Annotated in this window: 56 protein-coding genes and 1 pseudogene (2 of these 57 only partly in view); 26 read left to right on the forward strand and 31 right to left on the reverse strand. The window is 65.6% G+C overall.

Annotation, left to right across the window (positions count from 1 at the left end):
- Positions 1-174, forward strand: the final stretch of a protein-coding gene (locus tag AC1MLZ_RS11365) for an MFS transporter (RefSeq protein ID WP_480958554.1). It extends 1137 nt beyond the left edge of the window; the window shows 174 of its 1311 coding nt (coding positions 1138-1311); its start codon lies beyond the left edge, outside the window; the stop codon is at positions 172-174.
- Between the two features lie 597 nt (positions 175-771).
- On the opposite strand, the gene AC1MLZ_RS11370 is transcribed toward AC1MLZ_RS11365, so the two are convergent.
- On the reverse strand, positions 772-3045 hold the full coding sequence (locus tag AC1MLZ_RS11370) for a CDC48 family AAA ATPase (protein ID WP_480958555.1): 2274 nt from the start codon (positions 3043-3045) through the stop codon (positions 772-774).
- A gap of 283 nt (positions 3046-3328) precedes the next feature.
- Here AC1MLZ_RS11370 and AC1MLZ_RS11375 point away from each other — a divergent pair, with 283 nt between their 5' ends.
- Positions 3329-4213, forward strand: coding sequence for a LysR substrate-binding domain-containing protein (locus AC1MLZ_RS11375; RefSeq protein WP_060526147.1), 885 nt, complete (start codon positions 3329-3331; stop codon positions 4211-4213).
- A 235-nt stretch (positions 4214-4448) separates the two neighbouring features.
- Here AC1MLZ_RS11375 and AC1MLZ_RS11380 read toward each other — a convergent pair whose 3' ends face one another.
- On the reverse strand, positions 4449-4907 hold the full coding sequence (locus tag AC1MLZ_RS11380; RefSeq protein WP_480958556.1) for a peptidylprolyl isomerase: 459 nt from the start codon (positions 4905-4907) through the stop codon (positions 4449-4451).
- A gap of 108 nt (positions 4908-5015) precedes the next feature.
- Between AC1MLZ_RS11380 and mgtE the strand changes: the two genes are divergently transcribed.
- Together mgtE and AC1MLZ_RS11390 are read left to right on the forward strand one after the other, a co-directional pair.
- Positions 5016-6425 carry a magnesium transporter gene (gene mgtE, locus AC1MLZ_RS11385; protein WP_480958557.1) on the forward strand — a complete coding sequence of 470 codons (1410 nt, stop codon included), beginning with the start codon at positions 5016-5018 and terminating at the stop codon, positions 6423-6425.
- 31 nt (positions 6426-6456) lie between these two features.
- Positions 6457-6861 (forward strand): DUF1489 family protein, encoded by a 405-nt coding sequence (locus tag AC1MLZ_RS11390; RefSeq protein ID WP_056053914.1) that lies wholly within the window; start codon positions 6457-6459, stop codon positions 6859-6861.
- Positions 6862-6930: 69 nt separating this feature from the next.
- On the opposite strand, the gene AC1MLZ_RS11395 is transcribed toward AC1MLZ_RS11390, so the two are convergent.
- The 9 genes from AC1MLZ_RS11395 to AC1MLZ_RS11435 form a co-directional block, all read right to left on the reverse strand.
- Positions 6931-7650, reverse strand: a complete 720-nt coding sequence (locus AC1MLZ_RS11395; protein ID WP_480958558.1) for a GIN domain-containing protein — start codon at positions 7648-7650, stop codon at positions 6931-6933.
- Positions 7651-7704: 54 nt separating this feature from the next.
- A complete protein-coding gene (locus AC1MLZ_RS11400; RefSeq protein ID WP_480958559.1) occupies positions 7705-8436 on the reverse strand; it encodes a head GIN domain-containing protein in 732 nt (243 codons plus the stop codon).
- 91 nt (positions 8437-8527) lie between these two features.
- Positions 8528-8854: a Rap1a/Tai family immunity protein gene (locus tag AC1MLZ_RS11405; RefSeq protein WP_480958560.1), complete on the reverse strand. Its 327-nt coding sequence runs from the start codon at positions 8852-8854 to the stop codon at positions 8528-8530.
- Positions 8855-8881: 27 nt separating this feature from the next.
- Entirely contained in the window at positions 8882-9622 is a 741-nt protein-coding gene (locus AC1MLZ_RS11410; protein WP_480961531.1) for a hypothetical protein, read from the reverse strand.
- A gap of 102 nt (positions 9623-9724) precedes the next feature.
- Positions 9725-10036: a hypothetical protein gene (locus AC1MLZ_RS11415; RefSeq protein ID WP_480958561.1), complete on the reverse strand. Its 312-nt coding sequence runs from the start codon at positions 10034-10036 to the stop codon at positions 9725-9727.
- Positions 10037-10420: 384 nt separating this feature from the next.
- Positions 10421-10954: a CarD family transcriptional regulator gene (locus tag AC1MLZ_RS11420; RefSeq protein WP_056053923.1), complete on the reverse strand. Its 534-nt coding sequence runs from the start codon at positions 10952-10954 to the stop codon at positions 10421-10423.
- A gap of 206 nt (positions 10955-11160) precedes the next feature.
- Entirely contained in the window at positions 11161-11502 is a 342-nt protein-coding gene (gene fdxA, locus AC1MLZ_RS11425) for a ferredoxin FdxA (protein ID WP_031393648.1), read from the reverse strand.
- 251 nt (positions 11503-11753) lie between these two features.
- Positions 11754-12047: an RNA-binding S4 domain-containing protein gene (locus AC1MLZ_RS11430; protein WP_480958562.1), complete on the reverse strand. Its 294-nt coding sequence runs from the start codon at positions 12045-12047 to the stop codon at positions 11754-11756.
- Positions 12048-12054: 7 nt separating this feature from the next.
- The gene (locus AC1MLZ_RS11435; RefSeq protein ID WP_480958563.1) at positions 12055-14547 is read right to left on the reverse strand and encodes a helicase-related protein; all 2493 of its coding nucleotides are present in this window, start codon (positions 14545-14547) and stop codon (positions 12055-12057) included.
- Positions 14548-14746: 199 nt separating this feature from the next.
- On the opposite strand from AC1MLZ_RS11435, the gene AC1MLZ_RS11440 reads away from it, so the two are divergent.
- The gene (locus AC1MLZ_RS11440) at positions 14747-16258 is read left to right on the forward strand and encodes a M23 family metallopeptidase (protein WP_480958564.1); all 1512 of its coding nucleotides are present in this window, start codon (positions 14747-14749) and stop codon (positions 16256-16258) included.
- Between the two features lie 203 nt (positions 16259-16461).
- On the opposite strand, the gene AC1MLZ_RS11445 is transcribed toward AC1MLZ_RS11440, so the two are convergent.
- The 4 genes from AC1MLZ_RS11445 to AC1MLZ_RS11460 all read right to left on the reverse strand — a co-directional run bounded on the left by AC1MLZ_RS11445 (position 16462) and on the right by AC1MLZ_RS11460 (position 20279).
- A complete protein-coding gene (locus AC1MLZ_RS11445) occupies positions 16462-17463 on the reverse strand; it encodes a sensor histidine kinase (RefSeq protein ID WP_480958565.1) in 1002 nt (333 codons plus the stop codon).
- 103 nt (positions 17464-17566) lie between these two features.
- Entirely contained in the window at positions 17567-18556 is a 990-nt protein-coding gene (locus tag AC1MLZ_RS11450; protein WP_480958566.1) for a patatin-like phospholipase family protein, read from the reverse strand.
- 26 nt (positions 18557-18582) lie between these two features.
- The gene (locus tag AC1MLZ_RS11455) at positions 18583-19608 is read right to left on the reverse strand and encodes an SDR family oxidoreductase (protein WP_480958567.1); all 1026 of its coding nucleotides are present in this window, start codon (positions 19606-19608) and stop codon (positions 18583-18585) included.
- A gap of 5 nt (positions 19609-19613) precedes the next feature.
- The gene (locus AC1MLZ_RS11460) at positions 19614-20279 is read right to left on the reverse strand and encodes an HAD family hydrolase (protein WP_480958568.1); all 666 of its coding nucleotides are present in this window, start codon (positions 20277-20279) and stop codon (positions 19614-19616) included.
- Positions 20280-20828: 549 nt separating this feature from the next.
- Between AC1MLZ_RS11460 and AC1MLZ_RS11465 the strand changes: the two genes are divergently transcribed.
- The 4 genes from AC1MLZ_RS11465 to AC1MLZ_RS11480 all read left to right on the forward strand — a co-directional run bounded on the left by AC1MLZ_RS11465 (position 20829) and on the right by AC1MLZ_RS11480 (position 23461).
- Positions 20829-22001, forward strand: coding sequence for a zinc-dependent alcohol dehydrogenase (locus tag AC1MLZ_RS11465; protein WP_480958569.1), 1173 nt, complete (start codon positions 20829-20831; stop codon positions 21999-22001).
- Between the two features lie 78 nt (positions 22002-22079).
- Positions 22080-22544, forward strand: coding sequence for a hypothetical protein (locus tag AC1MLZ_RS11470; protein ID WP_480958570.1), 465 nt, complete (start codon positions 22080-22082; stop codon positions 22542-22544).
- An 83-nt stretch (positions 22545-22627) separates the two neighbouring features.
- On the forward strand, positions 22628-23131 hold the full coding sequence (locus AC1MLZ_RS11475; protein ID WP_480958571.1) for a ferritin-like domain-containing protein: 504 nt from the start codon (positions 22628-22630) through the stop codon (positions 23129-23131).
- A 69-nt stretch (positions 23132-23200) separates the two neighbouring features.
- Positions 23201-23461 carry a hypothetical protein gene (locus AC1MLZ_RS11480; protein ID WP_480958572.1) on the forward strand — a complete coding sequence of 87 codons (261 nt, stop codon included), beginning with the start codon at positions 23201-23203 and terminating at the stop codon, positions 23459-23461.
- 60 nt (positions 23462-23521) lie between these two features.
- On the opposite strand, the gene AC1MLZ_RS11485 is transcribed toward AC1MLZ_RS11480, so the two are convergent.
- The 3 genes from AC1MLZ_RS11485 to AC1MLZ_RS11495 form a co-directional block, all read right to left on the reverse strand.
- Positions 23522-24157 carry a hypothetical protein gene (locus AC1MLZ_RS11485; protein ID WP_480958573.1) on the reverse strand — a complete coding sequence of 212 codons (636 nt, stop codon included), beginning with the start codon at positions 24155-24157 and terminating at the stop codon, positions 23522-23524.
- Between the two features lie 23 nt (positions 24158-24180).
- Entirely contained in the window at positions 24181-24492 is a 312-nt protein-coding gene (locus tag AC1MLZ_RS11490; protein ID WP_480958574.1) for a hypothetical protein, read from the reverse strand.
- A 68-nt stretch (positions 24493-24560) separates the two neighbouring features.
- Positions 24561-24830 carry a GlsB/YeaQ/YmgE family stress response membrane protein gene (locus AC1MLZ_RS11495; protein ID WP_480958575.1) on the reverse strand — a complete coding sequence of 90 codons (270 nt, stop codon included), beginning with the start codon at positions 24828-24830 and terminating at the stop codon, positions 24561-24563.
- Between the two features lie 171 nt (positions 24831-25001).
- Between AC1MLZ_RS11495 and AC1MLZ_RS11500 the strand changes: the two genes are divergently transcribed.
- On the forward strand, positions 25002-26477 hold the full coding sequence (locus tag AC1MLZ_RS11500) for a PAS domain S-box protein (protein ID WP_480958576.1): 1476 nt from the start codon (positions 25002-25004) through the stop codon (positions 26475-26477).
- A gap of 76 nt (positions 26478-26553) precedes the next feature.
- Here AC1MLZ_RS11500 and AC1MLZ_RS11505 read toward each other — a convergent pair whose 3' ends face one another.
- The 6 genes from AC1MLZ_RS11505 to AC1MLZ_RS11530 form a co-directional block, all read right to left on the reverse strand.
- Positions 26554-28179 carry an ATP-binding protein gene (locus AC1MLZ_RS11505; RefSeq protein WP_480961532.1) on the reverse strand — a complete coding sequence of 542 codons (1626 nt, stop codon included), beginning with the start codon at positions 28177-28179 and terminating at the stop codon, positions 26554-26556.
- A gap of 123 nt (positions 28180-28302) precedes the next feature.
- Positions 28303-29061 (reverse strand): TIGR02186 family protein, encoded by a 759-nt coding sequence (locus tag AC1MLZ_RS11510; RefSeq protein ID WP_480958577.1) that lies wholly within the window; start codon positions 29059-29061, stop codon positions 28303-28305.
- A gap of 10 nt (positions 29062-29071) precedes the next feature.
- Entirely contained in the window at positions 29072-29986 is a 915-nt protein-coding gene (locus AC1MLZ_RS11515) for a sulfite exporter TauE/SafE family protein (RefSeq protein WP_480958578.1), read from the reverse strand.
- 83 nt (positions 29987-30069) lie between these two features.
- Positions 30070-31065 (reverse strand): hypothetical protein, encoded by a 996-nt coding sequence (locus tag AC1MLZ_RS11520; RefSeq protein WP_480958579.1) that lies wholly within the window; start codon positions 31063-31065, stop codon positions 30070-30072.
- Positions 31062-32510: a glycosyl transferase family protein gene (locus AC1MLZ_RS11525; protein ID WP_480958580.1), complete on the reverse strand. Its 1449-nt coding sequence runs from the start codon at positions 32508-32510 to the stop codon at positions 31062-31064. The genes AC1MLZ_RS11520 and AC1MLZ_RS11525 overlap by 4 nt, the downstream gene beginning before the upstream one ends.
- A gap of 253 nt (positions 32511-32763) precedes the next feature.
- Positions 32764-33270, reverse strand: a complete 507-nt coding sequence (locus AC1MLZ_RS11530; RefSeq protein WP_480958581.1) for an outer membrane protein assembly factor BamE — start codon at positions 33268-33270, stop codon at positions 32764-32766.
- Positions 33271-33404: 134 nt separating this feature from the next.
- On the opposite strand from AC1MLZ_RS11530, the gene AC1MLZ_RS11535 reads away from it, so the two are divergent.
- A complete protein-coding gene (locus tag AC1MLZ_RS11535) occupies positions 33405-33911 on the forward strand; it encodes a ubiquinol-cytochrome C chaperone family protein (protein WP_480958582.1) in 507 nt (168 codons plus the stop codon).
- On the forward strand, positions 33908-34432 hold the full coding sequence (locus AC1MLZ_RS11540; protein ID WP_480958583.1) for a YceD family protein: 525 nt from the start codon (positions 33908-33910) through the stop codon (positions 34430-34432). Before AC1MLZ_RS11535 ends, AC1MLZ_RS11540 begins: the two co-directional genes overlap by 4 nt.
- Positions 34433-34606: 174 nt before the next feature.
- Here the strand turns inward: AC1MLZ_RS11540 and AC1MLZ_RS11545 are convergent, their stop codons facing one another.
- Together AC1MLZ_RS11545 and AC1MLZ_RS11550 are read right to left on the reverse strand one after the other, a co-directional pair.
- Entirely contained in the window at positions 34607-35143 is a 537-nt protein-coding gene (locus tag AC1MLZ_RS11545; protein WP_480958584.1) for a SixA phosphatase family protein, read from the reverse strand.
- 8 nt (positions 35144-35151) lie between these two features.
- Positions 35152-37854 carry an ATP-dependent DNA helicase gene (locus AC1MLZ_RS11550; protein WP_480958585.1) on the reverse strand — a complete coding sequence of 901 codons (2703 nt, stop codon included), beginning with the start codon at positions 37852-37854 and terminating at the stop codon, positions 35152-35154.
- A 351-nt stretch (positions 37855-38205) separates the two neighbouring features.
- Between AC1MLZ_RS11550 and AC1MLZ_RS11555 the strand changes: the two genes are divergently transcribed.
- From AC1MLZ_RS11555 to AC1MLZ_RS11580, 6 genes are all read left to right on the forward strand, one after another.
- Positions 38206-38511 carry a hypothetical protein gene (locus AC1MLZ_RS11555; protein ID WP_056053958.1) on the forward strand — a complete coding sequence of 102 codons (306 nt, stop codon included), beginning with the start codon at positions 38206-38208 and terminating at the stop codon, positions 38509-38511.
- A 57-nt stretch (positions 38512-38568) separates the two neighbouring features.
- Complete coding sequence (locus AC1MLZ_RS11560; RefSeq protein ID WP_480958586.1) at positions 38569-40134, forward strand: lysine--tRNA ligase; 1566 nt, start codon at positions 38569-38571, stop codon at positions 40132-40134.
- Between the two features lie 216 nt (positions 40135-40350).
- Positions 40351-40908 (forward strand): 2'-5' RNA ligase family protein, encoded by a 558-nt coding sequence (locus AC1MLZ_RS11565; RefSeq protein WP_480958587.1) that lies wholly within the window; start codon positions 40351-40353, stop codon positions 40906-40908.
- A gap of 87 nt (positions 40909-40995) precedes the next feature.
- Complete coding sequence (locus tag AC1MLZ_RS11570; protein WP_480958588.1) at positions 40996-42021, forward strand: histone deacetylase family protein; 1026 nt, start codon at positions 40996-40998, stop codon at positions 42019-42021.
- 13 nt (positions 42022-42034) lie between these two features.
- Entirely contained in the window at positions 42035-42340 is a 306-nt protein-coding gene (locus tag AC1MLZ_RS11575) for a hypothetical protein (RefSeq protein WP_480958589.1), read from the forward strand.
- Complete coding sequence (locus AC1MLZ_RS11580) at positions 42337-43593, forward strand: MFS transporter (RefSeq protein WP_480958590.1); 1257 nt, start codon at positions 42337-42339, stop codon at positions 43591-43593. Before AC1MLZ_RS11575 ends, AC1MLZ_RS11580 begins: the two co-directional genes overlap by 4 nt.
- Before the next feature lie 159 nt (positions 43594-43752).
- On the opposite strand, the gene AC1MLZ_RS11585 is transcribed toward AC1MLZ_RS11580, so the two are convergent.
- On the reverse strand, positions 43753-44982 hold the full coding sequence (locus tag AC1MLZ_RS11585) for a dipeptidase (protein ID WP_480958591.1): 1230 nt from the start codon (positions 44980-44982) through the stop codon (positions 43753-43755).
- Between the two features lie 103 nt (positions 44983-45085).
- On the opposite strand from AC1MLZ_RS11585, the gene AC1MLZ_RS11590 reads away from it, so the two are divergent.
- Positions 45086-46177 (forward strand): acyltransferase family protein, encoded by a 1092-nt coding sequence (locus AC1MLZ_RS11590; RefSeq protein WP_480958592.1) that lies wholly within the window; start codon positions 45086-45088, stop codon positions 46175-46177.
- Positions 46178-46244: 67 nt separating this feature from the next.
- On the opposite strand, the gene AC1MLZ_RS11595 is transcribed toward AC1MLZ_RS11590, so the two are convergent.
- Both AC1MLZ_RS11595 and gltX read right to left on the reverse strand, forming a co-directional pair.
- Complete coding sequence (locus AC1MLZ_RS11595) at positions 46245-47003, reverse strand: energy transducer TonB (protein WP_480958593.1); 759 nt, start codon at positions 47001-47003, stop codon at positions 46245-46247.
- A 288-nt stretch (positions 47004-47291) separates the two neighbouring features.
- A complete protein-coding gene (gene gltX / locus AC1MLZ_RS11600) occupies positions 47292-48617 on the reverse strand; it encodes a glutamate--tRNA ligase (protein ID WP_480958594.1) in 1326 nt (441 codons plus the stop codon).
- Positions 48618-48714: 97 nt separating this feature from the next.
- Here gltX and AC1MLZ_RS11605 point away from each other — a divergent pair, with 97 nt between their 5' ends.
- Positions 48715-49653 (forward strand): ribose-phosphate pyrophosphokinase, encoded by a 939-nt coding sequence (locus tag AC1MLZ_RS11605; RefSeq protein WP_480958595.1) that lies wholly within the window; start codon positions 48715-48717, stop codon positions 49651-49653.
- A gap of 106 nt (positions 49654-49759) precedes the next feature.
- Here the strand turns inward: AC1MLZ_RS11605 and AC1MLZ_RS11610 are convergent, their stop codons facing one another.
- Positions 49760-50089, reverse strand: a complete 330-nt coding sequence (locus AC1MLZ_RS11610) for a PilZ domain-containing protein (RefSeq protein ID WP_055874768.1) — start codon at positions 50087-50089, stop codon at positions 49760-49762.
- A 44-nt stretch (positions 50090-50133) separates the two neighbouring features.
- Positions 50134-50673: pseudogene (locus tag AC1MLZ_RS11615) on the reverse strand (sterol desaturase family protein).
- Between the two features lie 189 nt (positions 50674-50862).
- Here AC1MLZ_RS11615 and sucC point away from each other — a divergent pair.
- The 6 genes from sucC to ribD all read left to right on the forward strand — a co-directional run.
- A complete protein-coding gene (sucC, locus tag AC1MLZ_RS11620) occupies positions 50863-52065 on the forward strand; it encodes an ADP-forming succinate--CoA ligase subunit beta (protein WP_480958596.1) in 1203 nt (400 codons plus the stop codon).
- Positions 52066-52287: 222 nt separating this feature from the next.
- Positions 52288-53034, forward strand: coding sequence for an electron transfer flavoprotein subunit beta/FixA family protein (locus tag AC1MLZ_RS11625; protein WP_480958597.1), 747 nt, complete (start codon positions 52288-52290; stop codon positions 53032-53034).
- Positions 53035-53175: 141 nt separating this feature from the next.
- On the forward strand, positions 53176-54117 hold the full coding sequence (locus AC1MLZ_RS11630; protein ID WP_480958598.1) for an electron transfer flavoprotein subunit alpha/FixB family protein: 942 nt from the start codon (positions 53176-53178) through the stop codon (positions 54115-54117).
- Positions 54118-54553: 436 nt separating this feature from the next.
- Positions 54554-55219 (forward strand): energy transducer TonB, encoded by a 666-nt coding sequence (locus tag AC1MLZ_RS11635; RefSeq protein ID WP_480958599.1) that lies wholly within the window; start codon positions 54554-54556, stop codon positions 55217-55219.
- Positions 55180-55635 carry a hypothetical protein gene (locus AC1MLZ_RS11640; RefSeq protein WP_480958600.1) on the forward strand — a complete coding sequence of 152 codons (456 nt, stop codon included), beginning with the start codon at positions 55180-55182 and terminating at the stop codon, positions 55633-55635. Before AC1MLZ_RS11635 ends, AC1MLZ_RS11640 begins: the two co-directional genes overlap by 40 nt.
- Positions 55636-55655: 20 nt before the next feature.
- Positions 55656-56000, forward strand: partial view of a bifunctional diaminohydroxyphosphoribosylaminopyrimidine deaminase/5-amino-6-(5-phosphoribosylamino)uracil reductase RibD gene (gene ribD, locus AC1MLZ_RS11645; protein ID WP_480958601.1) — the 5' portion only. The gene runs 615 nt beyond the window's last position; 345 of the gene's 960 nt are visible here — the first part of the coding sequence; the start codon lies at positions 55656-55658; its stop codon lies off the right edge, out of view.

The following is a 56000-nucleotide window of genomic DNA, read 5'->3' on the forward strand; positions in this document are numbered from 1 at the left end:
TCGGTTGCGGGCAAGGTGACGTCGATCAACGGCGCAAGCTTCGTGCTAGGGCCGTCGATCGGTGTCGGACTTTACGAAGCGCAGCACTCGCTCCCGTATCTGGTCGCGGGCGCTGCATGCGTCGTGATGGTCGCGTACGCCTGGGTAGCGCTAAAAGACGCCAAAGAAGGTTAGGCTAGCCCGCTATTTTGCGGAGACTATGATGCAGTACAAAAGCACCGGAACGCCAATCAACAGGATCATCAGTAACAAGTTCATTTGAATCAGACGGTGCAGCCATTTCGGCCGCCTGATAGGACGTCGATTCGAATCCATTTCCGAATAGTCCTCGACGATATCCATGTCGAACTTGTTCGAAAAGAAATGCTTCGGTCGCATCCGCAGGAAAGGCCGAGGCGAATTAGCCTTCCCATGCACGTCGTGACTCACCGAAGGGTGATCACTGGATTTCGAGGCGGGGTCTGACATTACGTGGTTTCCGTTTTACTCGAGATCATGGGCGCGCAGAACACGTCCCAAAGGTCAGATCGAATAAAGCCCGAACTCGAACAGCCTATAGCCGCGAGCTCGGGCTAACCACGTGCGGCGAGTTGACCTGAATGGTCCAGGAAACGCTTATGTGTCGCAGGAGCGTACATTAAAGTTACATCGGAGCCATGCGACGCAATGTCAACACATGGCCGACCGGTCGAGGATAGTCGTTCGACGGTCGGCGCAGGTGCCTATCGCAAATAGGCGGCGCCCCTCTCCCTTCCGGAAGAGGGGCGATGATCATTCAGCGATCTTGGCAGGAAACGCGAAGCCGATCGGCTGAATGGCGGTGGCATCCTGCTTGAGGCGGGCGGCCATCTGTTCGTATTCACGTTCCGTCTCCGGGGTGACGCTGGCGCGCGACTCCTTCAGGGCGCCATCGAAGTCGGCCATCGTCACATCGGTCGAGTCGATCGAGCGGCGCAACGCCACCAGGCCAGCGCGGCGGACGACATCCTCCAAGTCCGCACCGGAGAAGCGATCGGTGCGGTCGGCGAGGCGGTCAAGATCGACGTCCGACGCGAGCGGCATCTTCTGCGTCTGAATGCCGAGGATGCGGCGGCGGCCGGCCTTGTCGGGGACTCCGACGTAGACGAGTTCGTCGAACCGGCCCGGGCGCAGCAACGCCGGGTCGATCAGGTTCGGCCGGTTGGTCGCGCCGATCACGACGACCGACTGCAACTCCTCAAGCCCGTCCATCTCGGCCAGGATGGTGTTGACGACGCGCTCGGTCACCTGCGGCTCACCCGCGCCGCTGCCTCTTGCGGGCACCAGCGAGTCGAGTTCGTCGATGAAGATCACGCACGGTGCCACCTGGCGCGCGCGCTGGAACAGGCGAGCGATCTGCTGCTCGCTTTCACCGTACCATTTGCTGAGCAGGTCGGACGATTTCGTGGCGATGAAGTTCGCCTCCGCCTCGCGCGCGACCGCCTTTGCGAGCAACGTCTTGCCGGTACCGGGAGGGCCGTAGAGCAGGAAGCCCTTGGCGGGCCGGATGCCGAGACGACGGAACGCGTCGGGGTTCTTGAGCGGGAGTTCGACGCCTTCCTTCAGCCGCATCTGCGCGTCGTCGAGACCGCCGACATCCGCCCAGCGGACGGTCGGCGCCTGGACCATGACTTCGCGCATCGCCGATGGCTGGACGCGTTTAAGGGCACCGAGAAAATCCTCGCGGGTGACGGAGAGTTCATCGAGGACTTCGGGCGGGATCGTCCGCTCTTCGAGGTTCAATTTGGGCATGATCCGGCGGACCGCCTCGATCGCCGCCTCGCGAGTCAGCGCGGCGAGATCAGCCCCGACGAAGCCGTAGGTGGTACGCGACAGTTCATCCAGATCGACGCGGTCGCCGAGCGGCATGCCGCGCGTGTGGATGCCGAGAATCTCGCGACGGCCGCGTTCGTCCGGAACGCCGACCACGATCTCGCGATCGAACCGGCCGGGACGGCGGAGTGCTTCGTCGATCGCCTCGGGACGGTTGGTGGCTGCAATGACGACGAGGTTCGCGCGCGATTCGAGGCCGTCCATCAGCGTCAGCAACTGCGCGACGAGACGCTTTTCGGCCTCGCCCGACACCTGGCCGCGCTTCGGGGCGATCGAATCGATCTCGTCGATGAACACGATCGAAGGCGCCGCCTTGGCCGCTTCCTCGAACACTTCGCGGAGGCGTGATTCGGACTCACCATAGGCCGAGCCCATGATCTCGGGACCGTTGATCAGGAAGAACTGTGCGTCGGATTCGTTGGCGACGGCGCGCGCGAGGCGCGTCTTGCCGGTGCCGGGAGGACCATGCAGCAACACGCCCTTGGGCGGATCGACGCCCAGGCGCTGGAACAACTCGGGGTAGCGCAGCGGCAATTCGACCATCTCGCGCAGCTGGTCGATGGTCTGCGCCATGCCGCCGATGTCGTCATAGGTGACGTCGGCGCGACGCGCGGCCTGAGGCTCCTCATACTCGGAGCGGAGTTCGATCTCGGTGTTCTCGTCGATGTGCACCACGCCCTTGGGGCTGGCCGCAATCACCGCGAGGCGGATCTCCTGTAGCGCGTACGCCGGCGCGTTCATGAACTGCTGGACGCCCGGGGGCATGTTGCCGACGCGCTGATGCCCTGCGGTCGCGACGATATCGCCCTGGCAGATCGGCCGACCAAGGAACGTGCGCTTCAACGCGTTAGTCGAGCCCTGGAGGCGGAGATTTTGCTGCGCCGGCGCAAACACGACGCGCGTTGCCGGTTTCGACTCGGCTTTCCGCACTTCAACGAAATCCCCCGAGCCTACGCCAGCGTTCGCACGCTGGAGGCCGTCGAGGCGGAGGATGTCGAGCCCTTCGTCCTCCGGATAGGGACCGACGGCGCGCGCGGGCGTGTTCTGCTTGCCGAGGATCTCGATCACGTCGCCCTCGCCGATGCCGAGCGTCGCCATCAGCGCGCGGGGCAAATGCGCCAGGCCGCGGCCGCTGTCCTCGGGACGCGCATTGGCGACCTGGATTTTCCGCGTGGGGATTTCGCTATCGGGCATCTCGACTCCTTCGACTTCGAAGCGTGTCAGATGGGGGCGAAGTTCCAGGCTTGCGAGGCGTTATCCGGCTTGCGCGCCGTAAAACGCACAAAAAAAGGGCCGGCCAATGAAGGCCAGCCCATGAAAGTTTTTAGGAGAGGATGCCTGAAAGGCGAGGTCTTTTTGCGTCGAGACGGTTCATGTTGCAAGTGCGAAGGGATCAGCTACGATTGCGCTAACTGCAATCGCATGCATGAATGCGTCCAGCGGTCATTGTCACACTCGTCGAGTCGAAAGAGGAATCATGCGCAGGCTGCCGCCACTGGGAGCTATCGAGGCGTTCGTTCAGGTTGCACGGCTCGGGTCGATCAAGGCCGCCGCCGAGGATCTGGCGCTGTCCGCGCCTGCGCTCAGCCGGCGCGTACAGAGCCTGGAGCGGTTCATCGCCAAGCCGTTGTTCGCGCGGCGGCATCAGGCAATGGTGCTCAATGCGGATGGCGAACGCCTGCTGGCGCAGATCGCCCCTGTGCTCGATTCGCTGTCGGACGCGGTCGAATCGCTGACGAGCACGACCGAGGTGCTGCGGCTACGTCTTGGCATCCTGCCGCTCTACGCGTCACAGAAGCTGTTCCCCAAGCTGGGCGAGTTGCGCACGTCACATCCCGAGCTGCATCTCGACATCGATACCGCGGCGCATCTGGTGTCACGGCTTGGTGACGGGCTCGACGCGGTAATCGCGCTGTCGCGTGAGATCGATCCGGCGTTCTACGCGCGGCGGCTCGATCGTAATTCTGTGTACGTGATCGGGGCGCGGAGCCTGCTGGAGCGGGCGGATCCGGTCACGCGGCCCGAACAGCTCTCGACGCTGACGGCGCTGGTGCACCGCGACATGACGGACACGTTCACGGCGTGGCGGACGGCAGCAGGGCTCGACGACATCGAGCCGCTGGCGATCGATCATTTCGATTCGGGGGCGCTGATGCTGGAGGCGGCCGCACAGGGACTCGGCGTCGCGTTCATGCACGCGAGCCATTTCGAGGATGCGAACGATCCGCGACTGGTGCGACTCTTCGATATCGAGGTGGAGAGCCCGTACAGCTACTGGTTCGTGTGCCGCCCGCGGGCGTTGCAGACCAAGCCGGTGAAGCTGTTCCACGACTGGCTGATACGGACGGTGGCGGAGGTTTAGCGACGTCCGTCATGCCGGGCTCGTTCCGGCATCCACGGTTCCGCAAACTCGATAGTCGTGAGAATGCGGAACGGTGGGCCCCGGAACGTGTCCGGGGTGACGGAGGTGGTTGGTACCCGCGTCACCCCGGCTCAAGCGCGTCGCGGCTAAGCCGCGCCATCGGACGGAGCTTTGCCCCGCCGGCCGGCTTTGGCTGTCTCCGGCGCAGCTTCGCTACGCCGGTGCAACCTTCAGCTTACGCAGCGCGTGCCTTGACGATCTTGCCCGGCGTGCGCGGTGGCTCGCCCTTGGGAAGCGCGTCGACCAGGTCCATGCCGTCGGTGACTTCGCCCCAGACGGTGTACTGCTTGTCGAGGAAACGTGCGTCGTCGAACACGATGAAGAACTGCGAGTTCGCCGTGTCGGGCTGGTTGGTGCGCGCCATCGAGCATACGCCGCGGACATGCGGCTCGGCCGAGAATTCCGCCTTGAGGTTCGGCTTGGTCGACCCACCGGTGCCATCGCCGCGACCACCGTCACCGCCCTGCGCCATGAAGCCCGGGATCACGCGGTGGAAGGGAACGCCGTCGTAGAAGCCTTCGTTCGCCAGCTCGACGATCCGCTCGACGTGCTTGGGCGCCAGATCGGGACGCAGCTTGATCGTGACGTCGCCGCCGTCGAGGGTCAGCGTGAGCGTTTCGGGGGTGTCAGCCATTCATGTTCTCCTGAATTGATGCGCGGCAGATAGGGAGCCGCACTCCGACTGGCAAATGCACGCGGCGCGCGTTAGGGCCCAACCGCGCATCTTTTAAGGGAGGCAGCCATGAGCGAACTCGAGCTTCCCGAGGTCGAAACCGACACCCAGCCCGAAAACCAGCTCGATCGGGACGACCATTTGCGCCCCGAATTCGTCCGGGCCGTGCTCGACGCGGTCGAGAATGGCGACGACGAGGGCGCGCGTGCGCTGGTCGAACCGCTGCATCCCGCCGACATCGCCGATCTGTTCGAGCTGACCCCGCAGGAGGATCGCGCGGCGCTGGCACGGGCGGTCACCGATCTGCTCGGCGGCGACGTGTTCGCCGAGATGAACGATTACGTCCGCGAGGACTTGATCGACGCGCTCGAGCCGCACCAGGTCGCCGATCTCGCGTCCGAACTCGATACCGACGATGCCGTCGCGATCATCGAGGACATGGACGAGGACGAGCAGCGCGCGGTGCTGCGGGCGCTCGATCCCGACGATCGCGCCGCGATCGAGGAGGCGCTGAGCTATGCCGAGGAGTCCGCCGGCCGCCTGATGCAGCGCGAGCTGATCGCGGTGCCCGAGCATTGGACGGTCGGCGACGCGATCGATTATTTGCGCGGCCACGAGGAGCTGACGACCGATTTCTGGGAGATCTTCGTCGTCGACCCCGCGCACAAACCGATCGGCACCTGCCAGCTCTCTTGGATGCTCCGCACGCCGCGCGGGATCGCGATCGCCGACGTGATGAAGCGCGAGCAGACTCTCATCCCGGTCGACATGGACCAGGAGGAAGTCGCGTTGCGCTTCCAGAAATACGCGCTGATCTCCGCCGCGGTGGTGGATCATGGCGGCCGGCTGGTCGGCATGATCACGGTCGATGACATCGTCCACATCATCTCCGAAGAGGCGGGCGAGGATACGCTGCGCCTCGCCGGTGCAGGCGACGGCGACATCAACGAGCCGATCCGGCTGACGGTGCGGACGCGGTTCACGTGGCTGGTGGTCAATCTCGGCACCGCGATGGTCGCGTCGTCGGTGGTCGGGCTGTTCCAGGGGACGATCGCGAGCTTCGCGTTGCTTGCGGTGCTGATGCCGATCGTCTCGGGGATGGGTGGCAATGCGGGCACGCAGACGCTGGCGGTGGTGGTGCGGGCGCTGGCGACCAACCAGCTGACGAGTTCCAACACCGCGCGGATGATCGGGCGCGAGTTCCGCATCGCAGCCGCCAATGGCGTAATGCTGGGGGCGCTGATCGGACTCGGGACATACGTTATATTCCGCAATACCGACCTGTCACTGGTGATTGCCGCGGCGATGCTGGTGAATAATCTCACGGCGGGGCTAAGCGGCGTGCTGGTGCCGGTGACGCTCGACAAGTTCCGAATCGATCCCGCAGTGTCGTCTGCGGTGTTCGTGACAACGATGACCGACACGATGGGGTTCTTCTCGTTCCTCGGACTAGCGGCATTGTGGGGTCTGCACGGTTGATCGGCGAGTTTTAAGACCCATTTCCAGCAGCATGCCGCTCCACCTCACCAAAGTCGCGTTCGGCGCGGAAAGCGTCGACCACCTCGCCGAGCGACTCCGGCTGCGCGGCGAGGAAGGGCCGGTGTTCCTCACCACGCGCTATCTGCCCAAGCGGCATGAAGAGGTCGCGGGTCAGGGTTCGATGTTCTGGATCCTGAAGCACCAGCTGATCGCCCGCTCGCCGATCCTTGGATTCGGCGAGGCCGAGGAGGGACGCGTCGCGATCCACATCGATCCGAAGCTGGTGCTGGTCCAGGCGCGACCCAAGCGCGCGCACCAGGGGTGGCGGTATCTGGAGGGGGCCGACGCCCCGCTCGATCTGGGGGGCGATGCGACCGGGCTGGACGTGATGCCGCCGGCGTTGATGACGAAGCTGGCGGAGCTGGCGTTGATCTGAAGCGAGGGTCCGAACCCCGTTTTCCCAGAGCAGGGTGGCTCGGACCGGCCTTACGCGAGCCGAATAACCTTACGGCTCTCCGCCTCCGCCCGACCTCCCACACACTACCGGTCCGCCAGCCGCCGCATTGACACGGCATTTGGCCGGGCCGGCTACCGTCACGCTTCCCAGTCCGGCGTTCGTGACCTGCGCGGTGTAGCGTGCCGCCGCCCTGATCTCCCCGACCCCATCGAGGTGCACGGTCAGGTCGTTGACCGCCAAGCCCGACGCATCGACCACGCCCGGCCCGCTCGTCACCAACCGCGCCCGCGCCGCTCGGCCTGCGAGCGTCATCTGGCCGGTGCCGATCACCGTCGCGTTCAACTGGTCGGTGTCGGCCGCAGCCAAGGTCAAGCTTCCGTTGCCACTGACCGTCACGTCGACACGCATCCCGCGCATCTTCGCGATCGTCAGCCGCCCGCCCGCCGCAACGCTCGCAGACGTCAGCCCAGGGGTCGAGAGGGTAACGACGATCGGGCCGCTCGCGCCGCCGCCGCGCGGCTGCTCGCCCCAGCCGCCGGCGCCCTTGCGGACCGATAGCGTGGTGCCATCGACGCGGACTGTGACTCCGTCATCGTTCCGCGACCCAGCAATCGTCGCGCGCGGCGAGCCGATGGTGACGCGTACCTCGAACGGTCCTTCGACGCGGATCCGGTCGAAGCTACCGACCGAGACGGTCCGGCCGCCCGCCGGCGTCTGCGCGAGTACGGGCGATGACAGGAGCAGAAGCAGTGCAATCAGGAATCTCATGCCCGCGATCGTCGCCGCTTCCGCGTCATCACGCAAGCCGGACGGCGCTTCGGATCAGCTCCCGCAGCGGACGCGCCCCGAGCCCATCTTCGATGTCTTGCAGCGCGAATTCGGGCCGAGGTCGACATCGCCCGAGCCCATCATGTCGACCGTGGCCGGGCCGTTGACGACCGCACGGACGCTGCCCGATCCCGCTATCTCGATCTTCGCCGACTGCGCGCGCAGCTTCGTGCCATCGAGGTCGCCCGAACCGGCGATCTCGACCTTCAGATCGCGCGCAGAACCGCTCGCCCGCGCGGTGCCGGAGCCCGCAATCGAGAATTTGGCGTCGTCGACCTGGATCGCGCCAACATAGAGATTGCCAGAGCCTGCGATCCCGCCCGCGAACCCGCCGCCCTCGATGCGATCGATCGCCATGTTGCCCGATCCCGAGACGTTGGCTTCGGTCAGTCGTGGCAGCGTGACGAACACCTTCACCTTGGCGCCCTTGTTCCAGCCGAAGCTCGCCCCGTTTTTGCGGCCGATGTTGAGCGTGTCGCCGTCGCGATCGATCCGCAGCCGGTCAAGCTGCTCGCTCGGCCCTTCCGCGCGGATCGAAAAGCCGGTGCCGACACGGACATCGACGTCGTCCGAGCCGCGCAGGTCGATGCCGTTGAACCCGGCCACCTGATACGTGCGAGCCGTCCCCGCCCCGGACGCCGCGGCGCCCGCGTCTTCGTCGTTGCCGCCCCAGCTGAACGAACAGGCGGCAAGAGGAATGATCAGCCCGAGCGCAAGAAAGTTCATCGCATCCTCCTGTGTGTTGTTCAAACAATACACCTGATGCGGAACGCTGCAAGGCTAATTCATACGAGACCGCTCGTCGGGACCAGACCTGCTAGCGGCGCTTGCACGGGTAGGCGTCGCGCAGCGCATCGCGCACGACGAAAGACGGCGCGCCAGTGCCCGTCTTCTTGGCGCGCGCGTGCAAATACTTTCTGACGGCAGCGGCCACCTTGACGTTCGAAGCGCGCGCCGGGAGCGGGCAGATGTCGCCCGACAGCGACAAGGCGTCGAATTCGCCCAGAATGTAGCCGGTGCAGAAATTGGCGGTAGGATCGCTATCCTTGCCTTCACAATATTCCAGGAGCTGCTGGGTCGTCAGCGAACTCACCACCACTGGTCGGTCGGCCGCAGCGAGAGCGGCAAGCATCAGCAAGATCATCATATTCCCTTCGCACAGACCGGCATCTCAGCCAGCCGCAGCGCTTACATAAGGCAGCAGGCGCACGCGCGGGAATACGTCGTCGAGCGATTTGGTATCGGGCAGGATATAGACCACCCCGCCCTTCTTCTGGAACTGCGGGCTGAGCTTGCCGGAATAGAATTTGGTGCCGACGTTGATGCAGCCGAAGCTGATGCGGTTGTCGTCGGGCGTCGGCGACAGCAGTCGCTCGACACGGTGCTCGCTCTTGTGCGTGGTAATCACCGCATGCAGCGCGACCGAATTGGCATAATCCACCCAGATGACCCGCTGGCGACCAAAGGCGCGCCCGAATTTGCTGACGAACCGACCCGCGGGCGTGGTTCGCTCGGCGGGACCGATATCGGCAAGGTTCTTCGCGCCGACGCCTGGGGAGGAATCATCCCCGATGCCGACACCGAGCAGCACGGGCGCCTGGCCGAGAAACTCCCCCTTCGCGCTGAACAGCAACAGTGACGCGGCCTGCTTGTCGATCACGACATAGGGAAGGCCCTTATTGTCATGCTCGGCCGCGATCCACGCGAGCATGCGGCTCGCCGGTTCGGACTGCGGGGGTAGCAACAGTGGCGGCGCCACCACCGCCGCGGCCTTGGCTTTGGCCTTGGCCTTGGTCCGCGAATGCGCCGGGACCTTGGCCTTGCGCGCCTTGGCCGTACCCTGTGCAGCCTTTGTCGGAGCCGCTGACGCTGGTGCAACCAGCGCCAGCGTCAAACCGGCAACCGCCGCCATACGGCGAACGCGACGGAACAGCCCCGTGGACCTGAAACCCGGGATCAAGATGGGCGTGTCCAACAGGGCCGTCCGTCGATGCAAGCGCGTACGAAGATAGACTTAGCCGCGCGGCTTGCGCTGGCGCTGCTGCGCCTGCTGCTGGACCTGCTGGTCGATGCCGTCGACACGACCGGTCAGCTGATCGATACGCTGGCCGTTCTGCTGTGACTGGCCAGCGGCTGCCTGAGCCTGGGCAAGTGCCTGGCCGGACGTACCCTCGACCGTGCGCAACTGCCCGTCCAGGCCGTCGATTCGCGTGTTGACCACGGCGATCTGCTCGCGGACGAAGCCCTTCGTGGCGCAACCGCTAAGGCCGATACCGGCGATGAGGATCAGGGCCACCGTCGGGTATTTCGGGAGATTCATACGCATAGACTTAACCTTTCCAAACATGGATGGCGTCAGTCAGCGGAGAGCCAGCAGAATAACAATCGATATCCGGCGAGACGTTCACTCCTTGCGGCGAGAGTAGTTCGCGCCGGCATTTACGAATGAATTTCCGATGAAACGATACTGCTGGTTGCTTTCTTGACCTGCAGCAAGGTTACGTTCAGAAAAGTGCCATGAGCGGTACATATCCCAACGGATACTTGGATTACCTAAGAAGGCCGGACTTCAATTGCGCCTAGCCTTCCGGAGAGCACCGTCCAACCACCGTCATCGCGAACGGCCGCCCCTCACAAGCCCGGCCAAGCTGGAACGAAAAAGGGCGGCCCCGCAGGACCGCCCTTTCGTCTCGGATAGAGCACCACGCGGTTACGCCGGCACCTTGTCCTTGTTGTAGATCGCGGCCGCGGCGCGGAGGATGTCGAGGATCTTCTCCTGCGCCTTGGGCTCGTCGAGCTCTTCCATCGCCGCCAGTTCGCGCGCGAGGCGGCTGGTCGCGCCTTCGAAGATCTGGCGCTCGGAATAGCTCTGCTCGGGCTGGTCGTCGGCACGGAACAGGTCGCGGACCACTTCGGCGATCGACACGAGGTCGCCCGAGTTGATCTTCGCTTCATATTCCTGCGCGCGACGCGACCACATGGTACGCTTGACCTTGGGCTTGCCCTTGAGCGTGTCCATCGCCTCACGCATCGTCTTGTCGGACGACAGCTTGCGCATACCGACGCTTTCGGCCTTGTTGGTCGGCACGCGGAGCGTCATGCGCTCCTTCTCGAACCGGAGGACGTAGAGTTCCAGTGTCATGCCGGCGATTTCCGAGCGCTGGAGCTCGATCACACGGCCGACCCCGTGCTTGGGATAAACGACGAAATCACCGACATCGAAGGACAGTGCCTTGGCAGCCATTTGGGGCCTTTCCGGATCAGGCCTCGCCGCGACGCCTCGACGAAGGACTCGTCGCTGCTGCATCGGGGGAGGGATAGGTCTAACTCACGCCAGGCGCACGACTATCGTCATCGCGCCCGTCGCGGACGTGAGTAGCAGCTTTGCAACAAAATTACCAGCCGAACATGGCAGGCGGCTTGCCCCATCGGGGTTTAGCCACCCCCGTATCAGTCGCCCGCGCCAGGTTCGGGCGAGAAATACTTGTCGAACTTGCCCTCGACACCCTTCATCGCGTCGGCATCCGGCGGCGTCTGGTTGTCGTTGCGCGTGACGTTGGGCCACTGCGCCGAGAACGTCGTGTTCAGCTCGAGCCACTGCTCAAGGCCACTTTCGGTGTCGGGCAGGATCGCCTCGGCGGGGCATTCGGGCTCGCACACGCCGCAGTCGATGCACTCGCTGGGATTGATCACCAGCATGTTCTCGCCTTCGTAGAAGCAGTCGACCGGGCACACTTCCACGCAGTCCATGTACTTGCAGCGGATGCAGGCATCGGTGACGACGTAGGTCATTGCAGAACTCCTGGGCCGGATTCCTTTCCGGCGACGAACGCGCCAGCGACTATGCGCGCATGCCGGTCGCGTCAATCATAGCTAGCCTTCTGCGAGACGTTATCAGGCTTTGTCGTTCCGTAAATCCTCCCCCGCCAGGGGGAGGTGGCTGGCCCTTGCCAGACGGAGCGAGAGGACACGCAACGGAGGTGATCGCTTACCTCCCCCTCCGTCACCTTCGGTGCCACCTCCCCCTTGCGGGGGAGGATCAGTTATTCCGAGGCAGGATCGCGGACGGTGCCGGCAGGCGTCCGACCAGCGATCAAATCCTGATAGCATCCCTGCGCCTCAGGCGCCGGCCCACGCCTGACCGGCAGCGCCTCGACCCGGATCACCCGAACCCGCTCCTCCACCGCAAACGTCAACACGTTGCCGATCCGCACTGGGCAATGCGCGCGATCGATCGGACGGCCGTCGATGCGGAGATGCCCCTTCTCGGCGATCGACTGCGCGGCGCTGCGCGTTTTCGCGAGCCGCACGAACCACAGGAACCGATCGATCCGCATCGCGCCTTCAACCATGGCGGACCAGTGCGGCTAGCCCGGCAAACGCATTCTGCCGCGACGGATCGATCGGGGCGGGTGCGACGGCACGTGCGGGCGGACGCCCTCGCCAGACCCAGCGCGGCGTGTCTCCCGCCAGCGCCTTGAACCCGAGTTCGGTCATCAACCGCTCCAACGACGCTTGGTCGACACCGATCGAGGTGGCCAGCGCCGGGTCTGGCGCGAACGGCGTACGACCCTGTCGCGAGTCGTGCGCGGCACGGGCGATGCGCTCGATCAGGTCCACGCGGACAGCCTGGAGTCCGAGCGGGCGGAACCCTGCCTCGATAACCGCACCATCACTGCCACGGGCCAGCACCGTAGCGCCATCGCGCGGGGCGGTGATCGTCGTACCACGAGCAGCGGCGAGAACGCGCCGCCAGCGCGCCGACTCGGGCTTGAGTAGCCGCGCGTCGAACAGGTCGAGCGCACCGACGGTGATCCCGATCTTGCGCAGCCGCTTGCGCTCCTCGGGATCGATCGCGTCGAGCGCGAGCCGCATCGGCAACCGCGGCAGGATCCCACCGGCGTCCTCGATCGCACTGGCAACCGCGCGCAACGCCGGCGTGGCGTTCGGATCACGGCTCAATTCGGCGAGATGGACCAGCACGGCGATCCGTCGCTTCAGCATGCCCGCAAGCCACAGCGACAGACGCGCCTCGATCCGATCGCGCGCGGGTTTGTCTAGGCAGTCGAGTGACCGATCGAGGATCAGCTTCGGCCGCGCGAACGACGGACCCGCACTAAGCTTGGCGACCGGATGCCCCGCCCAGATGATCTGCGCCGCATCGTCGAGCGCGATATCCGCATCGGGCGCATCGACCAACGACTGGCCGCGGCGCGAACGCTCGCCGGTAAGGCGCTTTTCGGCGGCGGCGAGCAGCAGGCGCTTGTCGCTCGCCCGCGCGTCGGCCGCGACCGTGAAGCGGAATCCGTCGAGGCGGCCGATCGGATGATCCTCGACCATCACCTCGCCTTCGGAGCCGATCACCACGGGCAACGCGCCCGCATCCGCACCGATCTGGCGCATCAACGCAGTCGTGCGCTTGTCGACGAAGCGCTGCGTCAGGCTGGCATGCAGCGCGTCCGACAGCCGTTCCTCCAGCGCCGCCGTCCGCGCCGCCCACAAGGTCGGCTCAGCCAACCAGTCGGCGCGCTGTGCGATATACGCCCAGATGCGGGTGGCGGCGATCCGCCCGGCGATCACCGGTACGTCGCCCGCCACCGTATCGAGCCGCGCGATCTCGTCGGCGAACCACTGGTGGGGGATATGCCCGCGGCCCTCGCTCAGATGCCCGAACAGCCGCGACACGAAGCGCGCATGTGGATCGAGACCGACTTTCCGAAAATCCGGAACACCGCACGCCGCCCAAAGCCGAGCAACCATCGCTGGATGCCGCGCCCGCTCGCGCACCCAGCCCTCTTCGGCCAACCGCTTCAATACGCCAAGATCGAGTGCTTGCGGCGCGGCGCGCAAAACACCGGCGGGCGGGCGCGCTTCCAGACTTGCGACGAGCGCATCGATGCTGGCGAAATCGGGCTCGCCCTGCCGCCAATAGACGTTTTCGAGACGCGGAAACCGGTGCTCCTCGATCGCCAGCACTTCCTCGGGCAGGAACGCGCCGGGGCCGTCGTCGGACAGCGCCCCGAACGTGCCGTCGCGCTGATGCCGCCCTGCCCGCCCTGCAATCTGCGCCATCTCCGCCACCGTAAGGCGACGCTGGCGCTTGCCGTCGAACTTGTTGAGGCTGGCGAACGCGACATGCGCGACGTCCATGTTGAGCCCCATCCCGATCGCATCGGTCGCGACCAGATAGTCGACCTCGCCCGCCTGGAACATCGCGACCTGCGCGTTGCGGGTGCGGGGGCTGAGCGCGCCCATCACGACGGCCGCACCGCCGCGCAGGCGCCGCAGCATCTCGGCGACCGCGTACACCTCCTCCGCCGAGAACGCGACGATCGCGGAGCGCTTGGGCAGCCGGCTGATCTTTTTCGCACCCGCATAGGTCAGTGTCGAAAAGCGCGGTCGGTTGACGATCTCCGCCTTAGGCACGAGCGCCTTGATCATCGGTCGCAGGGCCTCCGAGCCGAGGATCATCGTCTCCTCGCGGCCCCGCGCGCGCATCAGGCGATCGGTGAAGACATGCCCGCGCTCGGGATCCGCGCCCAACTGCGCCTCGTCGATGCCGACGAAAGCAACGTCGCGATCGGGCATCGACTCGGCGGTGCAGAGGAACCAGCGCGCGTCCGGCGGCACGATCTTCTCTTCGCCCGTGACCAGTGCAACCCGGTTCGCGCCCTTGATCGCGACCACCCGGTCATAGACCTCGCGCGCCAGCAACCGCAGAGGAAAGCCGATCATGCCACTGGAATGCGCGCACATCCGCTCGATCGCGAGGTGCGTCTTGCCGGTGTTGGTCGGGCCGAGAACCGCCGTGATCCCGTCGTTCGCGCCGTCATTCATGCCAACAACATCGGGAGTAAAGTCTGCGTGCGCAATGACCTGCGCTGAGTTTCCTTACAGATCACGCCCTGCCCCCTCGCAGCCCCATCTGGCCGCAAACCCGGTCGCGCACACGCATCGGTTAATTTGACTTTAGGATGTAGCGACCACAACGACGCCTCAAGCGCCGGGGGGAACGGCATCATCGGGGCATGCCTGCGTGTATCTTCGTAACGATCAAGGCTTCGAACTGGCCGGCGACACGGCGAGCCGGGGATTCGGTCGCGCCCTTTCGCCGCCCGCGCCCGCTCACGCCCTCTCTGGGGCCGAAGTTCTGCGTGACCATGCCGCGCGGATCGACTGGGTACCCGATCTCGGCCACCGCATCGGCAGCCTCGACTGGTGGCGCGGCTTGGCGACGTGCATCGCATTATGCGCAGCGACCTGGGCGCTCGCACCGAATTTCACGCCACTCGTCGGCGCAGTGCCGTCACCGCTTGCCGGTGCCGAGTGGGAGGAGACGCGCGCACAGGGCATCGCGCCGTTTGCCCAGGGCGCGACCACCGGGCGGCGGATCGCCGCGAACGATCTGGTCGCGCCATTGGCCGACGCCCCTGAACGCCCGACGCTCGAGCTATCCGCGACGCTGGGCCAAGGCGATGCGTTCGACCGAGTTCTGATGCGCGCCGGCGTCGGCCGAAACGATGCCGAGGCCGCCGCGGCGCTGGTCGCGCAATCGGTCGATCCCAAAGCCATCCCGGCCGGCACGCGGATCACGCTGACGCTCGGGCGCCGGCCGGATCGCACCGTCGCGCGGCCGCTGGAGCAACTCGATTTTCGTGCACGGTTCGATCTGGCACTGTCGCTCGCGCGCGGTGCTGGCGGCCTGACCGTGAACCGCAAGCCGATCGCGGTCGACTCGACGCCGTTGCGTATCCAGGGCCTCGTCGGCTCCAGCCTGTACCGCTCCACCCGCGCCGCCGGCGTGCCCGCAAAGGCCGTGGAGTCCTTTATCAAGGCGATCTCGACCCGACTGTCGATCGGCCGCGATGTGGATGCCGCCGACAGCTTCGACCTGATCGTCGAGCGCGAGCGTGCGGCGACCGGCGAAACGCGGATCGGCGACCTCCTCTTCGCCGGTATCGACCAGGGGCGTCGCAAAGTGCAACTCGTCAGGTTCGCCCCTGACGCTGCGAACGTCGATGCCGACGACGCGTCGAGCCGCGGTGGCTGGTTCGATGCGAACGGCCAGACCGAACGCCGCGCCGTATCCGGCATGCCGGTGATCGGCCGGATCACGTCGAGCTTCGGGCTCAGGACGCACCCGCTGCTAGGGTTCACGCGGATGCACAAGGGGCTCGACATCGGCGCGCCCTACGGCTCGCCGATCCACGCGATGACCGACGGCGTCGTCGCGTTCGCCGGGCGGACCGGCGGCTACGGCAATTTCGTCAAGCTGGTCCACGGCGGCGGGATGGCGAGCGGCTACGGCCATATGAGCCGGATCGCGGTTTCATCGGGTACGCGGGTGCGCGCCGGTCAGGTTATCGGCTATGTCGGCTCCACCGGGATATCGACCGGCCCGCATTTGCATTGGGAAGTGTGGAAGAACGGCGCCGCGATCAACCCGCGCTCGGTCTCGTTCGCGAGCGTCGCTGCACTGTCCGGCGAGAAACTCCGCGCTTTCAAGGCGAAGGTGGCGCAATTACTGACGGTGCGGGTCGGCGGTTAGCGAACGAAGCATAGTAATCGCCGATGAGCGCGGAGCGGGCGCCTCGGTGCCGGCCCCGCGGTTCGCGCTGCCCGTACCACCCATTCCGCTCGACACAGTAAGGCGTGATTTCAGTGCGCTTTGTAGGTGAAGCAATGCCCTTTGCGCGCTTAGCACCGCGGGCGCTCATCTATGTGGTCAACAAGCCCATACGCAGACATTAGTCACCGTGACAGTCGGTTCCGACGCATTTTGAGCGTTATGATCAGCCCACCCGGCGACCAGTCATACGCGATCGAACCGCCCAGTTGCCCCGCAACGCTACGCCGAACGAGCTTGCTGCCAAAGCCTTCGGTGTCGTTAGGCGCCTCTACCAGGGGCCCGCCTCGCTCGATCCACGTCAGGACCACGTCGTCGCCGTCTGCCGCGCTGGTCAGATCCAGCGTTCCCTCCGGTACCGACAAGGCACCGTATTTCATGCAGTTCGTGGCGAGTTCGTGAATGACCAGCCCCAATCCCGTCGCCGCGGATTCCCCGACGCCCATGCGTTCGACCGCGACGCGGATACGCCCCTTGAACGCGCCCATATCGTCGTAAGGTGCGAGCAGCACCGAAAGCAGATCGCCGAGCAGCGCGGCGACGCCCTGTCCGCCGGGTAGCGGCCGCACCAGATCATGCGCTCGCCCTAGCGCCATCAATCGCTCGGTCAGATCGCGCGCCATGTCCTGCGTAGTCGGCGAGTTGCGCGACGTGATGGCGGTAAGTCCGGACGCGATTGCCAGGAGGTTCTTGACGCGGTGGCTCATCTCGCCGGCGAGCAGTTCGTTGCTTTCCTCCGCCTGTTTACGGCCGGTGACGTCGAGGAATATGCCGAACATGGTCCGCCCGACGATCCCGACATCCTCGCCTTGCCCACGCGCGGAAATCCAACGAACCTGATCGCCGATCATGATACGGAAATCAGTCTCGTAGCTGCCGAGTACCGCGCGGGTGGCCGCAAAAGCGGATCGCACCCGGTCGCGATCCGAGGGATGAATATGTGCCGACAATTCCTCGAACGTAACGTCCGCGCACCACGGCAAGCCCCAAAGCTCGAACCCGCGCTCGTCCATCGTAAAGCCATCGGTATCGACGTTCCATGCCCACAGGGCGACACCGGCCGCACTTACCGCGAGGCGCAGATGTTCGGGTTTCCACGCATGCGCCTTGGGTATCTTGGCAGTCAATTTGGCAATTCCCCGTGCGAACGCAGAGTTCGTTCGCGACGTCTATTACACACCGCACCCAATTTATGTTAACTTCGCTCGATGGGAGAGAAGGTTCGCCCGTCTAGACGATGGTAAGGCCGGGGACACCGATCGACACGGCGCCTGCCTCGACACCCGCGGCGACCCGCATTCCGGCCCTGTGTCCCGCAGACCAGCGTTGCTCGATCGTCGGCCCTGAGAAGTCGAGCGCCTTTCCCGCGACTTCGTCGTCCTGCTCGGTATAGGCCAGCCGGATCAGCGATATGGCGACGTCCTCACGGCCGGCATACGCCGCTTGCCACCGCGCGATCGTCCGGCGGGACTGTGCGGCGAAGATCAGGTCCTGCACGCGGCTGGCCGCCTCGCCGATCGTCGTCGGTCGCGGACCGTGGAGCGGCAACAGGTCGACCGCGATGCACAAGGTCGGTCGCCGGGGCGGATCGCTCAAGACCGGATCGAGCGGCAGGTTCGCGGACACGCCGCCATCGACCAGCCAGCGGCCGTCGATCTCGACCGGCGGAAATGCGACCGGTAGCGCGGCGCTGGCGCGGATATGGTGGGGCCCGATCTGCATGGTGGCGCTGTCGAACACGACGTCGTCGCCGGTTTCGAGGTCGACGGCGGTAGCGGTGTAGCGGCACGGGCCGGCGTTGAGGCGGTCGAAGTCGATCAGCGTTTCCAGCGTCCCGGGGAGCTGTTTGGTTTCGAAGATCGACGGCTGGTTGCCCGTCCAGGGCGTCAACGCGGAGAGCAGCGGCCCGAAAAGGCCGGGGCGACCCAGCGCTGCGGCCCATCCGACCGCGTTCGTCCGGCGGCTGGTTTCGAGTGCGCTCAACCACGGGAACGCCGATGCAACGAGCGACGGGGCGGGTCGCCAGAACGTCCGCAACGTCTCGATCCGACGATCGGGAGGGGAACCGGCGATCAGTGCTCCGTTGATGGCCCCGATCGATGCACCGATGATCCAGTCGGGTTCGAGGCCGTGCTCGTGCAACGATTCGTAGACGCCGGCTTCGAACGCGCCAAGCGCATTGCCGCCGCTGAGGACGAGCACGACGTCGAAGTCGCGCACGCCACCTGCCCGTTCGGCATCCGGCGTCACCGGCGGAAGTTCTTCGGCCGGCTGAGCGCCACCGCGATACCGGCACCGAGTACGCCGAGCATCAGGAAGGCCGGGTGAAGTTTTTGCGCCTGCAACACGGTACTCGATTTCCGCGCGTGAACGTCCTGGCTTCCGCGCAACGCATCGACCCGCGGTTCATAAAGGTTGTCACGTCGGGCCGGGTCACCCGAATCTGCCGGCTTCTGCTGCACGACCGTGCCGACCACTTCCATGATCTTGTCGCTCAACCGCGGTGCGGCGCGCGACAGGAGCGAGGACAGCATGCCCCCGCCGCCCGCATACAACGTGCGCCGCGGCGTCTCGCAGGCGAACAGCACCGCGTCGGCGACGACCGAGGGCGCGTAGAGCGGCGGCGGCAGGCGTGGCGGCTGGTCCATGAAGTTGCGCGCGTGCTCGGGAAACGGCGTATCGATCGCGCCGGGCTTAATCAGCGTGACCGAGATGCCGGCCTCCTCCTGCTCCAGCTCCATCCGCAGCGTATCGGTCAGCGCCTGCACCGCATGCTTGGTCGCACAATACGGGCCCTGCTCGATGATCGCTCGGTCACTGAGAATCGAGCCGACATTGATTATGGCGCCCCCGTACGATCCGGCGCGCCCGCGCAGATGGCGTGCTGCGACGAGCGAGCCGTGCAGCACGCCGAAATAATTGACGTCGAACACGCGGCGATGATCGGCGACCGGTACCTGTTCGAGCGTACCGTACGTGCCTGTGCCCGCATTATTGACCCAGCTGTCGATCCCGCCGAACGCCTCGACCGCAATGGCAGCGACCCGCTCGACCGCGGCCATGTCGCTGACGTCGGCGACGCAGATCGCGATACGGCTGCCGTCTGCCGACAGACGATCGCGAAGGGCCTCCAACGCGGCTTCGTTACGCGCGGTCGCGACGACGGCGGCACCGCGCCGCGTGGCTTCCTCGACGGTCGCAAGGCCGTTGCCGCTGGTTGCGCCGGTCACGACGATGACCTGATCGCGCAGGGGTTTCAGAGTGATGGCCATCTCGATCAGCGTCCCAGTGGCGAAGTTGCATAGCCCGCGAGCAAGGCCGCTACGTCGTCGTAAATCGCGATTGCGCCTGCGGATTGCAGTTGCTCGTCCTTGAACTTGCCTGATCGGACCGCGACCGCAGCGATCCCGCATTTGGCGGCCGCCTCGATATCATAGGGTGTGTCCCCGACGACGATCACATCGGTAGGGTCAATCCCCGGCAGCTTCTTGACCGCGGTGGCGAAGATGTCCGGCGCAGGCTTGGTCTTCTCGACGTCGTCGCTGCTGGTCGTCGCGGCGATAAGTTCGCGTGCGTCGAGCAGATCGATATAGTGTTCGAGTTCCGCTTCCGAGGCCGACGATGCCAAGACGACGCGCTGCCCGAGACCATGCGCGTGCGCCAACAGGTCGTGCGCCTGCGCGAACGGCTTGGCGGTCTCCAGGTACTTCGCCTTGAAGACCGTACCGTGCGTCTCGCCGAGCTTCTCCTGTTGACCCTCGTCCGCATCAGGCAACAGCGTCGGCACGAGCATGTCGGTCCCCTTGCCGATCTGGTCGTGGATGACCTGCCGGTCGAACGACGCACCGACGCTCGCGAACGCCTCCTCCCACGCGAGGACGTGCATGTCGTTGGTATCGACCAGCGTACCGTCGATGTCGAAGAGGATGGCTTTGATCTGCATAAGAATATCCTGGCCCTGATAGTCGTGCATCCGCCCGTCGGAACGCCGCGGCGCGATCGAAGGCGTGGCGGTCGAACCGCGTCGGCAGAGTGCGATAGCGTCCTAACGGTCGACCCTCCAAATTGGCCCCGCCTTCCGCGAACTCGGCAAGGCGATCGTCACTCGGGAGAACGCAGCAGGACGCCAATGGCGCAACCGCAACGAAGTTGCAGAGCGCTCTGTATTGACAAGTCGCTGTTTTATAAGGGTTTTCGTTGTTCTTACCTGCTTCAATTTATGCCGGCCAACACTGATACTAATCAATATGAAATTTAAATGGCCGATATTGGTCTGCGGCAGGAACGATGATGCCGTTCGGATCGCTATAGTCCGCAGAATACGCTCACGCTGACGGCGGCGACGCATAAGCGTGGCAGCCACAACAGAGCGGCGACATTGCATAGTGTTGATGAGGACCGGACGGCATTTGCGTCCTTGCCGAGTCATGTCTGACGAGATGCCGTGTCGTGCGTGAGCATAGTATCATAATTCTATGACGGAGACTTTCTGATGCGCGCACTGGTTTGGCATGGAAAAGGCGATGTTCGGGTCGACACTGTCGCAGATCCCGAGATCAAGCATCCGCGCGATGCGATCATCAAGGTCTCGGCCTGCGCGATCTGTGGGTCCGATCTTCATTTGCTCGACGGCTATCAGCCGACGATGCAGGCGGGCGACATTCTCGGCCACGAGAACATGGGCGTCGTCGTCGCACTCGGTTCCGAAGTCACCAACCTGAAGATTGGCGATCGCGTCGTCGTGCCGTTTACGATCAGTTGCGGCGATTGCTTCTTCTGTCGCAAGGGGCTGTTCTCGGCGTGCGAGCGGACCAATCCGAACGCCGAGATGGCGATCAAGGCGATGGGCCACTCGCCCGCCGGTCTGTTCGGGTTCAGTCACATGCTGGGCGGCTATTGCGGCGGCCAGGCCGAGTATCTGCGCGTGCCGATGGCGGACATCGGCCCGATCAAGGTGCCCGACAGTGTCACCGACGAGCAGGCGCTGTTCCTCTCCGACATCTTTCCGACCGGCTACATGGCTGCGGAGAATGCGCAGATCGAGCCGGGCGATACCGTGGCGATCTGGGGCTGTGGCCCCGTCGGCCAGTTCGCGATCCGCTCGGCGTTGATGCTGGGTGCGGGCCGCGTGATCGCGATCGACGAGGTGCCCGAGCGCCTGGCGATGGCCGAGGCCGGTGGCGCGGAGACGATCAACTTCGCCGAAGTCGACAGCGTCTATGACGAGCTCCAGTTCCGCACCAAGGGTCGTGGCCCCGACAGCTGCATCGACGCGGTGGGTGCCGAGGCGTCCGGGCATGGCGCAGTGGACGCGGTGATCGACAAGGTGAAGGCGGCGACGTTCCTCGCCACCGACCGCGTCCACGTTCTCCGCGAGGCGATCATGAGCTGCCGGATGGGCGGCACGGTCTCGATCCCCGGCGTCTATGTCGGAATGGGCGACAAGATCCCGATCGGCGCGATGATGAACAAGGGGCTGACGATCAAGACCGGCCAGACGCATGTCCAGGCCTATACCAAGCCGCTGCTGGCACGGATCGAGGCGGGCGCTATCGACCCGAGCTTCGTCGTGACGCACCCAGCCAGCCTCGAGGATGCGCCTGAGATGTACCAGAAGTTCCGCGACAAGCAGGACGGCGTCATCAAGGTCGTATTGCGGCCGTGACACTTATCGCGATCCGATCCGTTCTTGGCGAACGGGTCGGGTCGGTACGTCGATCCCCCCATTCAGGAGGACACACCCATGAGTGACAAGGTTCAGACCCCCGTCCCCGGCAATCCCGCGAGCAAGGGCGCACCGGACGGTGTTTCGGACTCGCCCGGCGGCGGCGCATCCAGCGACGTTCATGGTCGCAGCGAAGGCGGCGAAAGTGGTGGCGGTGCCTATCCCAATCCGCATGCCGGCAAGACCGAGACGAACACCGGGTTCATGGCGCATGGCGGCCAGACCGAAAACGCCTATCACGGCGGCGGTCAGGCCGGTGAAGACGGTGGCAGTGTCGGGAACGGCGTCACAGGATCAGATGGCGGTGACGGCACGACGATCGCCGCTGACCCGGATGCGGATCGTGAATCCCGCGCGATCGCGGGCGAAGGTCGCACGATCGAGGTCGTCGAGACGTCGGGCGTCGCCGAAGCTGAATCCAACGGCAAGATCGGCACCGACGCGGACTATGAGGAAGAGCAGAAGCAACCCGGCGCCGGCTGAGGCTGCATACTGCGCCACCGCAATTTCGACATTCAAAACCAGCCGCCGCGCATCCCGCCCGGTGGAACCATAAGGACGATCCCATGCCTGCACCCGAAGACCTCAAGGAAATCTACACCGACGAACTGAAGGATCTGTGGTCCGCGAACGACCAGATGAAGAAGGTCCTGAAGAAGATCACGTCGAAGGCGAGCGACGCGTCGCTGAAGGAGATGCTGACCAAGTCTCAGGCGGATATCGAGAAGCACACCGATCTGTTGAAGGACCTGATCGCGTCGAACGACGAGAAGGTCTCGAAGGAGCATTGCAAGGGCATGGAAGGCCTCGTCGCCGAAGCCACCAAGCACGTTCTCGAGGAAGGTCCGGAGAAGGGGCCGCTGCTCGATGTGATGATCATCGCGCAGTATCAGCGGATGACGCATTACGGCATCGCCGGCTTCGGCACGGCGACCGCCTATGCCAAAGCGCTGGGTCTCAAGGACGACCATAAGAAGCTCAGTGCCGCCACCAAGGACATCTACGGCGGCGACGAATATATGACGAAGCTCGCCGAGACAACCGTCAACATCGACGCCGAAGACGAATAAGCATCATCGCCCGCCGGCATCATGTCGGCGGGCAATGATCGATCCGAGTAGATGAGGGACGCGACGACGATGACGACTTATCCCTTGAGCGAGCCAGCTACGATCTACCGAAATACCGCTCAAACCGAGCCGAACGCCGAAGCGCGCGAGGTCGTCGCGCGTGGCAGCCTGTCAGACTGCGCGGAGATTTTGGAAGGCTGGTCCGAGACCGATCGTGCGGCCGTCGAGATCGAGATCGACGACATGTCGTTGCGATACGGGCCGGACGAGATCGAGGAACTTCTCACGTTTCTGCGCGAAGAAGCCAAGGACTTGCCTGACCCGATTTAAGGCGATCTTACGGGCGCCAGTACGCCGCCGACCTGTCAGCAGGTCGGCGGCATCGTCCTATTAGTAAGTCGTCGACGTCGATGTGGACCGATAGCGGTCACGCTCAGCGGCGACTTCGTCCCGGCTATAAGCAGGGGCGGTATCGTCGAACGAGCTCCAACCATCCTGCCGGTACGCGGTCCCCCGCGTCGTGGCGTCCACCGACCGGTGACGATCGAGTACGGCCTCGGCCTCGGTCGCCAGTGTCTCGTCGACTCGCGCGCTGAGTAGCGTGCCGCCACGACGGACGCCTTCCGAATAGACGTGCGCCTCGTCGTCGGAGTGGCCGGCGTCCTTCAACGCGCCGACGATCGTTCCCGTCGCGGCGCCGCCAGCGGCACCGATACCTGCACCGACCACCGTCGATGCCAGCCAACCGGCTGCAACGATGGGTCCGAGACCGGGGATCGCCAGCAAGCCCAAACCTGCGAGCAAGCCTCCGACGCCGCCGACCGCAGCACCGGTCGAGACGCCCCGACTGACATCGCCGTGATCGTTGACGTCGCCGAGCGACGGGGTGGCGTCGCCATGCGCACCGTCGGCATTGTTCGCGACGATGCTCACGGAGTCATGCGGCACGCCCAGTCGTTCGAGATCGTGCAGCGCCGCGGTTGCGTCCGAATAGTCGTCGAAGAGGCGGGTAATGGTCTTGGTCATGGTCTCTCTCCTATCCAATTGATTCAGCGCGACGACACGTTGCCCTTGTAGTCTAGCGCGACATGGACCGTCTTGCCGGCTCGGGTGCCCGTGCCCCGCCAGACGCCGTCCTTGTCCTTCGCCAGGCGTGAGATGGAGCGATAACCGGCCTTGGTCAGGCGATCGCGAGCCTGGTCTTCCGAGAAGGAATTGGCGCCGCTTGCGGGGGCGGCGACGTGGGCGGCACCCGCGTTCTTGACCGCGGGATTGTGCGTACCGGTATGCGTCGCGGTCTGCGCGACGGCGCCGGAGGACAGCAGCATCACGCCGCATGCCAGGATGACTCGAACGGTCATTGCTCTCTCCTAGGTATTCGTGTTTTTCGAGGTGGCGGAGGGCGATGCGAGCGCGCCCTCCCGTTCGATCAGCGAACCGTACCGCGGCGAAACATGTTGACGATCGCGAGCAGGATCACCGCGCCGACCAGCGAGATCAGGATCGACTGGATGTTGAGCGCGCCGTCCATGATCGACGCGCCACCGATCAGCGGCGTGATGAGGAAGCCCGCGAGCAACGCACCGACGATGCCGACGACGACGTTGAGGAGGACGCCCTGCTGCGCATCGGTCCGCATGATCATGCTGGCGACCCAGCCGATGAGTCCGCCGACGACGAGAAGGATGATGAGGTTCATGATGAGGCTCCTGTTCGATAATATTACAGGTGCATCAACAGTCTCGGCGCGCGATCCGTTCAGTTCGCGCACGTTTCGGCAATTTCGGAATTGGTGCGCAAGTACCTGGGCCATTGGTAGATTTATGCCGGCGCGACCGGAACCCGAAGCCCCGCACGGCGCTGAACCGGGATGACCAAGATGCCCGCGAAACCGCTGCACGCGCCTACCCTGCACCATCTCGAACAGCTCATGACCGGGTTGCTCGAAGGCGTGATCCTGATGGATCCGACCGGGATGATCCTGAGCGCCAACCCGGCTGCGCTGAAGATGCATGGGGTCCGGGCGGTCGAGGATCTCGGGCAGACCGCGGATGAGTATGCCACGCGGTTCCGACTACGCTATCGGGATCACCGCAAGCTGCCGCGGCGGGCCTATCCGCTGATGCGGCTGCTCGCGGGCGAGAGCTTTCCCGACCTGATCGTCGAAGTCGCACCGGTCGATGCCGACGAACCGCGCTGGGTGCACCAGGTACGCGACATCGTCATGGACGAGGACGGCGGCGAGCCCGACTGCCTGGGCCTCGTCATCAACGACGTATCCGAACGGTTCGACGCGGAGGACCGGTTCGAGGCGATGTTCCATGCCAACCCCGCCCCCGCGCTGATCATCCGCGTCGCCGACCAGCGCTATGTGCTCGTCAACCAGGGTTTCCTCGACCTGGCAGGCTATGAGCGCGACCAGATCGTCGGCAAGACGCTGTTCGATTTAGACTTTCTCGCGGAGGTCGACCGAAAGGCCTTCGTCAAAGGCTGCGTCGCGGCCGGCAAGGCGATCCCGCAACTCGAGGCGGAACTCCCGCTCGCAGGTGGCGAGAAGACGCTGGTCATCCTCGCGGGGCAACCGATCGAAGTCGCCAACCAGGACTGCCTGTTGTTCACCTTCGCCGACCTCGAACCGCGCCGCCGCGCGGAACATGCGCTGAAGGCGAGCGAGCGCCACTTCGCCTCGGTGTTCGAAATGGCACCGGTCGCGATGGTCGTGACCGAGGGCGGCGACAACCGCATCGTCCAGGTGAACGCGGCGTTCAAGGCGCTGACCGGCTATCCCGAAAGCGCCGCCAAAGGCCGCATCGCCGACGATCTGCAACTCTGGAACGATGCCGCGCAGCGCCAGCAACTCGAAACCGAGATCGGCGCGCTTGGCGGCTGCCGCAGCCGCGACGTGCAACTCCTGCACAAGACTGGCGAGGCGCTCGACTGCCTCATCTCCGCCGAACGGATCAGCGTCGAAGGAACGCCGTGCGTGCTGTGGCTGTATCAGGACATCTCGGCCCGACGACGCGGCGAGCTGGAACTGGTCGAGGCGATCGATGCGGTGATGAAGGACGCCAACTGGCTCAGCCGGTCGATCATGGACAAGCTGGCGACCTTGCGAAACCCCCGGACCGCGATCGGGTCTGCTGCGCCCTCAGCCGATCTCAGCAAGCGCGAGCGCGAGGTGCTGGAGCTGATCTGCCAGGACCTCGACGACGCGGCGATCTCGGACCGGCTGGGCCTGTCGCGCAACACGGTCCGCAACCACGTGGCGCGGCTTTATGCGAAGATCGGCGTCAACCGGCGCAGCGCGGCGATCGTCTGGGCGCACGAACGCGGTGTCGGCGCTTGATCCGAGCGCACACGCGTAGCCGCTTCAGCCCGTGTCGTTCAGGCGCGATGATCGGCGTCCAGGCGTATCGACCCGCCTACTTCCCCTGCGCGCGCCAGCGCTGGATCGTGCGGCCGATGATCTGGTCTTCGCCGCCAACGTCGCGCCACAGTTCCGAGAACAGGGGATCGCCGGATGCCGGACGCTTCGATTCCTCGAGCCCGTCGAAGCTCACGCGGATCGGGATCGTCACACCCTCCCCGCAGATGATGCACTCGCGGTTGCGCAGCGCAGGGATCGAATCGAGGAAGCCGCGCGCACCTTCCGGCATGGCGGCGCGGACGAACGCCTGGTCTCGATCGTTGTTGAGGCGCATGGCAATGATCGTGCCGCACTGCGACAGCACGCCCTCCGCGAGATCCGACGGGCGCTGCGTGATGAGACCCAGCGACACGCCGTATTTGCGGCCCTCCTTGGCGATCCGCCCCAAGATCCGTCCGACCGAGCTACTCGTCTCCTGCCCCGCGGGAATATACCGATGTGCCTCTTCGCAGACGAGCAGGATCGGCCGTTGCGGTTCATTGCGCGACCAGATCGCAAAGTCGAACGTCATCCGCGCGAGCACCGCGACCACCACCGACGTAATGTCCGACGGCACGCCCGACACGTCGATGATCGAGATCGGCTTGCCGTCGCCGGGCAGGCGGAAGATGCGCGCCAGGAAGCTTGCCATCGTATCGGCGACGAGCATCCCCGAGAACATGAACCCGTAGCGCGGATCGGCCTTGATCTCGTCGATCTTGGCCTTGAGTCGCAGATAGGGCGCGGTGTCGCCTGCCCGATCCATCCTGCCCATCTCGGCGCTGATGATCGTCGTCAGGTCGCTCAGCAGATACGGGATCGGCGCGTCGACGGTGAGCTTGGCGATCTCCTGCCCGAGGCGGCTCTTGGCCTTGGCGGCAAGCAGGCATTTGGCGAGGATGTCCGCGTCGAACTGGCGTGCCGAGCCACTGCTGGTGAGAAACACCTCGCAATGCTCCTCGAAGTTCATCAGCCAATACGGCATCTGCAGGTTCGAAACGTCGTAGATCGCGCCGTTCAATCTGAACGCGGCGGCATATTCGCCGTGCGGGTCGATCATCACGATATGGCCCTGCGGCGCGAGTTCGCAGATCCGGTGGAGGATCAGCGCGGCACTGGTCGACTTGCCCGTGCCGGTCGATCCGACGAGCGCGAAATGCTTGCCGAGCATCGCATCGACATACAGCGCGGCGCGGATATCGGTGGTCGGATAGACCATGCCGACCTCGATATTGGCGCGGTCCTGCGCCGCATAGATCTGCTGCAGGTCGGCGGTGGTGATCGGAAACACCTCGCACCCCGGCATCGGATAGCGTGTCACGCCGCGGCGGAACTTGTAGAGCCTGCCGGTCAGTTGCTCCTCGTCGCCCTCGCCGAGGAAATCGATCTCGGCGGAGATGCAGGTGCCCGCCGTGTCCTCGAGTTTCAGCGAACGGATGTTGGCGACCAGCCACGTCGCACCGACGCGCATCTTCACCTGGCTGCCGACCTGCCCCGCCGCCGCGACCACGGGATCGGTATCGAACGACGCCGCACCAAGCGAGGCGCGATCGAGAAGTACGCGACTGCTGGAGCCGGCGATCGCGAAGACGACGCCGATCGGCGTGACGATCGAATCCTTGCTCGGGACATCACCCAGCATGGGGGTCGCCTGCAGGAACGCGGCTGATCCCGGCATGTCACTCATTCTCGCACGATCCCTCGTCATTACGGTGCGACTCTGCCTTGCAAGTCGTAAACATCGGGTGACGACAGCGGTGTCGCGCTACAGTCTTCGCGCGATCCAGCCGGCGACCCACCCCAGAAATACGGACAGCGCGACCGCGACCAGCCCATAGATCACCGACGAACGATCCGCAGCGCGCGCGACGAACCGCTCGAACCCGGATTTCCGGATGTCGATATCGCGGACCGCTGCCGCCAGCACGCGCCCGTCGCGGATCAGGAACGTCTCCGCAGTGAAGCGCCCGACCGGAACGCGGGCGGGGATCGAAACGCGGGCGCGGTAGAGGACGCCGTCGGTAATCTCGACCGCCCCAGGAGCCTCGTAATACAGGCCGGCACGTCGCTTCAGATCGACCAGCCCATTCTGGAAACGGTCCTGCGTATCGACCGGTGCGCTGGAGGCCGGGGACAGTTGCAGGCTGTCGAGCCCGAGTTCGTAGATTGCGCGGGTACGATCGTCGACCAGGCGGCCAATCGGCTTGGACGAGGCGATTGCGTAGAAGCTGGGCGCGGACCGATACCGCAGACGCGAGGCGTTGACCCAGATCCCGGCGACCTTTTCCTTCTCGCGTATCAGGATCGATTGCGTCGGCCCTTTCACCACGACGACAATATCGGTCGGATGCTCGTCGCTCGGCAGGCGACCGCCGGGGTAGAGGATTGCGCCGAACAGGAGCAGTTCGGCGCCGGTGAAACTGTACGCGATCTCGATATTGCGCTGCGAGACGTCGGGCACGAGCACCGGCTTGGCCTGCGCCATCAGCAGCGGCGCGAGCAGCAGGAATGGCCAAGGCTTCATGCCACCGCCCTCACGACAGCGTGACCGAGAAGATCTCCTCGGGGCGCCAGACGAGACCGAGCAGGATCCGCACGCCGATCAGCAGCACCATCACGGCAAGCGCGAGGCGGAGATATTCAGGCCGGAACTTGGTGGCGAACCGCGCGCCGACCTGCGCACCGACGACCGAGCCGAGCAGCAGCAGCCCGGCAAGGACGATGTCCACCGCCTTGGTCGTCGTCGCATGGACCATCGTCGCGACCGCAGTGACGAACAGCGTCTGGAACAACGACGTACCGACCACCACCGACGTCGCCATGCCAAGCAGGTAGATCATCGCCGGAACGAGGATGAAGCCGCCGCCGATGCCGAGCAGGATCGTCAATATGCCGGTGAAGAAGCCGAGCAACAGCGGTGCGAGCGGGGAGATATACAGGCCTGAGGCATAGAAACGCGTCCGCAGGGGAAGCGCGGCGACGAGCGGGTGGTGGCGGCGCTTGCGGGCTTTCGGCGGCCGGCCGGTGCGTGCGCGGCGGATCGTGCCGATCGACTCGTTCGCCATCATGCTGCCGATCGAGCCGAGCATGACGACGTAGACGATCGCGATCACCGTATCGATCTGCCCGCTTTGCTGGAGCAGCCGGAACAGCCATGCGCCGAAGAACGCGCCGACGATACCGCCCGCGACGAGCACGCCGCCCATCTTGGTATCGACGCCCTTGCGGCGGAAGTGTGCGAACACGCCCGACACGCTCGCGCCGGTCACCTGGCTCGCGGACGAGGCGGCGGCGACGGTCGGGGGGATGCCGTAGACGATCAGCAGCGGCGTCGTCAGGAAGCCGCCGCCAACCCCGAACATGCCCGACAACAGCCCGACGCCGCCGCCCAGCAGGATGATGACGAGCGCGTTGACCGACAGGTTGGCGACGGGGAGATACAGATCCACGCCCTCAGCGTTACACCGGATTGCGCGCGCGGGGCTAGGCTGGACAAACATGGATTTGCATCGGCTTCGGTGTCCAGCGCGTGTCAGAAATCGCTGCCGATCGAGAACGCCGGGCCGGAGCCCGGCCGTGCGGTGCCGGCGATCCGTTCGCGCCAGTCGAGCGCGAGGCGGATCGACCTGCGCGCGACGGGGATGGTTGCGACGATCGTCGGGCCGATATCGAAGCGCTTGGCGCCTCGCTGGGCACTGCCCCAGGCGCCGACACCGATATCGGCGCGTGCATCTCCGAGCTTGCCGAGCGGATACGTGAGGCGTGCCGAGGCATCGACGAACGCTTCGACGCCATCGCGCGCGATCGCACCGGCCTGACCGTAGGCCTCGAGGCGGACGCCGGGCGCTATGTCCGACGGGCCATAGCCGGCGATCACCCCCAAGGTGGGGCCGCCGCGTCCGCCGTCGAGGACGAAGCGCTGCTCGGCCACCAACCGGATCGGCAGGCGGGTCGGTTGCCATTCGATGCCGAGCGCCGCTTCGCGCCCGACACCTTTGAGGGGAGCGGCCAGGCGTGCGGCCAGTGCGAACCTGCGGCGCGTGCCGAGCGCATAGGTCAGTCGGACGCCGCCCTGCGAAGCGCCGAGTTGACCACCCGAGACGGTGCCGGCGGGGCCGCCCCGGACGAGCAACCAGGCGCTGCCGTTCAATCGACGCGGGCCACGTACGGCGGCAGGCGGCGCACCGGGCGACGGGATCGGCGCGGCTCGATGCTCGACGTCGGGCGGTAACGGTCGTGCCACGTCGGCGGCTTTCGGGAGCGGTTCGACGGTTTTGGCAAGCAACGTCTGTTCAACGGCCATCGACGTGAGCGGCACGGCGATCTCGATGGCTTGCTTGGAGCGGGCAGGCACCGACACGCTGCGAAAAACCGCCGCCGCCACGTCGGGCACGAGGACTTTGATCAAACGGGGAATCACGTCCGATGGCGGGATCGCCCCGATCTCGGGAAGCAGCAACGCAACGCGGATCAGCACCCAACCCCCCAGCGCCACTCCGAGGAACCGCAGCGGACGCCCGCCGGTCATCCGGTTCGGACGATTCCGGAGGCTATCGCTGGGAAACCGTCCCCTGCGGCGGGCGGCATGTCCGGAAAATCGTGGCGCGTCTTGTCCCACACCGGCGCGGCGCCGCGCAGCATGCCGATATAGAGGATCACGGCGCGAGGTGCGGCGACCAGCGAGACGAGATTGCCGACGAGGAACCGCGGAAGCGACCACACCGCTTCGCGCAGACCGTAACTGCGCCCGGTAAAGAGCATGCGGATCACGAGACGCCACGCCAGCAACGCCGCGTTGGCAACCAGCAGCCAGAACGCGGCTGACCCGACCGCGCCTGGATAGGCATGGTTTGAATGGGGGAATGTTTCGCCCAAGACCCAGTGGAGCATCAGCGACACGCCCCACACCGGCATGGCGACATACGCGACCGCCAGGATCACGACCGCCAGCGGTGCGCGCCGATCGCGCATCCGCATCCAGTGATCGGCAAACGCGCGCGGCCGTCCCCATCCGGTGCGATCCCAGCCGGCGAGAGCGATACCCGTCATCCACCGGGTCTTCTGGCGAATCGACTCTTTCATCGTACCGGGGAAATAGGCGCGAACGGCAACGACGGTGCCCGCGTCGTCCGCCGCGACCCGCGCAAAGATGCCTCGCGCGCCAAGTTCGGCGAGGCGCAGGCCAAGCTCGTAATCCTCGGTCAGGCTGGAGGCATCGAACGGGTCTCCGCCGCGCGCCTGGGCGATCATCGCCAGGACGTCGGGCGCGATGGCGCATCCAGTACCGGCGAGCGGCATTCCTGCACCCAGCGCCGTCCGGACGATGATCTGTTTTGCGTGGGATTCGGCGAACTCGTCGGCGTAATGACCCGACACCAGCCGTGCGCCGCGATTGACGAGTGGCAGCACTGGCAACTGCACCACCTCGTACTGGTCGATCAGGCTGTCGAAGACGCGCAGCTCCTGCGCATGCACCACGTCCTCGGCATCATGGAGCACGATCGCCTTGGTCTGCAGAGTCTCCCGCGAGTCGTCACGGCGCAGAGCCCGCCACACCGTGTTGAGACAATCGGCCTTGGTCGTCGGTCCATCACGCGGGCCGATAACCATCCGAACCCGCACATCCCGTTCCGCAACCTTGGCGACGGCATCGATCGTGCCGCGATCGTTGGGATACACGCCGACATAGATCCGGTAATCGTCGTGATCGTACCGTGCCAGCGCGGTCGACAGCATCCCGCCAATGACCGCGACCTCGTCCCAGGCGGCGACGAACACGGCGATCCGACCCGGTCGAGAAGGTGGCGGCAATTTTTCGAGCGTCAGGCGTGGGCGGCGTCCGTGCCGGACCCGCAGCACGATGAAAATCAAGTCGATGAGCAGATCGTCAAGCCCGCCCAGAAGCAATCCGACGCCAGCGAACAACATGGTTTCGCGCGCGAAAACGTCGATTACCCACAACGACTCGATCATGCGACCCCCTCGCAGAGGAGGTACGACACGTTATGTCCGTTTCGGATTCAGTCCGGTCGAAATCGGATGTTTAAGAAATCTGTCGCGTCTTGCCGTGGCGCTGAACCTTCCGGCCCGGCGAACATTACAACCTTGATCCCTTTCCCCCCTTTCGGGATCGGTGCCGATCAATGCCCGGCCCGGCCGCACCGCGGTGTAGCGCGCGGTGCGGCCTAACCCTTCGGGTCAGGTTGCAGACGTTACTACGTATATATCAGGGCCGATCGCGACCGCCGCCGCCAGTATTGCTGCCGCCGCCGGCATTGCCGCCCGCACCCGCGGCACCGACCGTGCCGATGTTGCCGAACAGATCCTGGAAGAATCCGCGCTGACGACCGAGCGTCGGCGTCTTCTTGCCGTACGGGCTGATCGATGAGACCTGGTCGAGACCGCCACGGCGAACCGCGGTGACCGTCCCCTTCTGGTCGAAGCTGATCTGCAGCGTGATTTGCGCGTTCGGGCGCGGATTGCGGAACGCGAGGTTGCGGCTGTCGCGCGCAAGATAATACCAGTCGCCCTGGTCGAACTGTCCTGCGAGCGTCGGCTTGCCGAGCGTCGCGAGCACCGACTGGCGGTTGTCCACGCCCGGCTGGACCGAGTTGACGAGGTCGGTATCGACGACATAGCCCTGGTGCGACCGCAGCTGGGTGCAGCCCCCGCTGGCCAATGCGGCGACCGCAAGCGCTGCGGCGAGACCCGTACGGGCGGAAAACAGGCTCATATAAACTCCCAACCGGGGCACGCGAAAACACGTGACGGGTCCCACGCGATTGCATCGGCCGCCGATCGCCTCGATATGCGAGGATGCGCGGGCAAACAAGCCGAAGCGCGGCTTCGTGTTGAGGACGATAGATTTTGAGCTGGTTGGGAAGACTGCTCGGCGAGAAGCCCGGCGAGGCGCTGCCGCTGTACAACGCCGTCGTCGGCCGGGCCCGCGCGGAACATTGGTACCGGGAAGGCGCAGTGCCCGACACGGTCGACGGCCGCTTCGACATGATCGCGACGCTGCTGGCGATCGTCATGCTGCGGCTCGAGGTTGAGCCCGCTGGCGGCGAACCCGCGGCGCGTCTGGCGGAGAGGTTCGTCGACGACATGGACGGGCAATTGCGCGAGATCGGAATCGGCGACATCATCGTCGGCAAGCATATCGGCAAGATGATGAGCATGCTTGGCGGGCGCCTCGGTGCCTACCGGGACGGGCTGGCGGCGGGCGATATCGCGCCGGCCCTGGTGCGGAACCTGTACCGCGGCGTGACGCCCGATGACGCCGCATTGGCGCATGTCCGCGACTCGGTGATCGCTTTTCATGCTGGGTTGGCTGCGATGCCACTAGCGAATGTTTTATCTGGAGAATTGCCGTGAAGCCCGAGTTCAGCCGCCCCGAACGCCTCGACACGATCGGCGAGCGCGAGCGGATCGTCGAGATCGCCGCGACCGAGGATGAGCGCGCGGCGCTAGCGAAGCGGTTCGCGCTGCTGTCGATCACGCGACTCGACGCGCGGTTGGGGATCAAGCGCACCGACAGCGGCATCGTCGTGAAGGGCCGCGTGACCGGCGCGGCGGTGCAGGCGTGTTCGGTGACCGACGAACCGCTCGACACGAAGATCGACGAGCCGGTCGCGTTGCTGTTCGTTGAGCAGCTGATCGCCGAGGGTGACGAGGTCGAGCTGTCCGACGATGCGCTCGACATGGTCGCGATCGAGGGTGGCACGATCGACCTGGGCGAAGCGGCGGCGGATACGCTGGCGCTGGCGATCGATCCGTTCCCGCGCGGGCCGAACGCCGCGGCGGCTCTGGCGGCGGCCGGGGTCATCAGCGAGGACGAGTTCCGGCCGGCGAATGCGTTCTCGGATCTGAAGGCGAGAATGGCGGGGAAAAGCTGAGCAGCATCGACGGATGTGTTGAAGGCTAGTCTATCCCAATACCACCCCACCCCGGCCTTCGCCGGGATAACGGCTTACTTGAATGGTGCGCGTTTGGCGGTGCGCTCCCGCTCCTCGTTCTCCCGCGAAGGCGGGAGCCCAGGCTGGATCCCCGCCTTCGCGGGGAAACATGGTTTAGTCCGCGTCGGGGCCTAGGGTCGGATCCAGATCTCGGGGGCGGACAAAGCGCGTGAGCCGAGCGGTACCCGCCGCAGCATCCGCCCAGTCCCCTTCGAACTGAAGTTCGGCAATACTGGCGGTCGGATATTTGTCCTCGACCGCATCGCGAAGCGGATCAGCCCCATCCGCGACCAGCATCAGCACGAGATCTTCCAACCCCGGATTATGCCCGACGAGCAACGCGCGCTCGGCTTCGTCTGGAAAGCCGTGCACCACGTCGAGCAACGTCGCCGCCGATGCCAGATACACCCGCCGGTCCAGGTCCGGCGCGATCGTCCGGCCATAGCCCGACTCGATCTGCTCCAAGGTCTCCGAAACGCGCACCGCCGGCGACGCGATCGCATGATCGAACGCCAACCCCAGCGATCGCATGTGCCGGCCGACCATCGCGGCGGCACGCTTTCCCTTGGCGTTGAGCGGGCGGTCGAAATCGCGCGCGACCGGATCGTCCCAGCCGGACTTGGCGTGGCGCAACAGCGTCAACGTCTTCATGGGAATCCTCAAGCCGGTTCGCGGCTTTCATGCCCTACACGCGGGCTTGAGGAAAGCCGGCTCGCAACTCGGGCCACCGCTTCTTCGAGCGTGACGCGCGCGATCGGCACCCCCGGCGGGAACGCGCTGAGCAACCGCGAGGGCATCGCGGCGGACAACATCACGAACACGCCGGAATCGTCCGCGCGCCGGATCAATCGTCCGAACGCCTGAGCGAGACGTGCCCGAACGAGCCGGTCGTCATAGGCCGAGCCGCCACCCGCGAGCCTGCGCGCGGCGTGGAGGACGGAGGGTTTCGCCCAGGGGACGCCCTCCATCACCACGAGCCGCAGCGATTCGCCGGGAACGTCGACGCCATCTCGGAGCGCGTCGGTGCCGAGCAGCGATGCGCCGGGATCGTCGCGGAAGATGTCGACGAGCGTGCCGGTATCGATCGGATCGACGTGCTGCGCGTGGAGCGGCAGGCCTTCGCGCGCGAGCCGATCGGCGATGCGGCCATGCACACCGCGCAACCGCCGGATCGCGGTGAACAGGCCGAGCGTGCCGCCGCGGCTGGCGACGATCAGCTGGGCGTAGGCGTTGGCTAGTGCGCCGATATCGCCGCGCTTGACGTCGGTGACGATCAGCACTTCGGCCTGGCGCGTATAGTCGAACGGGCTCTTCGCCTCGAACCGCGCGGCGGGGCGGAGGAGATGCGGTGCGCCCGTGCGGGCTTCGGCCACCTCCCAATCGCCGCCGCCGGTGAGGGTGGCAGAAGTAACCAGTGCCCCGTGCGCCGGTTTCAGGACGATCTCCGCAAACGGCCGGGTCGGGTCGAGCCAATGGCGGTGGAGGCCGATGTCGAACTCGCGGCCCTCGATCCGGTCGACCGCGAGCCAGTCGACGAAATCGCCATCGACCGGCCCGCCGACGCGCGCGAGCAGCGACAACCACGACGCCACCGTTTCCGCGCGCCAGCCGATCGAGGCGATCGCGCCCTCGACTCGGGCTCGGGCGGGGCCGTCCATCCAGTCGGGTGCTTCGGCGAGCACCGCCTCCAAGCGGCGACCGAGCGTTACGAGCGGGCGAACGAGTGCGTCGAGCGCGGCGGCAGCGGGCGCGGCGGCCTCGATCAGCGTCGCGTCGGGTTCGGCAAGTTCCGTTTCGAGGCCATAGCCTGCATCGCCCGGTTGCTCGGCTCGCGCGTAGGTCAGGCCGCGGACGGCGGCGAGCAGCGTCTCGATCGGTCCAAACGGCGCGCCCTCGCCCAGGCGTTGCAGCCAGCCGTCCGCCGCCAGCGTCCCCGCCGCGGTTACCGCGTCGGAGATCGCCCGTGCGCCCTGTTCGTCGTAGCTGGCGAGATCGGACAGCCGTGCGGCGAGCCCCCGTCGTCGCCCGCGACCACTCGATTCGGGGCCGAGGATCCAGCGGCGCAGTTCGATCGTCTCCGCACCGGTCAGCGCGGTCGCGAACATCGAATCGGCCGCGTCGAAGATGTGGTGGCCTTCGTCGAACACGTAGCGCGTCGGGCGGGTGGCGAGTTCACGGCCTCTCGCGGCATTGACCATCACCAGCGCGTGGTTGGCGATGACGATGTCGGCGTCCGACGACGCGCGGGCAGCGCGCTCGATGAAGCATTTCCGGTAGTGCGGGCAGCCGGCATACACGCACTCGCCGCGCCGGTCGGTCAGCGCGGTCGAGCCGTTGCGGCGGAACAGCGTCGGCAGCCAGCCGGGCAGGTCGCCGCCGACCATATCGCCGTCCGCGCTATACGCGGCCCAGCGCGCGACGAGGTGCGCCAGGATCGCCGCGCGGCCTGCGAACCCGCCTTGGAGGGCGTCTTCGAGGTTCAGCAGGCACAGGTAATTCTCGCGGCCCTTGCGCGTGACGACCTTGGCTTTCCGGATCGCAGCGTCGGGATAAAGGCGCGCGGTTTCCTGCCCCAGCTGGCGTTGCAGCGTCTTGGTATAGGTCGAGATCCACACCGCACCGCCGGCCTTCTCCGCCCACAGCGACGCGGGCGCGAGATAGCCGAGCGTCTTGCCGATCCCGGTCCCAGCCTCGGCGAGGACAAGATTAGGTGTGTCGCGCATCGCCCTTGGCGCAAACGCGGCAGTGGCGGCGCCGGCATAAGCGCGCTGGCCAGGGCGTTCCTCGGCGCCGTGGCCGGTGAGGTCGACGAGACGCGCTTCCGCATCGCCCGGTTCGATCGTCACGGTACGCGGGGCAGGTCGCGGCGCGTGCTCCTCCCATTCGGGGAGCGACGAGAACAGCCAGCGTTCGTTGATCGCGGGCTTCTTCAGCCGCTCCGCGACGATCGGTGCCCAGGGCCAGCGCAGGCGGAACAGCGATTGCGCCGCCGTCCACGCGCCCTCGCGCTCGGGCCAGTCGGTATCGGTGAGCGCCAGCATCGCTTCGGCAGCGCGCAGGAGGAACGGCGCGATCTCGGCGTCATCGGTCGGCACATCCAGCCCGGTAACCCGCGCGATCCCCTTCGGCGTCGGCACCGCGAACTGCGCGGGGCGGAGGAACGCATAGAGTTCGAGCAGGTCGAGCCCCGACAGATCGGGATAACCCAGCCGCTGCCCGACGAGCGGCGCGTTGAGCATGATGACCGGCGTGTCGGCCGCGATCCGGATCGCTTCGCCCCGCCCGATCGGACGCGCACCCTCCGCATTCGCGATCCAGATGCCGGCGTGGCTGGCGTGGAGGGCGGGATAGGGAAGCGGCATACCGCGCGACCTTGCGTGAAGGGGAACGAAAGGGCAACCTTTTGTGATGGGCGATATGTTTGGCGGCGCGAAATTATCGTGATCGGGGATGCACCCTCCCCCGCCCGTCATCCCAGCGAAAGCTGGGATATTCATGGGGCGAGTGCTGGGATCTCCACGGGGATATCGCAGCTTTCGCTGGGATGACGCGCGGGAGGGAAGGCCGCCATGATGCGTTGCAGAAGATGTCCCCGGAGCGCAAAATTCCGCCAATCCATCATGCCGCATCGGCCGTTACGCAACCGGCACGGTTCACGTGCGTTGCGCAGTCATCAATACCGAACTTTACCTACATCAACAGGGACGATCATCATGCGGAAGTTTCTCATGGCGCTGAGCGCGCTATCGCTCGCAATTCCAGCTGCCGCCGTGATCCCCACGGGCAAGGCCGAGGCGCGCTCGAAGCGCGAATATCGCGGGCATGACCGTCGCTACCGCGCAAAGCGTTGCCGTCACTCGAGTGGCACGACAGGCCTAGTCGCAGGCGGCGTCGGCGGCGCGGTGCTCGGCAATGCGGTCGGCGGCGGACTGCTCGGCACGCTGGCCGGCGGTGCGGCGGGTGCGCTTGGCGGGCGTGCGGTCGACCGGACGATCACTGCGAAGGATCGTTGCCGCTGATAGCCCGTGCGGCGGTGGGGTGACGAAGGCAGGCACAGGCGCTAATCGCCGAACGCTATGACCGATGACATCCGCACCGCCGCCCTCGAGTCCAAAGCCTGGCCGTACGAGGAGGCGCGCAAACTCCTCAAGCGCTATCCGAACGGCAAGTCGGGCGATCCGGTGCTGTTCGAGACGGGCTATGGGCCGTCGGGTCTGCCGCATATCGGCACGTTCAACGAGGTGTTGCGCACCACGATGGTGCGCAACGCCTTCCACGCGCTGAGCGACACGCCGACGCGGTTGATCGCGTTCTCGGACGATATGGACGGCTTGCGGAAAGTGCCGGACAACGTTCCTAACGGCGACATGCTGCGCGAGCATCTCGGCAAGCCGCTGACGCAGATCCCCGATCCGTTCGGCACGCATTCGAGCTTTGCCGCGCATAATAACGCGATCCTGCGCGAATTCCTCGACCGCTACGGCTTCGACTACGAGTTTGCGTCGTCGACGGAATATTACACGGGCGGACGCTTCGACGAGGCGCTCAAGGGCGTGCTCCGTCACTTCCAGGGTATCCAGGACGTGATGCTGCCGACGCTGCGGGCCGAGCGCCGCGCGACCTATTCGCCGGTGCTGCCGATCTCGCCGACCAGCGGCATCGTGTTGCAGGTGCCGATCGAGGTGATCGATGCCGAGGCTGGGCTGATCGCGTTCGAGGATGAGGGGCAGCGGATCGAGCAGAGCGTGCTCGGCGGCAAGGCCAAGCTTCAGTGGAAGGTCGACTGGGCGATGCGCTGGGTCGCGCTGGGTGTCGACTACGAGATGGCGGGCAAGGACCTGATCGACTCGGTCACCCAGTCTTCGAAGATCGCGCGCGTGCTCGGCGGGCGTCCGCCCGAGGGGTTCAACTACGAGATGTTCCTCGACGAGAATGGCGAGAAGATCTCGAAATCGAAGGGCAATGGGCTGAGCCTCGATCAGTGGCTGACCTATGGCCCCGAGGAGAGCCTCGCGTTCTACGCCTACCGCGAGCCCAAGAAGGCGAAGTCGCTGCACATGGGCGTGATCCCGCGCGCGGTGGACGAATATTGGCAGTTCCGCGGCAATTATGCCGGCCAGGACCTGAAGCAGAAGCTCGGCAATCCGGTGCATCACATCCACGACGGCAAGCTGCCGACGGGGGAGCTGCCGGTGACGTTCGGGCTGTTGCTCAACCTCGTCGGGGTGATGGGCGATGCGAGCAAGGAGCAGGTCTGGGGGTATCTCGCGAATTACGTGCCCGATGCGTCGGCGGCGAAATACCCCGAGCTCGACCGCCTGATCGGCTATGCGCTGGCCTATAGCCGCGATTTCGTTGCGCCGACGTTGAAGCGCCGCGCGCCCGAGGGCGTCGAGGTTGCGGCGCTGGAGCGGCTGGATGCGGAACTCGCCGCGCTGCCGGCGGAGGCGAGCGCGGAGGATATCCAGAACATCGTCTACGAGATCGGCAAGACCGGCGGGTTCGACAACCTGCGCGACTGGTTCAAGGCGCTGTACGAGACGTTGCTGGGCTCGGAGCAGGGGCCGCGGATGGGGAGCTTCATCGCGCTGTACGGGGTCGAGAACTCGCGGAAACTGATTGCGGAAGCGTTGGCGCGGTAAGGCGTACACTGGAAGAACTATCCACCCCGGCGCAGGCCGGGGCCCAATTGGGATACGCTGTTAACTGGCCGCCACGCTTCGTTACTGTGACCGTTCCAATTGGGCCCCGGCCTTCGCCGGGGTGGTATTTGAGCCTTACAATTTCGCGCGCTACCTAGACGAATATAGTGGAACATATTAGCAACGAATACGCCTTCCCCCGATTTGGAAACCGGCATGTTCCATCGTCCGCTCGCCCGCCATCGCCTGTTCTTCGCGATCCGCCCACCACTCCCGCTCGCGCGCCAGATTACCGCCGCAGCGTCGTGGTTCGAGACCGACGGGGACAAGCTGCGCCCCGAGCATCTCCACGTCACGATCGACATCCTCGACGACCATGACCGCGTCTCGACCGCATTGGAGCGCGACCTGAAGGCGATCGGCGATGCGGTCGAAGCCGCGCCGTTCGCACTCCAGTTCGACACCGTGGTCGGCAGCGATCGCTCCATCGCGCTGCGTCCGCGCCGCAAGAATGCTTCGCTCGCCGCACTGCATCATCGGATTGCGGTAGCACGCGAGGCGGCAGGGTTGCGCGCTCGCGCGGACTATCGGTTCAGTCCGCACATGACGCTCGGCTACCGCGACGGCGCGCCGTTCACGCAACCCATCGCGCCGATCGGCTGGGACGCGGATGCGATCGTGCTGGTCCACAGCCATGTCGGCCGAACGCGCCACGACGTGATCGGGCGCTGGCTGCTGACCGGCAACGACGATCGGCAACTGGCGCTGTTCTGAGCCTTATTTGCCGAACGCGCGTGACCCGGTAGGACCCGCAAAGCGATCGGTTGGTTTTCCCTCGTGACCGCGCACCAAGGAGCAAAGATGCGGCTGTTCTTCGACGACGCCCAGCGGACCCATGCGCCAGCGTTGGAACTGCACAATGGCGCGTTCACCGCCTATGCGGAGACGCCCGCGCGGGTCGACTCGATCCTGCGCGCGATCGGCCCGGTCGAAGCGCCGGAGGATCGGGGCGAGGCGCCGATCCTGGCCGTCCACCCCGCGTCGTACGTCGCGTTCCTGAAGGACGCGGCGCGGTTGTGGCGCGAAGCCGGTCGTGAAGGCGATGCGATCCCCTACACCTTGCCGATCCGCGGCCGCCGGCCGCTCGATCTCACGCGGATCGACGCACTGATCGGCGCGCACAGCTTCGATGCAACCACGCCGATCACACCCGAGACCTGGGCCGCCTCCTATGGCAGCGCGCAGTCCGCGCTCGCCGCGACGCATGCGGTGCTCGACGGCGACCGCGCAGCGTTCGCGCTGTGCCGCCCGCCCGGCCATCATGCCGGTGCGGACTATTGTGGCGGATACTGCCACCTCAACACCGCTGCGATCGCAGCGCAGGCTGCGCGCGACGCCGGTGTCGCGCGCGTCGCGATCCTCGACGTCGACTATCACCACGGCAACGGCACGCAGGACATCTTTTACGCCCGTAGCGACGTATTCTACGCGTCCGTCCACGCCGATCCGAAGACCGACTATCCCTTCTACTGGGGTCACGCCGATGAAACGGGCGAAGGCGAAGGGCTGGGTACCACGCTGAACCTGCCCCTCCCCCACGGCACGAAGATCGCTGCCTTTCGCGCGGCACAAAGCACCGCACTCGACGCGATCGCTGCGTTCGACCCCGGCCTTCTGGTGATCAGCTTCGGCGCGGATACCTGGGAAGGCGACCCGATCTCGCATTTCAAGCTGACCACGCCCGATTACATGGTGCTGGCTGCCGACATCGCCGACCGCGACTGGCCAACGGTCATCGTCATGGAGGGCGGGTACGCGGTCGACGCGCTAGGCCACAATGTATCGGCGTTTCTCGAGGGATTCGACGCATCGTCAAGGCAGTCTTGACGTGGAGCCCGCCATGACGCCATCGGACGAGATCGATCTTCGCCAACGCGCCGCCGGCCTTGCGCTGGCATGGCGGGAGGAACGCACCCCGTTCGCAGGCGCGACACGCGACGAATATCCGCCGATGATCGAGGCCGCGCATGTCGTTGCCGACGAGGCACGGCTGGCGCTGCACCGCTGGGTCGATGCCAGTCGCCGCGCGGGTCTGAGTTGGACGGAGATCGGTGCGCTAGTCGGGATCAGCAAGCAGGCGGCGCATGGGTGGCAGCTGGTATCGTCGTGGTTGCCGTTCCATTATTTCAAGCGGCCGATGCGATGATCGACCCCGCCGCTGCCCCAACTACTGCCCCGACCCCCATCGCGATCGGCACGCCCGCCTATCGTCGGCTGACGCTGGCGATGCTGTTCGCGGGCTTCTCGACCTTCTCGCTGCTCTATTCGGTGCAGCCGTTGCTGCCGCTGTTCGCCGCGCAGTTCGGATTGACCGCGGAGGGCGCGTCGCTCGCGGTGTCGCTGGCGACCGGACCGCTCGCGATCGGCATCCTGTTCGCCGGGTTCGTCTCGGACCGGGTCGGCCGGCGTCCGCTGATGATCGCGGCGATGTTTGCGGCCGGCACCCTGACGCTGGCGGCCGCGATCGTGCCGGGGTGGAGCGGGTTGCTCGTGCTGCGCTTCCTGACCGGTGTCGCGCTTGCGGGCGTGCCGGCAGTGGCGATGGCCTATGTCGCCGAGGAGGTCGATGCGGGCTCGGTCGGCGCGGCGATGGGGCTGTATATCGCCGGCAGCGCGCTCGGCGGGATGGCCGGGCGACTCGTCGTCAGCATCGTCGCCGATCTCGAAGGCTGGCGCTGGGCACTCGCCGCGGTCGGGATCGCGGGTCTGGCGATGGCGGAGGCATTTCGCCGACTCGCCCCGCCCTCGCGCAATTTTACACCGAGCGTCGGGCGGCCGGGCGCGCTGCTGCGAAGTGCCGGATCGCTGTTCGTCGATCGCGCGATGCCATTGCTGTATCTCGAGGCGTTCCTGCTGATGGGCGTGTTCGTCACGATCTATAATTATGCGGGCTTCCGGTTGATGAGCCCGCCTTATGGGCTGAGCCAGGCCGCGGTCGGCGGCGTGTTCCTGCTCTACGTATTGGGATCGATCAGTTCGACGAAGTTCGGGACGCTGGCGGGACGCCTTGGGCGGCGGAAGGTCTTTTGGTTTCCCGTCATACTGCTGATCGCTGGCGTCGCGCTGACCGCCATGACGCCGCTGGTGCTCGTGATCGCGGGGATCGCGGTGGTGACGATCGGCTTCTTCGGCGCGCATTCGATCGCGAGCGCTTGGGTCGGCAGGCGCGCGCAAGGCGCGCGCGGACAGGCGGCGGCGTTCTATCTATTCTTCTACTATATGGGATCGAGCGTGCTGGGATCGGCCGGTGGGTTCGCCTGGACGCATGCAGGATGGCCGGGGGTGACGGCGTTTTGCTTGTTGCTCGGCATGGCGGCGTTGGCCATCGGCCTGGTGCTGCGTACGGTGCCGCCGCTTGTGGTGGAGCCGCCTGTGCCGCAGCGAATGCCGGATCCTTGACGCGCCTCCCACCGTCATCCCAGCGAACGCTGGGATATCGTGGTGTGGCACGCGTCGTCCGATACGGAGGGATACCCCAGCTTTTGCTGGGGTGACGGGACGAGGCTGGTAGCAGGGCCCGGTCTTGAGCCAGTGCGAGCGAGCAAGCGCCGGCGTACTCTACCGCGACGCCACATCGGTCGCGTCGGTCGGCGGCATACCCACCATCCCCTTGGCGGCCGCTTCGACCCCTTCCATGACGCGCAGGACGTTGCCGCCCGACAGCTTCGCCAGATCGCCATCGCTCCATCCCCGCCGCGCCAGTTCAGCAAACAGCAGCGGATAGCCATCGACGCCCTTCAAACCGATCGGCCCGGTGCCCTGGATTCCGTCGAAGTCGCCACCGATCCCGACATGGTCGTGGCCGGCAATCTTCGCGATATGCTCGACATGATCGGCGACCGTCGCGGCAGTGACCTTGGGCTCCGGATGCGCGGCGTCCCACGCTACCAGAGGCGCGGGCGATCTGACGCCGTACACCCCCGCCGGCACGCCGACCGACTTCGCATAAGCCGAGCGCGCGACGTCCCAAGCGCGCCACTCCGCCGACAGGAAGGACGGATAGAAGTTCACCATCACCACGCCACCGTTCGCGCCGATCGCGCGGAGCAGGTCGTCGGGGATGTTGCGCGGCGCGTCCGCGATCGCCCGCGCGCTGGAGTGGGATGCGATTACCGGCGCCTTGGTCGCCGCCAAAGCCGCGGCCATCGTTGCGTCCGAGACGTGGGAGACGTCGACGATCATGCCGATGCGGTTCATCTCGGCGACCACCTGCCGCCCGAAATCGCTGAGCCCTCCGGCGCGCGGTGCGTCGGTCGAACTGTCCGCCCAGTTCAGACTGTTGCCGTGCGTCAGCGTCATATAGGCGACTCCGAGCGCGCGATATTGCCGCAGCACCGACAGCCGCCCGTCGATCTGGTGCCCGCCCTCGACACCAATCAACGATGCGATCCGCCCCGCCTTCTCGATCCGGCGGATATCCGCGGCTGTGGTCGCAAGTTCAAACGCCGCCGGGTTCGCCGCGACGAAACGGCGGACGATGTCGATCTCTTCCAGCGTCATCCTGACCGGGTCGGGGGCGTCGGCGGGGATGTATACCGACCAGAACTGCCCGCCGACATGACCCTTGCGCAGGCGGGGAATGTCGGTCTGGAGCGGGTTCGGCAGATGCGAGGTATCGACCGAGAGCTTTACCGCCTCGACCTTGGCCTCGTGTAGCTCGCGAATCTCCCAGGCCAGGTCGTTGTGCCCGTCGATCACCGGGCTCCGCTCCAGCACGCGCTCGACGCGGCGCGATAGGGCTGCGTCAGGGCTAGCCTGCGCGGCCAGCAGCAGGAATGCGGCGATCATGTCTTGGTCCCCCGTAGCGTCCGCTTCATCCTGAAGCAGGTGTTCGCCTCCAACAAGCCGGGTAAGGCGCTTGCCGAGCGCAGGCGGAGGGTCGGACTTGGAGATGCGAACGGCCGAACCGGCGCGCGAGGCGGACACTCGCCTCTCCACGGCGATCGCGATCGCGCGGCTGATCGGGATCATGGGGATCGTCTATGTCCACGCCTGGACCGGGCGGACCGCCGAAGAACTGGCGGCAGTGGCGTTCAGCGGCCAGGGCGTGTTGCGTACCGTGCTGGGCGAAATGTTCGGGCGCAGCGCCGTACCGCTGCTTGGCATGATCTCCGGCTGGCTGGTGGTCTCGACCGCGATGCGACAGGGCTACGGCGCGTTCCTGATCGGCAAGGCGCGTACGATCCTGCTGCCGATGGTGCTGTGGAACGCGATCGCGATTCTCCTGGTCGGGGCGGCGGCGACGCTCGGCGACCTGAAGGCACCGACGCCGTCGAGCATCGGCTGGACGCTGAACGAACTCGTGCCGCTCGTCCGTGCCAACGAGATCGACGTGCAGATGCCGTTCCTGCGCGATCTGTTCGTCTGCATGATGCTCGCGCCGCTGCTGGTGCACATGTCGAGTATCTGGTTGGCGCTGGTCGCGTTGATCGTCGTCGTGTGGAGCGTGTCCGGCGTGCACATCCCGTTGCTGCTGCGGCCGCAGATCCTGCTGTTCTTTATCGCCGGGATCGCCGCGCGGCGGTTTGGCGTGGCGGAGAAAGTGGCGCGGAGGCCGGTTGCCCTCTGCGCGCTGCCGTTCCTGGCGCTCATCGCGCCGCGGCTATGGACGGCGTTGCTGGGGAATGCGGGCTTCGACGCGCATCCGCACGCAATGGCGGCGTTCGACATCGTGTTCAGGTTGGCCTCGGCGGTGCTGTTCTGGCGAGTGGCCTGGGCGCTGGCGGGGAGTGGCGTCGCGGATCGGTTGCGGGCGGTGGAACGCTACGGGTTTCTCGCGTTCTGCGATCACCTGGTGCTTTTGTGGCTGTTCGGGCCGGTCATCGGGCTAGCGACCGGCGCGCTGGGGGCGGGGCTGTATCCCGCGTATCTGCTGGTCCAGCCGTTGCTGGTGCTGGGCGCGACGGTCGTTTTGGGGCGCGTGCTGCTGACGGTTTGGCCCATGGCGGCACGGGTGCTGAGCGGGGGACGGTTGCGGCGCTAGTGTCGGGGCTTATGCGTCTCCACCACGTCATCGTCATTCCCGCCTGCGCGGAAATGGAGAAGGATCATCAAGACCCGCGCGACGTCGGCCCAAGCTGGTTCACCCATTCCTGGTTGTGCACGACGGTAGAACGGACCGGTCTCCCCGCCGCATCGAGCCAGGGGCGGTAGCGAAAGCGCAGTTCGATCAGGCGGCATGTGGTCGCGTCGAGCACCGCATTGCCGCTGGAGCGCATGATCATGCAGTGCGTCACGCTGCCGTCGGTCTCTACGGTATAGCGCACGCCGACGATCCCGCCCGCACCGATCACGGCCTCGGCATTGGGAAAGTCCTTGTTCTTGAAACGGCCCTTGAGGAGCCGTGGCGGAGTCTCGGCGCCACCGTCACCGTCGCCGTTTCCCGAGCGACCGCTGCCGGTGCCATTCCCCTCGCCGCCCGCGCCTGTGCCGGGTCCGGGAACGAGGGTAGCGCCGGCGGTGGCGTCGTTCCCGACGCCGGGTTTCAATGCGGCGATGACGGGCGGGGGCGGAACGCTCGGGGGGATGATCGGCTTCGGGACAACGACTTCGGCTGCCTTCGACCGAATATTCGCGGGGGACGCCGCGGCTTTGGGACGGTGACGTGTCGCCGGGCGGGGGATAATCCTTTCGGCCGGCGGCGGCGGTGATTGGGAACCGACCGGGAAGGTAACGAGCACGTCCGGAATTGCAGTCGGAAGGCGGACACCGAGGCCGAGGATCAGCGCGTAACCGGTAACGGCGCAAAGTATCGCAGCGCCGGCGGCCGACAGGAGCCGATCGCGGGGGTTGGGGCGGACGCCGTACATGCTGTGTAGTTGGGAAGCCCGAGGACGAGCGGCAACGGTTTTGGCGGGCGGCCATCGCAAGACGAAGGCCAAGTGCTTCCGACGATTGCCGGGTCGGCGTCGCGACCCAAAATCAACGATAGACCAGCGTCGTCATGCGTCCCCTGGTCGGCCCGGGCACCTGCGCCATCCGCAGCCTGCCCGTTGCGCCGGACCGGTTCGATCCACGTCACACAGATTTGCTTCTCCGCAGAGGCAGGACCCAATTGGAACGGGAATGCTCGACGGTGAAGGCCGTACCTTCCCCGATCACCGTGCCGCCAACCGCTCCAAAGCGCGCTTGCGTCCGATCAGCGGGAGCAGCGCCGCCATGTCCGGCCCATGATCGCGCCCGGTCAGCGCGCGGCGCAACGGCAGGAACAGCGCCTTGCCCTTGCGCCCCGTCTCCGCTTTCAACCGCGCCGTCAGCGCGTGCCAGGGATCGCTCGACCAATCGATCGCCTCGGCCGCCGCCAGCGCCTGATCGAGATAGTCGACATCCACGTCGCCCTCAAACGCGATCGGCCCCTCGATGACGCCCCACCAATCCGCCGCATCGGCCAGCGTCACCAGGTTCGGCCGCACCGCCTCCCACGCTGCCACATCCATGCCTTCAGGCAACCGCGCGGCAACCGCCTCGAACGGCAGTGCATGAAGGATCCGCGCGTTCAGTTGCGACAGTTCCGCTTCGTCGAACCGCGCCGGCGCCCGGCCAAACCGCGTGAAGTCGAACCCGGCGATCAAGGGCGCGGCATCGGCGATCGGCTCGACCGGGTCGCTCGTCCCGATCCGGGCGAGCAACGCGCGCACCGCCTGCGGCTCGATCCCGACCTCGCGGAAATGATCGACGCCGAGCGAGCCGAGCCGCTTCGACAGCTTGCCCTCCGCCCCCGTGAGCAATGCCTCATGCGCGAACTGCGGCGGCGTGACGCCGAGCGCGGCGAACATCTGCAGCTGGAGCGCGGTGTTCGACACATGATCCTCGCCGCGCACCACGTGCGTCACGCCCATCTCGGCATCGTCGATCGCCGACGGCAGCATATACAGCCACGACCCGTCGGCGCGCCGGATCACTGGATCGCTCATCGTCTTCGCCTCGAAATGCTGCGGCCCGCGGATCAGATCTTCCCAATCGATCGCCGAATCGTGATCGAGCTTGAACCGCCAATGCGGCTGCACCCCGTCCGCCTCCAGCTTCGCCCGTGCCTCGTCGTCGAGCGTCAGCGCGGCGCGGTCGTAGATCGGCGGCAGCCCGCGCCCGGCCTGGATCTTGCGCTTCAGGTCGAGTTCCTGCGTCGTCTCGTACGCGGGATACACGTGGCCGCTCGCGACCAGCGCCGCAAACCGCGCTTCGTACAGCGCGAACCGTGCCGACTGTCGCTCCTCCGCGTCGGGCGTCATCCCGAGCCAGTCGAGATCGGCGCGAATCGCATCGACGAAGCGTTCTTCGCTGCGTTCGGGATCGGTATCGTCGATCCGCAGCACGAACTTGCCGCCCTGCGCCCGCGCGAACATCCAGTTGTGGAGCGCGGTACGGATGTTGCCGACGTGCAGCCGGCCGGTGGGCGAAGGGGCGAAACGGGTGATCACGGTCATCCCGCCGCTGTAGGTAGCCCCGCGCCGACGGGCAAACCCTTCCACGACACGATTCGTGCGCCTAAGGGGTGCGCGTGATCGAGCGGGGAAGACTTTCATGAAACTGATGACCGGCAATTCGAACCTGCCTCTCGCGCAGGAGATCGCCGCCTATCTCGAAACTCCGTTGACCGACGTCAGCGTGCGGCGCTTCGCCGACGAGGAGGTCTTCGTCGAGATCAACGAGAACGTCCGCGGCGAGGACGTGTTCGTGATCCAGTCGACCGGCTATCCCGCCAACGACAACCTCATGGAACTGCTCATCATGATCGACGCGCTGAGGCGTGCGTCGGCGCGGCGCATCACCGCGGTGATCCCGTACATGGGTTATGCAAGACAGGATCGGAAGCCGGGCCCGCGCACGCCGATCTCGGCCAAGCTCGTTGCCAATTTGATCACCGTCGCAGGCGCGAACCGCGTGCTGTCGGTCGACCTGCATGCCGGACAGATTCAGGGCTTCTTCGATATCCCGACCGACAATCTCTACGCGGCACCGGTGATGTCCGCAGACATCCTGGCGCGGTTCAAGGGCAAGAACCTGATGGTGGTGTCGCCTGACGTCGGCGGCGTGGTCCGCGCGCGCGTGCTCGCCAAGCGACTCGACAACGCACCGCTCGCGATCGTCGACAAACGGCGCGAACGTGCCGGCGAATCGGAGGTGATGAACATCATCGGCGAAGTCGAAGGGCGGTTCTGCATCCTGGTCGACGATATCGTCGATTCGGCGGGCACGCTCTGCAACGCGGCGGCGGCGCTCAAGGAAGCTGGCGCCGAGGATGTCATAGCCTATGTCACGCACGGCGTCCTGTCGGGCGGTGCTGTCGCTCGGGTCGAAGGCTCGGAATTGCGCGAGTTGGTGATCACCGATTCGATCGGGAACCACGAGGTCATCAAGGGCGCGCACGGCAAGATCCGCCACCTGCAAATCGCGCCGTTGCTCGGCGAGGCGATCAAGCGGATCGCGGACGAGACGTCGGTCTCTAGCTTGTTTGATTAACCCTACCCGTCATGCCGGGCTTGTTCCGGCATCCACGGTGCTGCGTTATCTGTAGCCGATGATTCGCGGTGCCGTGGACCCCGGAACAAGTCCGGGGTGAGTTAGATTACCGCTGGCTCAGTGCCACGATATGATCGAACACCGCCGGATGCAGTGGCTTCGCAAATGCGCACCCGTATTTGAACTTGTCGCGCCAGGCGACGACAGCCTCCAGCGCCGCCAGTCCCGGCAGCGTCAGCCACACCACCGTTCCCGGCCACAACGTAAAGCTCGTCTCCGCACGAAAGCCTGAAAGCGAGAGGTCGGTCACTTCGATCTCGAATCGCGTCTGGCCCCGATCGCGCAGGTGCGCGCGCATCTTGACGGCCTTGCGTAGCGCCTGACGGAGCTCCTCGCCCTTCGGTTCGGCGGGAGGGATGGGGACGGGCTGTGTCATGTCCGGAACACTGCTCCCCAAGTTGTTACTATTCTCCAAACGCCTTACGATTCGGCAACTTGGGATTTGGTGGCACGCGGCTGCACCGGGGCACGGATGCCGGCACGTGATCGCCGCTTGAGTTCAGCCTTCAAATCTTCCGGCTTGGGCGCGACGAGGAAGCCGAAGCTGACATTGCCGTCCTTGGTTTCGACGACGTGATGCAGCCGGTGCGCCTGGACGATACGCTTCATGTATTTCGACTTGGGCAAATACCGGGTCGGAATGCGCTGGTGCACGATCACGTCGTGAAACCCGAAATAGATTGCGCCATAGGCGGCTATCCCCGCGCCGATCCACGCGAACCCTGGTCACCAGCCGAACTGCATGCCGCCCAGCAAAAGCACGAACGACGGCACCGCGAAGATTGCCGCGTACAGGTCGTTCAATTCCCAGTTGCCGGGCCGCGCACGGTGGTGGCTCTCATGCAGGAACCAGCCGAAGCCGTGCATCACCCAGCGGTGTGCGGCATAGGCGAACGCCTCCATGCCGATCACGGTGCCAAGGAACAGGAGGATGCCGAGCCAGATCGCCATGGCCCTCATATAGGGGCGAGAAAGCGCCACGGCAAAATGCGAATCGCCCTGGCGAAACGTGAGCGAATTCAGGCACAATCCACCGTTACTGCAAACGATACGCAAGAGCATATGCCTTAAGGGTGGATTTGCTGGCCGCCCTGTGCTTTACGCCAACGCAATTCCCGAGTTTCCTAAAAATTGCGTGGAGCCTTCCCGATGAACATCCATGAATACCAGGCCAAGGAACTGCTGGCCAAGTTCGGCGTCCCCGTGCCTGCCGGCTTCGCGGCACTGACCGTCGAGGAGGCCGTCGAAGCCTCGAAGAAGCTTCCCGGACCGCTCTATGTCGTCAAGGCGCAGATCCACGCCGGCGGCCGCGGCAAGGGCAAGTTCGTCGAGCTCGGCCCCGATGCCAAGGGCGGGGTTCGCCTCGCCAAGACCGAGGACGAGGTTCGCGCGGCGGCGACCGACATGCTCGGCAACACGCTCGTCACGATCCAGACGGGTGATGCCGGCAAGCAGGTCAACCGCCTGTACGTCACCGACGGCGTCGACATCGACAAGGAATTCTACCTCGCGCTGACGCTCAACCGCACCACCGGCCGCGTGATGATGGTCGTCTCGACCGAAGGCGGCATGGACATCGAAGCGGTCGCGCACGACACGCCCGAGAAGATCCAGTCGATCGACATCGACCAGGCGACCGGCTTCATGCCGCACCACGGCCGCGCCGTTGCTGCAGCCCTCGGCCTGACCGGCGATCTCGCCAAGCAGGCCGCGAACACCGCGTCGAAGCTGTATGACGCGTTCATGGGTACCGATGCCGAGCAGATCGAGATCAACCCGCTCGCCGTGACGAACGACGGCAAGCTGATGGTACTCGACGCGAAGGTCGCGTTCGACGGCAACGCGCTGTTCCGCCACAAGGACCTGCTGACCTTGCGCGACGAGACCGAGGAAGATCCCGCCGAGCTCGAAGCGTCGAAGTACGACCTCGCCTACATCAAGCTCGATGGCGACATCGGCTGCATGGTCAACGGCGCTGGTCTCGCGATGGCGACGATGGACATCATCAAGCTCAACGGCATGTTCCCGGCCAACTTCCTCGACGTCGGCGGCGGCGCCAACAAGGAGAAGGTGACGGCTGCGTTCAAGATCATCCTCGCGGATCCGAACGTGAAGGGCATCCTCGTCAACATCTTCGGCGGCATCATGAAGTGCGACATCATCGCCGACGGCATCGTCGCCGCGGCGAAGGAAGTGAACCTGTCGGTCCCGCTCGTCGTCCGTCTCGAGGGCACGAATGTCGAGAAGGGCAAGGAGATCCTCGCGAACTCCGGCCTCGCGATCGTTCCCGCGAACGACCTCGGCGATGCGGCCAAGAAGATCGTCGCAGAGGTAAAGAAGGTCGCGGCGTAACCGCTGCCGACTACGCATACTGATCTTGCGAAAAGCGGGGCTCGGGCGGAAACGTCCGGGCCCTTTTTCGTTGATACTGCGACCGGTTCGGCTGGTCGCCCGCCGTGACGCTACGGCAAGGCGATGTTTCCATACCGGACTTGCGAAAATGGCGCGAAACAGCCATCTGTCGCGCCAACGCCAGTTGGCGAAACGAATGATTCCACCTTGGAAGGAACCCCGATGAAGGTGCTGGTGCCGGTCAAGCGCGTGCTTGACTACAACGTGAAGCCTCGCGTGAAGGCGGACGGAACGGGCGTCGATCTGGCGAACGTCAAGATGAGCATGAACCCGTTCGACGAGATCGCGGTCGAAGAAGCCATCCGCCTGAAGGACAAGGGCGTGACCGAGATCGTCGTCGTCTCGATCGGCGAGCAGAAGTCGCAGGAAACGCTCCGCACCGCGCTTGCGATGGGTGCAGACCGTGCGATCCTCGTCGTCAGCGAGACTAAGGTCGAGCCGCTCGCCGTCGCCAAAATCCTCGCCAAGATCGTCGAGGAAGAAAAGCCCGACCTCGTGATCCTCGGCAAGCAGGCGATCGACGACGACAACAACCAGACCGGGCAGATGCTCGCCGGCCTCCTGAACTGGGGCCAGGGCACGTTCGCGTCGAAGGTCGAGATCGCCGACGGTTCGGTCAACGTGACGCGCGAAGTCGATGGCGGCGCCGAGACGGACACGCTGAAGCTGCCCGCGATCATCACCACCGATCTTCGCCTGAACGAGCCGCGCTACGCGTCGCTGCCGAACATCATGAAAGCGAAGTCGAAGCCGATGGCGCAGAAGACGCCAGCCGATTTCGGTGTCGACGTGACGCCGCGCCTGACCACGCTGAAGGTCGTCGAGCCCGCCAAGCGCTCGGCCGGGATCAAGGTCGCCGACGTCGACGCGCTGGTCGGCAAGCTCAAGGAAATGGGCGTCGCCCAGTAAGTCGCCAAGTAATCTGGGGATGATCCCCACCCCCGTTCGTGCTGAGCGAAGTCGAAGCACCGACGCGGGAGATGCCCTTCGACTTCGCCCAAGGCGTACGGACAAGGGGCGAACGGACAAGGGAATGCAGGAGCTGATGATATGAAGACATTGGTATGGGTCGAACATGACGGTCAGGCCGTCAAGGATGCCACGCTCTCTGCCGTAACCGCGGCAAGCCAGCTCGGCGAAGTGCACCTGCTGGTCGTCGGCCAAGGCGTCGACGGCGTCGCTGCCGAAGCCGCCAAGATCGCCGGTATCGGCAAGGTCCACGTCGCCGACGACGCCGCGTTCGCGCATGCGCTCGCCGAGAACGTCGCGCCGTTGATCGTCGAGCTGATGGGACATCACGACGCGTTCGTCGCGCCGTCGACCACGCACGGCAAGAACATCGCCCCTCGCGTGGCAGCGTTGCTCGACGTCATGCAGATCAGCGACATTCTGTCGGTCGAAAGTGAAGACACGTTCACGCGGCCGATCTATGCCGGCAACGCGATCGCCACGGTCCAGTCGTCGGACGCGAAGAAGGTCATCACGGTCCGCGGCACGGCCTTCGCCAAGGCCGCGACCGAGGGTGGCTCGGGCGAGATCGAAGCGGTCGCCTCGACCGGCGACGCTAGTGCGGATCGGGGCCTGTCGACCTTCGCCGGTTCTGAGATCGCCAAGAACGAGCGCCCCGAACTGACCAGCGCGAAGATCATCGTCTCGGGCGGCCGCGCGCTCGCCTCGAGCGATCAGTTCCACGCGTTGATCGATCCGCTGGCGGACAAGCTCGGCGCCGGCGTCGGCGCCTCGCGCGCGGCGGTCGACGCAGGCTACGCACCGAACGACTATCAGGTCGGCCAGACCGGCAAGATCGTCGCCCCGGAAGTCTATGTCGCAGTCGGCATCTCGGGCGCGATCCAGCATCTCGCCGGCATGAAGGACTCTAAGGTCATCATCGCGATCAACAAGGACGAGGACGCGCCGATCTTTCAGGTCGCGGACATCGGCTTGGTCGGCGATCTGTTCAAGATCGTGCCGGAATTGACGGCGAAGCTGTAGGCAACGCCGCTGCGCAAGGCGAAGCCGAGCGCAACAGCAAGCCCGGCTGGCGGCGCTCCAGCGCCGACCGACGACGCGGGATTTACTCCCGCGTCGCGTGCCACGAACGGGCGGTGTGACTTCGGTCGCACCGCCCGGTCTTGTATCTGATAAGGGTCACGTCTGCCCGACGGACTTGCCGATCCCCGTCCCAGGGATTGATCGATCGCATCCGATGCATGCAACCCCGGGCAAGGGTCCGAGCCAGTCGCGGGAACGATGTATCCGCTCCCTTACCACGACCTTTCCAACTTGGCACCGCGCCTCCAGCGGACGTGTCCGTCACCGCTCGCCCTTCTGTCCCGAATCCCTTGCTCTCAAAATGTAATGATGTACCATCCCAAATGGCGGTATCTATTTCGCCGCCATCCTCGAGGAGATGCAGGGGAGACGGAAAATGTACGCGGATCGACTGAACCGGACGGGCGGATTCAATCCCGGAAGCCTTGGCGTCGCGCTCGCCGTCAATAGCGTGGTGATCGGAGCGTTGTTCTTTGCAGCCCCGCACGTGCTGCCGTTCGTGCCCGGCAAGCCACTCATAACCTATGTGCCGTACACCCCGCCACCGCCGCCCGCGCCAACCCCGCCCGCCGACCCGCTGATCCGCCAGCAACCGCGCCCTGCCCCGCGTCCCGATGCACCGATCCCGCAGGTGCCGACGCGCACGGAGAACGGCTTCACGGTCGCCCCCGATCCGCTCCCGTACACGCCGCCGGTCGGAGTCGAAGGCACCGGAACGGGCACCGTGGCAGTCGATCCGCCGAAACTGCCGCCGCTGTTCGTCCAACCCGGCATCGACCCACGCTACGCCGCCGATTTCCAGCCGGGCTATCCATCCGAGGAACGCCGTGCCGAACGCGAGGGGAAGGTCGTCGTCCGCGTACTCGTCGGCACCGACGGCCGCGTGAAGCAGGTCGAGCGGGTCAGCGCGACCACAGACGCCTTCTACCGCGCAACCCTGGACCGTGCGCTGGCGAAATGGCGGTTCAAGCCGGCCACGCGCGACGGCATCCCGGTCGAGGCATGGCGATCGATGTCGCTGACGTTTGTCCTCCAGAACTAAAGCCCCGGAAACTAAACCTGAGGGTGCGGGGCTGGCCTAGCCGGCTCCGCACCCCTATCTTGCGCGACATGGGCTTTTTCAGTCGTTTTTCGCCGATCGTCGCATACCGGGACCTGCGGCTCTTCCTTAGCCAGCGCCGGCCGTACGAGCTCCTGTTTCTCATCGCCGCGCTCGGTGTCACCAGCTTCCTGATCTACGCGTTCATGAAGGATTCGTACGTCGAGAAGGAATACCGCCCGAAGATCATCTATGTCGAGCAATGGCCCGCGGATCGTACCGATGCGCAGATTATCGCCCAACAGAAGATCGACGCGCCGATCAAGGCCAAGGCGCTTGCCGAGCAGAAGGCCCGCGAGGACGAAACGCGCGCTTCGTTCAAGCGGCTGGACGACAAGCTGAAGGCCATGGGGATCTGACCCGGGCTGACGCGCGCTGGATGGGTGTCGCGCTGGCACTTGCCGAACGAGGTCGCGGACGGACCGCGCCCAATCCCAATGTCGGTTGCGTGATCGTGCAGCACGACCGCGTCGTCGGGCGTGGCTGGACACAACCGGGTGGTCGTCCGCATGCCGAAGCGATGGCGCTGGCCGAGGCTGGCGCGAAGGCTCGGAGGGCTACGGCGTACGTTACGCTGGAACCGTGCGCTCATCAGTCCCCGCGTGGGCCAGCGTGTAGCGAGTTGCTGATAGAGGCAGGCGTATCGCGCGTCGTTGCTGCCCTCGAAGATCCGGATGCACGAACGGCAGGCCAGGGGTTTGCCCGGCTTGAGACTGCCGGCGTC

This window comes from Sphingomonas sp. PEI4, from assembly GCF_056679955.1.

What these genes read in the sequence shown, in the direction of transcription:
- AC1MLZ_RS11390 (WP_056053914.1), top strand. Translation starts at nt 6,457, where the DNA reads ATGCCGCTCCACCTCACCAAAGTCGCGTTCGGCGCGGAAAGCGTCGAC.
- AC1MLZ_RS11405 (WP_480958560.1), bottom strand. Translation starts at nt 8,854, where the DNA reads ATGATCTTGCTGATGCTTGCCGCTCTCGCTGCGGCCGACCGACCAGTG.
- AC1MLZ_RS11465 (WP_480958569.1), top strand. Translation starts at nt 20,829, where the DNA reads ATGCGCGCACTGGTTTGGCATGGAAAAGGCGATGTTCGGGTCGACACT.
- AC1MLZ_RS11375 (WP_060526147.1), top strand. Translation starts at nt 3,329, where the DNA reads ATGCGCAGGCTGCCGCCACTGGGAGCTATCGAGGCGTTCGTTCAGGTT.
- AC1MLZ_RS11500 (WP_480958576.1), top strand. Translation starts at nt 25,002, where the DNA reads ATGACCAAGATGCCCGCGAAACCGCTGCACGCGCCTACCCTGCACCAT.
- AC1MLZ_RS11550 (WP_480958585.1), bottom strand. Translation starts at nt 37,854, where the DNA reads ATGCCGCTTCCCTATCCCGCCCTCCACGCCAGCCACGCCGGCATCTGG.
- AC1MLZ_RS11555 (WP_056053958.1), top strand. Translation starts at nt 38,206, where the DNA reads ATGCGGAAGTTTCTCATGGCGCTGAGCGCGCTATCGCTCGCAATTCCA.
- AC1MLZ_RS11455 (WP_480958567.1), bottom strand. Translation starts at nt 19,608, where the DNA reads ATGGCCATCACTCTGAAACCCCTGCGCGATCAGGTCATCGTCGTGACC.
- sucC (WP_480958596.1), top strand. Translation starts at nt 50,863, where the DNA reads ATGAACATCCATGAATACCAGGCCAAGGAACTGCTGGCCAAGTTCGGC.
- AC1MLZ_RS11560 (WP_480958586.1), top strand. Translation starts at nt 38,569, where the DNA reads ATGACCGATGACATCCGCACCGCCGCCCTCGAGTCCAAAGCCTGGCCG.
- AC1MLZ_RS11630 (WP_480958598.1), top strand. Translation starts at nt 53,176, where the DNA reads ATGAAGACATTGGTATGGGTCGAACATGACGGTCAGGCCGTCAAGGAT.
- gltX (WP_480958594.1), bottom strand. Translation starts at nt 48,617, where the DNA reads ATGACCGTGATCACCCGTTTCGCCCCTTCGCCCACCGGCCGGCTGCAC.
- AC1MLZ_RS11420 (WP_056053923.1), bottom strand. Translation starts at nt 10,954, where the DNA reads ATGGCTGCCAAGGCACTGTCCTTCGATGTCGGTGATTTCGTCGTTTAT.
- AC1MLZ_RS11520 (WP_480958579.1), bottom strand. Translation starts at nt 31,065, where the DNA reads ATGACCGGCGGGCGTCCGCTGCGGTTCCTCGGAGTGGCGCTGGGGGGT.
- AC1MLZ_RS11485 (WP_480958573.1), bottom strand. Translation starts at nt 24,157, where the DNA reads ATGACCAAGACCATTACCCGCCTCTTCGACGACTATTCGGACGCAACC.
- AC1MLZ_RS11625 (WP_480958597.1), top strand. Translation starts at nt 52,288, where the DNA reads ATGAAGGTGCTGGTGCCGGTCAAGCGCGTGCTTGACTACAACGTGAAG.
- AC1MLZ_RS11610 (WP_055874768.1), bottom strand. Translation starts at nt 50,089, where the DNA reads ATGACACAGCCCGTCCCCATCCCTCCCGCCGAACCGAAGGGCGAGGAG.
- AC1MLZ_RS11510 (WP_480958577.1), bottom strand. Translation starts at nt 29,061, where the DNA reads ATGAAGCCTTGGCCATTCCTGCTGCTCGCGCCGCTGCTGATGGCGCAG.
- AC1MLZ_RS11400 (WP_480958559.1), bottom strand. Translation starts at nt 8,436, where the DNA reads ATGAACTTTCTTGCGCTCGGGCTGATCATTCCTCTTGCCGCCTGTTCG.
- AC1MLZ_RS11585 (WP_480958591.1), bottom strand. Translation starts at nt 44,982, where the DNA reads ATGATCGCCGCATTCCTGCTGCTGGCCGCGCAGGCTAGCCCTGACGCA.
- AC1MLZ_RS11570 (WP_480958588.1), top strand. Translation starts at nt 40,996, where the DNA reads ATGCGGCTGTTCTTCGACGACGCCCAGCGGACCCATGCGCCAGCGTTG.
- AC1MLZ_RS11525 (WP_480958580.1), bottom strand. Translation starts at nt 32,510, where the DNA reads ATGATCGAGTCGTTGTGGGTAATCGACGTTTTCGCGCGCGAAACCATG.
- AC1MLZ_RS11490 (WP_480958574.1), bottom strand. Translation starts at nt 24,492, where the DNA reads ATGACCGTTCGAGTCATCCTGGCATGCGGCGTGATGCTGCTGTCCTCC.
- AC1MLZ_RS11480 (WP_480958572.1), top strand. Translation starts at nt 23,201, where the DNA reads ATGACGACTTATCCCTTGAGCGAGCCAGCTACGATCTACCGAAATACC.
- AC1MLZ_RS11380 (WP_480958556.1), bottom strand. Translation starts at nt 4,907, where the DNA reads ATGGCTGACACCCCCGAAACGCTCACGCTGACCCTCGACGGCGGCGAC.
- AC1MLZ_RS11565 (WP_480958587.1), top strand. Translation starts at nt 40,351, where the DNA reads ATGTTCCATCGTCCGCTCGCCCGCCATCGCCTGTTCTTCGCGATCCGC.
- AC1MLZ_RS11460 (WP_480958568.1), bottom strand. Translation starts at nt 20,279, where the DNA reads ATGCAGATCAAAGCCATCCTCTTCGACATCGACGGTACGCTGGTCGAT.
- AC1MLZ_RS11640 (WP_480958600.1), top strand. Translation starts at nt 55,180, where the DNA reads ATGGCGATCGATGTCGCTGACGTTTGTCCTCCAGAACTAAAGCCCCGG.
- AC1MLZ_RS11430 (WP_480958562.1), bottom strand. Translation starts at nt 12,047, where the DNA reads ATGCGGATCGATCGGTTCCTGTGGTTCGTGCGGCTCGCGAAAACGCGC.
- AC1MLZ_RS11580 (WP_480958590.1), top strand. Translation starts at nt 42,337, where the DNA reads ATGATCGACCCCGCCGCTGCCCCAACTACTGCCCCGACCCCCATCGCG.
- AC1MLZ_RS11370 (WP_480958555.1), bottom strand. Translation starts at nt 3,045, where the DNA reads ATGCCCGATAGCGAAATCCCCACGCGGAAAATCCAGGTCGCCAATGCG.
- fdxA (WP_031393648.1), bottom strand. Translation starts at nt 11,502, where the DNA reads ATGACCTACGTCGTCACCGATGCCTGCATCCGCTGCAAGTACATGGAC.
- AC1MLZ_RS11590 (WP_480958592.1), top strand. Translation starts at nt 45,086, where the DNA reads ATGCGAACGGCCGAACCGGCGCGCGAGGCGGACACTCGCCTCTCCACG.
- AC1MLZ_RS11635 (WP_480958599.1), top strand. Translation starts at nt 54,554, where the DNA reads ATGTACGCGGATCGACTGAACCGGACGGGCGGATTCAATCCCGGAAGC.
- AC1MLZ_RS11595 (WP_480958593.1), bottom strand. Translation starts at nt 47,003, where the DNA reads ATGTACGGCGTCCGCCCCAACCCCCGCGATCGGCTCCTGTCGGCCGCC.
- AC1MLZ_RS11410 (WP_480961531.1), bottom strand. Translation starts at nt 9,622, where the DNA reads ATGGCGGCGGTTGCCGGTTTGACGCTGGCGCTGGTTGCACCAGCGTCA.
- AC1MLZ_RS11395 (WP_480958558.1), bottom strand. Translation starts at nt 7,650, where the DNA reads ATGAGATTCCTGATTGCACTGCTTCTGCTCCTGTCATCGCCCGTACTC.
- AC1MLZ_RS11475 (WP_480958571.1), top strand. Translation starts at nt 22,628, where the DNA reads ATGCCTGCACCCGAAGACCTCAAGGAAATCTACACCGACGAACTGAAG.
- AC1MLZ_RS11545 (WP_480958584.1), bottom strand. Translation starts at nt 35,143, where the DNA reads ATGAAGACGTTGACGCTGTTGCGCCACGCCAAGTCCGGCTGGGACGAT.
- mgtE (WP_480958557.1), top strand. Translation starts at nt 5,016, where the DNA reads ATGAGCGAACTCGAGCTTCCCGAGGTCGAAACCGACACCCAGCCCGAA.
- AC1MLZ_RS11470 (WP_480958570.1), top strand. Translation starts at nt 22,080, where the DNA reads ATGAGTGACAAGGTTCAGACCCCCGTCCCCGGCAATCCCGCGAGCAAG.
- AC1MLZ_RS11605 (WP_480958595.1), top strand. Translation starts at nt 48,715, where the DNA reads ATGAAACTGATGACCGGCAATTCGAACCTGCCTCTCGCGCAGGAGATC.
- AC1MLZ_RS11495 (WP_480958575.1), bottom strand. Translation starts at nt 24,830, where the DNA reads ATGAACCTCATCATCCTTCTCGTCGTCGGCGGACTCATCGGCTGGGTC.
- AC1MLZ_RS11415 (WP_480958561.1), bottom strand. Translation starts at nt 10,036, where the DNA reads ATGCGTATGAATCTCCCGAAATACCCGACGGTGGCCCTGATCCTCATC.
- AC1MLZ_RS11530 (WP_480958581.1), bottom strand. Translation starts at nt 33,270, where the DNA reads ATGAGCCTGTTTTCCGCCCGTACGGGTCTCGCCGCAGCGCTTGCGGTC.
- AC1MLZ_RS11435 (WP_480958563.1), bottom strand. Translation starts at nt 14,547, where the DNA reads ATGAATGACGGCGCGAACGACGGGATCACGGCGGTTCTCGGCCCGACC.
- AC1MLZ_RS11505 (WP_480961532.1), bottom strand. Translation starts at nt 28,179, where the DNA reads ATGCTGGGTGATGTCCCGAGCAAGGATTCGATCGTCACGCCGATCGGC.
- AC1MLZ_RS11575 (WP_480958589.1), top strand. Translation starts at nt 42,035, where the DNA reads ATGACGCCATCGGACGAGATCGATCTTCGCCAACGCGCCGCCGGCCTT.